This is a genomic window from Proteus sp. G2609 (assembly GCF_963896135.1).
In the GTDB taxonomy this organism is placed as follows: Bacteria; Pseudomonadota; Gammaproteobacteria; order Enterobacterales; family Enterobacteriaceae; genus Proteus; species Proteus mirabilis.
On sequence record NZ_CAWQNB010000041.1, the window covers coordinates 57672 to 115342 of the forward strand.

The 57671-nt window shown below is 39.1% G+C and carries 50 protein-coding genes and 2 pseudogenes (2 of these 52 cut by a window edge); 15 read left to right on the top strand and 37 right to left on the bottom strand.

Features of this window, described 5'->3' with window-relative positions:
- The 3 genes in view from lolE to lolC are tightly spaced (each overlapping or abutting the next) and all read right to left on the bottom strand, a layout consistent with a single transcriptional unit that may run on beyond the window.
- Positions 1-5: the 5' portion of a lipoprotein-releasing ABC transporter permease subunit LolE gene (lolE, locus tag AACV01_RS15570; protein ID WP_004247833.1), read on the bottom strand. Its footprint begins 1243 nt before the window's first position; only the first 5 of its 1248 coding nucleotides appear in the window; its start codon is at positions 3-5; its stop codon lies off the left edge, out of view.
- Positions 5-709: a lipoprotein-releasing ABC transporter ATP-binding protein LolD gene (lolD, locus tag AACV01_RS15575; RefSeq protein WP_004247832.1), complete on the bottom strand. Its 705-nt coding sequence runs from the start codon at positions 707-709 to the stop codon at positions 5-7. The genes lolE and lolD overlap by 1 nt, the downstream gene beginning before the upstream one ends.
- Complete coding sequence (gene lolC, locus AACV01_RS15580; protein ID WP_112843414.1) at positions 702-1904, bottom strand: lipoprotein-releasing ABC transporter permease subunit LolC; 1203 nt, start codon at positions 1902-1904, stop codon at positions 702-704. The genes lolD and lolC overlap by 8 nt, the downstream gene beginning before the upstream one ends.
- 194 nt (positions 1905-2098) lie before the next feature.
- Here lolC and mfd point away from each other — a divergent pair, with 194 nt between their 5' ends.
- Positions 2099-5554 carry a transcription-repair coupling factor gene (gene mfd, locus AACV01_RS15585; RefSeq protein WP_161683203.1) on the top strand — a complete coding sequence of 1152 codons (3456 nt, stop codon included), beginning with the start codon at positions 2099-2101 and terminating at the stop codon, positions 5552-5554.
- A gap of 88 nt (positions 5555-5642) precedes the next feature.
- On the opposite strand, the gene umoD is transcribed toward mfd, so the two are convergent.
- The 21 genes from umoD to yceD all read right to left on the bottom strand — a co-directional run bounded on the left by umoD (position 5643) and on the right by yceD (position 23327).
- Positions 5643-6143 carry a flagellar biogenesis regulator UmoD gene (umoD, locus tag AACV01_RS15590; RefSeq protein WP_004247102.1) on the bottom strand — a complete coding sequence of 167 codons (501 nt, stop codon included), beginning with the start codon at positions 6141-6143 and terminating at the stop codon, positions 5643-5645.
- An 888-nt stretch (positions 6144-7031) separates the two neighbouring features.
- On the bottom strand, positions 7032-8339 hold the full coding sequence (locus tag AACV01_RS15595) for an NAD(P)/FAD-dependent oxidoreductase (protein WP_004247101.1): 1308 nt from the start codon (positions 8337-8339) through the stop codon (positions 7032-7034).
- 394 nt (positions 8340-8733) lie between these two features.
- Complete coding sequence (ycfP, locus tag AACV01_RS15600) at positions 8734-9279, bottom strand: alpha/beta hydrolase YcfP (RefSeq protein WP_004247100.1); 546 nt, start codon at positions 9277-9279, stop codon at positions 8734-8736.
- On the bottom strand, positions 9276-10295 hold the full coding sequence (nagZ, locus tag AACV01_RS15605; RefSeq protein WP_004247099.1) for a beta-N-acetylhexosaminidase: 1020 nt from the start codon (positions 10293-10295) through the stop codon (positions 9276-9278). The genes ycfP and nagZ overlap by 4 nt, the downstream gene beginning before the upstream one ends.
- A gap of 38 nt (positions 10296-10333) precedes the next feature.
- Entirely contained in the window at positions 10334-11245 is a 912-nt protein-coding gene (locus AACV01_RS15610) for a phosphotransferase (RefSeq protein ID WP_161683205.1), read from the bottom strand.
- Complete coding sequence (locus tag AACV01_RS15615; protein WP_161683207.1) at positions 11238-11825, bottom strand: penicillin-binding protein activator LpoB; 588 nt, start codon at positions 11823-11825, stop codon at positions 11238-11240. The genes AACV01_RS15610 and AACV01_RS15615 overlap by 8 nt, the downstream gene beginning before the upstream one ends.
- 14 nt (positions 11826-11839) lie before the next feature.
- Positions 11840-12241, bottom strand: coding sequence for a YcfL family protein (locus AACV01_RS15620; protein ID WP_004247095.1), 402 nt, complete (start codon positions 12239-12241; stop codon positions 11840-11842).
- Between the two features lie 41 nt (positions 12242-12282).
- Entirely contained in the window at positions 12283-12633 is a 351-nt protein-coding gene (gene hinT, locus AACV01_RS15625) for a purine nucleoside phosphoramidase (RefSeq protein ID WP_004247827.1), read from the bottom strand.
- Between the two features lie 64 nt (positions 12634-12697).
- Positions 12698-13483 carry a metal-dependent hydrolase gene (locus AACV01_RS15630; protein WP_004247093.1) on the bottom strand — a complete coding sequence of 262 codons (786 nt, stop codon included), beginning with the start codon at positions 13481-13483 and terminating at the stop codon, positions 12698-12700.
- 67 nt (positions 13484-13550) lie between these two features.
- Positions 13551-14537, bottom strand: a complete 987-nt coding sequence (gene holB, locus AACV01_RS15635) for a DNA polymerase III subunit delta' (protein ID WP_004247825.1) — start codon at positions 14535-14537, stop codon at positions 13551-13553.
- Positions 14534-15178, bottom strand: a complete 645-nt coding sequence (gene tmk / locus AACV01_RS15640) for a dTMP kinase (RefSeq protein WP_020945515.1) — start codon at positions 15176-15178, stop codon at positions 14534-14536. Before tmk ends, holB begins: the two co-directional genes overlap by 4 nt.
- A 2-nt stretch (positions 15179-15180) precedes the next feature.
- Positions 15181-16203, bottom strand: a complete 1023-nt coding sequence (gene mltG, locus AACV01_RS15645) for an endolytic transglycosylase MltG (protein WP_004247090.1) — start codon at positions 16201-16203, stop codon at positions 15181-15183.
- 17 nt (positions 16204-16220) lie between these two features.
- Positions 16221-17048 (bottom strand): aminodeoxychorismate lyase, encoded by an 828-nt coding sequence (gene pabC / locus AACV01_RS15650; protein ID WP_020945513.1) that lies wholly within the window; start codon positions 17046-17048, stop codon positions 16221-16223.
- Positions 17049-17192: 144 nt separating this feature from the next.
- Entirely contained in the window at positions 17193-18434 is a 1242-nt protein-coding gene (gene fabF, locus AACV01_RS15655; RefSeq protein WP_004247823.1) for a beta-ketoacyl-ACP synthase II, read from the bottom strand.
- A 74-nt stretch (positions 18435-18508) separates the two neighbouring features.
- Positions 18509-18745 carry an acyl carrier protein gene (gene acpP, locus AACV01_RS15660; RefSeq protein WP_004247087.1) on the bottom strand — a complete coding sequence of 79 codons (237 nt, stop codon included), beginning with the start codon at positions 18743-18745 and terminating at the stop codon, positions 18509-18511.
- 157 nt (positions 18746-18902) lie between these two features.
- Positions 18903-19637, bottom strand: a complete 735-nt coding sequence (fabG, locus tag AACV01_RS15665) for a 3-oxoacyl-ACP reductase FabG (protein ID WP_004247085.1) — start codon at positions 19635-19637, stop codon at positions 18903-18905.
- 8 nt (positions 19638-19645) lie between these two features.
- Positions 19646-20578 (bottom strand): ACP S-malonyltransferase, encoded by a 933-nt coding sequence (gene fabD / locus AACV01_RS15670; RefSeq protein WP_036971507.1) that lies wholly within the window; start codon positions 20576-20578, stop codon positions 19646-19648.
- A 19-nt stretch (positions 20579-20597) separates the two neighbouring features.
- Positions 20598-21551, bottom strand: a complete 954-nt coding sequence (locus tag AACV01_RS15675; protein WP_004247821.1) for a beta-ketoacyl-ACP synthase III — start codon at positions 21549-21551, stop codon at positions 20598-20600.
- Positions 21552-21555: 4 nt separating this feature from the next.
- Positions 21556-22593, bottom strand: a complete 1038-nt coding sequence (plsX, locus tag AACV01_RS15680; protein WP_012367762.1) for a phosphate acyltransferase PlsX — start codon at positions 22591-22593, stop codon at positions 21556-21558.
- Positions 22594-22617: 24 nt separating this feature from the next.
- The gene (gene rpmF, locus AACV01_RS15685; RefSeq protein ID WP_004247080.1) at positions 22618-22788 is read right to left on the bottom strand and encodes a 50S ribosomal protein L32; all 171 of its coding nucleotides are present in this window, start codon (positions 22786-22788) and stop codon (positions 22618-22620) included.
- Positions 22789-22793: 5 nt separating this feature from the next.
- On the bottom strand, positions 22794-23327 hold the full coding sequence (gene yceD, locus AACV01_RS15690) for a 23S rRNA accumulation protein YceD (RefSeq protein WP_004247079.1): 534 nt from the start codon (positions 23325-23327) through the stop codon (positions 22794-22796).
- Between the two features lie 141 nt (positions 23328-23468).
- Between yceD and AACV01_RS15695 the strand changes: the two genes are divergently transcribed.
- Complete coding sequence (locus AACV01_RS15695; protein ID WP_004247078.1) at positions 23469-24068, top strand: Maf family protein; 600 nt, start codon at positions 23469-23471, stop codon at positions 24066-24068.
- 44 nt (positions 24069-24112) lie between these two features.
- The gene (locus AACV01_RS15700; RefSeq protein ID WP_004247077.1) at positions 24113-24511 is read left to right on the top strand and encodes a hypothetical protein; all 399 of its coding nucleotides are present in this window, start codon (positions 24113-24115) and stop codon (positions 24509-24511) included.
- A 106-nt stretch (positions 24512-24617) separates the two neighbouring features.
- Here AACV01_RS15700 and rluC read toward each other — a convergent pair whose 3' ends face one another.
- On the bottom strand, positions 24618-25571 hold the full coding sequence (rluC, locus tag AACV01_RS15705) for a 23S rRNA pseudouridine(955/2504/2580) synthase RluC (RefSeq protein WP_004247076.1): 954 nt from the start codon (positions 25569-25571) through the stop codon (positions 24618-24620).
- A gap of 531 nt (positions 25572-26102) precedes the next feature.
- Between rluC and rne the strand changes: the two genes are divergently transcribed.
- Complete coding sequence (rne, locus tag AACV01_RS15710) at positions 26103-29624, top strand: ribonuclease E (protein ID WP_161683209.1); 3522 nt, start codon at positions 26103-26105, stop codon at positions 29622-29624.
- 175 nt (positions 29625-29799) lie between these two features.
- Here rne and tmaR read toward each other — a convergent pair whose 3' ends face one another.
- Positions 29800-30138, bottom strand: a complete 339-nt coding sequence (gene tmaR, locus AACV01_RS15715) for a PTS system regulator TmaR (RefSeq protein ID WP_004247073.1) — start codon at positions 30136-30138, stop codon at positions 29800-29802.
- 260 nt (positions 30139-30398) lie between these two features.
- Positions 30399-31661 (bottom strand): MFS transporter, encoded by a 1263-nt coding sequence (locus tag AACV01_RS15720; RefSeq protein ID WP_004251857.1) that lies wholly within the window; start codon positions 31659-31661, stop codon positions 30399-30401.
- 419 nt (positions 31662-32080) lie between these two features.
- Between AACV01_RS15720 and sbcB the strand changes: the two genes are divergently transcribed.
- The gene (sbcB, locus tag AACV01_RS15725) at positions 32081-33511 is read left to right on the top strand and encodes an exodeoxyribonuclease I (RefSeq protein WP_161683211.1); all 1431 of its coding nucleotides are present in this window, start codon (positions 32081-32083) and stop codon (positions 33509-33511) included.
- Between the two features lie 81 nt (positions 33512-33592).
- Here the strand turns inward: sbcB and dld are convergent, their stop codons facing one another.
- Together dld and AACV01_RS15735 are read right to left on the bottom strand one after the other, a co-directional pair.
- Entirely contained in the window at positions 33593-35362 is a 1770-nt protein-coding gene (gene dld / locus AACV01_RS15730) for a D-lactate dehydrogenase (protein ID WP_161683213.1), read from the bottom strand.
- Between the two features lie 217 nt (positions 35363-35579).
- The gene (locus tag AACV01_RS15735; RefSeq protein WP_004247816.1) at positions 35580-36473 is read right to left on the bottom strand and encodes a LysR family transcriptional regulator; all 894 of its coding nucleotides are present in this window, start codon (positions 36471-36473) and stop codon (positions 35580-35582) included.
- Between the two features lie 149 nt (positions 36474-36622).
- Here AACV01_RS15735 and AACV01_RS15740 point away from each other — a divergent pair, with 149 nt between their 5' ends.
- Positions 36623-38272, top strand: a complete 1650-nt coding sequence (locus AACV01_RS15740; RefSeq protein ID WP_161683215.1) for an alpha-keto acid decarboxylase family protein — start codon at positions 36623-36625, stop codon at positions 38270-38272.
- A gap of 316 nt (positions 38273-38588) precedes the next feature.
- On the top strand, positions 38589-41522 hold the full coding sequence (locus AACV01_RS15745) for an autotransporter domain-containing protein (protein ID WP_161683217.1): 2934 nt from the start codon (positions 38589-38591) through the stop codon (positions 41520-41522).
- A 65-nt stretch (positions 41523-41587) separates the two neighbouring features.
- On the opposite strand, the gene AACV01_RS15750 is transcribed toward AACV01_RS15745, so the two are convergent.
- The 5 genes from AACV01_RS15750 to yieE form a co-directional block, all read right to left on the bottom strand.
- Complete coding sequence (locus tag AACV01_RS15750; RefSeq protein ID WP_004247065.1) at positions 41588-42967, bottom strand: APC family permease; 1380 nt, start codon at positions 42965-42967, stop codon at positions 41588-41590.
- Positions 42957-43166 (bottom strand): hypothetical protein, encoded by a 210-nt coding sequence (locus AACV01_RS15755; RefSeq protein ID WP_017628390.1) that lies wholly within the window; start codon positions 43164-43166, stop codon positions 42957-42959. The genes AACV01_RS15750 and AACV01_RS15755 overlap by 11 nt, the downstream gene beginning before the upstream one ends.
- A gap of 751 nt (positions 43167-43917) precedes the next feature.
- Complete coding sequence (locus tag AACV01_RS15760; RefSeq protein WP_063215319.1) at positions 43918-45924, bottom strand: ligand-gated channel protein; 2007 nt, start codon at positions 45922-45924, stop codon at positions 43918-43920.
- A gap of 780 nt (positions 45925-46704) precedes the next feature.
- The gene (locus AACV01_RS15765) at positions 46705-48192 is read right to left on the bottom strand and encodes an amino acid permease (RefSeq protein WP_004247812.1); all 1488 of its coding nucleotides are present in this window, start codon (positions 48190-48192) and stop codon (positions 46705-46707) included.
- A 122-nt stretch (positions 48193-48314) separates the two neighbouring features.
- Positions 48315-49205, bottom strand: coding sequence for a DNA-binding transcriptional regulator YeiE (gene yieE / locus AACV01_RS15770; RefSeq protein ID WP_004247811.1), 891 nt, complete (start codon positions 49203-49205; stop codon positions 48315-48317).
- Positions 49206-49389: 184 nt separating this feature from the next.
- On the opposite strand from yieE, the gene AACV01_RS15775 reads away from it, so the two are divergent.
- Positions 49390-50475, top strand: coding sequence for a YeiH family protein (locus tag AACV01_RS15775; protein ID WP_004247810.1), 1086 nt, complete (start codon positions 49390-49392; stop codon positions 50473-50475).
- A 48-nt stretch (positions 50476-50523) separates the two neighbouring features.
- Here the strand turns inward: AACV01_RS15775 and AACV01_RS17905 are convergent.
- Positions 50524-50733 (bottom strand): annotated as a pseudogene (locus AACV01_RS17905) (transposase); the annotation flags it as partial.
- Here AACV01_RS17905 and AACV01_RS15785 point away from each other — a divergent pair.
- The 5 genes and pseudogenes from AACV01_RS15785 to yeiP all read left to right on the top strand — a co-directional run.
- Positions 50719-51204: pseudogene (locus AACV01_RS15785) on the top strand (RNA-guided endonuclease InsQ/TnpB family protein); the annotation flags it as partial. The pseudogenes AACV01_RS17905 and AACV01_RS15785 overlap by 15 nt on opposite strands.
- Positions 51205-51322: 118 nt before the next feature.
- Positions 51323-52168 carry a deoxyribonuclease IV gene (nfo, locus tag AACV01_RS15790; protein WP_004251877.1) on the top strand — a complete coding sequence of 282 codons (846 nt, stop codon included), beginning with the start codon at positions 51323-51325 and terminating at the stop codon, positions 52166-52168.
- An 84-nt stretch (positions 52169-52252) separates the two neighbouring features.
- The gene (locus AACV01_RS15795) at positions 52253-52669 is read left to right on the top strand and encodes a nucleotide triphosphate diphosphatase NUDT15 (RefSeq protein ID WP_046335337.1); all 417 of its coding nucleotides are present in this window, start codon (positions 52253-52255) and stop codon (positions 52667-52669) included.
- A 297-nt stretch (positions 52670-52966) separates the two neighbouring features.
- Positions 52967-54208, top strand: a complete 1242-nt coding sequence (mtr, locus tag AACV01_RS15800; RefSeq protein WP_046335338.1) for a tryptophan permease — start codon at positions 52967-52969, stop codon at positions 54206-54208.
- Between the two features lie 134 nt (positions 54209-54342).
- On the top strand, positions 54343-54915 hold the full coding sequence (gene yeiP / locus AACV01_RS15805; protein WP_004247807.1) for an elongation factor P-like protein YeiP: 573 nt from the start codon (positions 54343-54345) through the stop codon (positions 54913-54915).
- A gap of 134 nt (positions 54916-55049) precedes the next feature.
- Here yeiP and AACV01_RS15810 read toward each other — a convergent pair whose 3' ends face one another.
- A complete protein-coding gene (locus AACV01_RS15810; RefSeq protein WP_004247806.1) occupies positions 55050-55376 on the bottom strand; it encodes a hypothetical protein in 327 nt (108 codons plus the stop codon).
- Positions 55377-55640: 264 nt separating this feature from the next.
- Positions 55641-55952: a hypothetical protein gene (locus tag AACV01_RS15815; RefSeq protein WP_004247052.1), complete on the bottom strand. Its 312-nt coding sequence runs from the start codon at positions 55950-55952 to the stop codon at positions 55641-55643.
- A gap of 346 nt (positions 55953-56298) precedes the next feature.
- Between AACV01_RS15815 and AACV01_RS15820 the strand changes: the two genes are divergently transcribed.
- Entirely contained in the window at positions 56299-57021 is a 723-nt protein-coding gene (locus AACV01_RS15820; RefSeq protein WP_004247803.1) for a phosphatase PAP2 family protein, read from the top strand.
- A gap of 348 nt (positions 57022-57369) precedes the next feature.
- Positions 57370-57671: the 5' portion of a bifunctional murein DD-endopeptidase/murein LD-carboxypeptidase gene (gene mepS, locus AACV01_RS15825; protein WP_004247050.1), read on the top strand. 313 nt of this gene lie beyond the right edge of the window; the window shows 302 of its 615 coding nt (coding positions 1-302); it begins with the start codon at positions 57370-57372; its stop codon lies off the right edge, out of view.

The following is a 57671-nucleotide window of genomic DNA, read 5'->3' on the forward strand; positions in this document are numbered from 1 at the left end:
GCCATTATTCCACTCCTGAAATCGCTTCTTGAGACTCTAATTGACCATCTTTCATTTCAAGTTGACGTTGAAAGCGTGCCGCGAGAGATAAATCATGAGTAACAACCAAAAAGGCAGTTTTCTTTTCTTTATTTAATTTCATGAGTAATTCGAAAATACCTTCCGCATTTTTTTGGTCAAGATTACCTGTCGGCTCATCGGCTAAAACTAACGCCGGATCGTTTACTAAGGCTCTAGCAATAGCAACACGTTGTCTTTCTCCCCCAGATAACTCAGAAGGACGGTGATGTGCACGAGCAGTTAATCCTACGGCATCAAGTAAAGACATCGCTTTCTGTTTGGCCTTTACTGCACTCATTCCACCAATCATTAGAGGCATTGCAACATTTTCTAATGCAGTAAAATCAGGTAATAAATGGTGGAATTGGTAGATAAAACCCAATTGAGTATTACGTAAATCCGCTTTTGCCGTTGAAGTTAATTTATTGAGCGATTGCCCTTTAAATATCACTTCACCTGAGGTTGGAGAGTCTAAACCACCCAATAAATGTAATAGGGTACTTTTACCTGAACCTGAGCTGCCGACAATCGCCATAAAATCACCTTGATTGATCGCGAAAGAGACGGATTTTAAGACTTGTGTTGAAATAGCACCATCTTGATACTGCTTACAAAGTGCATGACATTGTAATAAAGGGGTATTACTCATAACGTAGCGCCTCTGCTGGCTGAATAGTTGCGGCCCGCCAAGACGGGTATAAAGTCGATAATAGTGAAATCACAATAGCGGCAAAACCAATCATAAAGACTCGGCTCCACTCTAAAGTCGCGGGTAATTCTACCCCATGAGGAATAAGCCCTACCGCAGGCATAATCACATTTAGTTGGCTTGATAGTAACGCCCCTAACAGACCTCCGGCAATAGCACCTAAAATACCGGCCCCTGCCCCTTGTAGCATAAAGATGGACATTATCTGTGAACGCTTTAATCCCATAGTTTGTAATATTGCCACTTCACCTTGTTTTTCCATCACCAGTAATGAAAGCGAAGTAATAATATTAAACGCGGCAACCGCAATAATTAGGCTTAACAATAAGCCCATCATATTTTTTTCCATTTTCACTGCTTGGAAAAATTCGCCCTTTCGTTCACGCCAATCTTGCCAACTTAAACCTGCTGGCAAAGGTTCAGCACTGTATTTTTCAATATTAAGGGGGGTTGAGAAGAATAGACGCCATCCGGTAATATTGCCGGGTTGATAGCGCATCAAACGCGCCGCATCTTGTTGATTGACCAGAAGTTGAGAAGCATCAGCATCACCACCACTTTGGAAAATACCTTTGACTGTAAACAGTCGTTGGCTAGGCACTCGGCCCATTGGGGTGAGTTGGCTTACGCCGGGAACAATAAGGCGAATGCTATCCCCTTCTTTGGTTTTTAGCTGTTTAGCTAAACCACTACCGAGGATCACACCATATTCTCCCGGTTTTAATAACGAGAAATCGCCATAGCGAATAAACTGTGTTAGGGGTTCATCTTGTGCTTTATCAATCCCTAACATCACGCCAACACCGATATTATCTTTACTTTGTAATACCACATCCCCTTCAACTAAAGGAACGACATTGATAACATCTTCTCGTTTTAATAACATTTGTGCAGTACTATCTTGTTTGGGTAGCTGCCCATTGGGTGTTGTGATAACAGCTTGTGGAATATAGGCCAAAATGCTGTTTTGTAATGAGCGTTCAAAGCCATTCATCACAGAAGTCACTGTGATCAATGCCGCAACACCCAGCATAATCCCTAAAGCGGATAGCCATGAGACGAATCGACCAAATTTGTCGACTGCGCGACCCCGCATATAACGGAGCCCTATAAAAAATGAGACAGAATTGTACATGAAAACTGTGCTGTTCCTGTTGCTAATGCTAAGTGTTCAGGGATAATAAAGGGTAGTCTTACTGAATGGAACCACTCTATTCCCAAACTGTGGTTTTTTCTTTTATCTTAACCTGCCCGCCAGTTTAAGCTTTGGCGATGTCGCTAAAGATGTGTTGGGAGTTAACTACAACCAAGAGTTCACATTACACGCTTATGTCCTCAGAATATCGTTATCAACTTCCTGTAAAACAAGGGGATACTCGCCAGCTGGGTCAGCTGACAGGTGCCGCTTGCGCCCTAGAATGTGCAGAAATCATCAAACGTCATGCTGGATTAGTCGTTCTTGTCACTCGTGATATGCAAAATGCACTGCGTTTACAAGATGAAATCCGTCAGTTTTGTGATTATCCTGTAGAGACATTATCTGATTGGGAAACATTGCCTTACGACAGTTTTTCTCCCCATCAAGAAATAATCTCTAACCGCCTTTCTACGCTATACCGTATTCCATCACTTCTCAAGGGAATTTTAATCTTACCCGTCAATACGTTAATGCAAAAAGTCTGCCCAACAGATTATCTCGCAAGTCATGCATTAATAATGAGTAAAGGAGAGCAACTTTCTCGCGACAATTTACGCAAAACATTTGATGAGGCGGGTTATCGTCATGTAGAACAAGTGTTAGAGCATGGCGAGTATGCAACACGCGGCGCATTACTTGACCTATTCCCGATGGGCAGTGAATTTCCTTATCGAATTGACTTTTTTGATGATGAGATAGATAGCCTAAGAACTTTTGATGTTGATACGCAACGCACCTTAACAGAAGTCGAGCAGATCAAACTATTACCAGCTCATGAGTTTCCAACTGATCCTAATGCGATTGAACTCTTTCGTAGCCAATGGCGTGAACGTTTTGAAGTAAGACGTGATCCTGAACATATCTATCAACAAGTAAGTAAGCAAGTATTACCCGCAGGGATTGAATACTGGCAATCGCTCTTTTTTAGTCAGCCATTATCCAATTTATTTGCTTATTTCCCACAAAACACCTTAATTGTGACGCAAGATCTGCAAGATTGCGCTGATAAATTTTGGCAAGATATCAACCAACGTTATGAAAGCCGTCGTGTTGATCCCATGCGGCCATTACTGCCACCAGATGATATTTGGCTTAATGTCGAAACGCTCAATCAACAGTTAAAACAGTGGCCACGTATTCAACTTAAAACGCAAGCACTGCCGGAAAAAGCGGGTTATACCAATTTAGGTTATCAACCACTACCTGATTTATCAGTCAATGCACAAAGTAAATCACCGCTTGATAATCTACGCCGTTTCCAAGAGCAATTTTCTGGCAGTATTGTTTTTTCGGTTGAAAGTGAAGGTCGGCGGGAAACCGTTCAAGAGCTCTTATCTAGAATTAAAATTGCCCCCAAACAAATTATTGAATTAGCGGATGCTAAAGAGAAAGGGTGTTATTTTATTATTGGCTCTGCAGAGCATGGCTTTATTGACAATTATCGTCAGTTAGCGCTGATCTGCGAAAGTGATATGTTAGGTGAGCGAGTCCACCGTCGCCGTCAAGATAATCGTCGCACCATCAATACCGATACACTGATCCGCAATCTGGCAGAATTAAGTCCCGGACAACCTGTTGTCCATCTTCAGCATGGGGTGGGTCGTTATCAAGGTATGACCACCTTAGAAGCGGGTGGCGTAAAAGCAGAGTACTTGATCCTCTCGTATGCGGGAGATGACAAACTCTATGTTCCTGTTTCGTCACTGCATTTGATCAGTCGCTACTCTGGTGGGGCGGATGAAAATGCGCCTCTTCATAAATTAGGGGGTGATGCTTGGACTCGTGCGCGCCAAAAAGCAGCTGAAAAAGTGCGTGATGTGGCGGCGGAATTATTAGATGTTTACGCTCAACGAGCCGTTAAATCTGGTTTTGCGTTTAAATTAGATAAAGAACAATATCACACTTTCCGCCAAAGCTTCCCTTTTGAAACCACACCCGATCAAGAGATGGCAATTAATGCCGTATTAAGTGATATGTGCCAAGCCATTGCCATGGATAGGTTAGTATGTGGTGATGTTGGTTTTGGTAAGACAGAAGTTGCTATGCGTGCGGCATTTCTTGCAATAAGCAACAATAAGCAAGTGGCTATTTTGGTGCCTACTACCCTACTGGCTCAACAACACTTTGAAAACTTTCGTGATCGCTTTGCTAATTGGCCGGTCAATATTGAGATGATCTCACGTTTTCGTAGTGCCAAAGAGCAACAGCAGATCACCGAAAAATTAGCAGAAGGCACCATTGATATCGTTATTGGTACACATAAATTATTACAACCGGGCATTCAATGGAAAGACTTAGGGTTATTAATTGTTGATGAGGAGCATCGCTTCGGTGTACGTCATAAAGAGCGTATTAAAGCAATGCGTGCCAATGTCGATATATTAACCTTAACGGCTACCCCTATTCCTCGTACGCTAAATATGGCGATGAGTGGTATGCGTGATCTGTCAATTATTGCCACCCCACCCGCTCGCCGTTTATCCGTTAAAACATTTGTCCGCGAATATGATGATCTGGTTGTTAGAGAGGCTATCTTGCGTGAAACATTACGTGGCGGGCAAGTGTACTATTTGTATAACGATGTTGAAAATATAGAGAAAGCGCGTGATAGGCTAGCACAGTTAGTACCTGAAGCTCGTATTGGTATTGGCCATGGGCAAATGCGTGAACGTGAGCTTGAACGTGTGATGAACGATTTTCACCATCAACGATTTAATGTATTGCTCTGCACCACCATTATAGAAACGGGTATTGATATTCCGAGTGCCAATACCATTATTATTGAACGTGCCGATCACTTTGGTTTAGCGCAGCTACACCAATTACGTGGACGCGTTGGTCGCTCTCACCATCAAGCCTATGCTTATCTATTAACCCCTCATCCCAAAGCAATGACTAAAGATGCCCATAAACGCTTAGAAGCGATTGCCTCCCTAGAAGATCTCGGCGCAGGTTTTGCTTTAGCCACACATGATCTAGAAATTCGTGGTGCGGGAGAGTTATTAGGTGAAGAGCAAAGCGGTCAAATGAATACCGTTGGCTTCTCTTTATATATGGAGTTATTGGAAAGTGCAGTTGAAGCATTAAAAGAGGGTCGAGAGCCATCATTAGAAGATCTGACCAATCAGCAAACCGAAATTGAATTAAGAATGCCGGTGCTATTGCCCGATGATTATATTCCTGATGTCAATGTAAGACTCTCTTTCTATAAACGTATTGCCAGTGCCAAAGACTTAAATGAACTTAATGATCTAAGGGCAGAGCTTATTGATAGATTCGGCACCTTACCTGATGCAGGACGCAACTTATTACGTAATGCGGCGATTCGATTAAGCGCCATGAGTTTAGGTATATCTCGCATTGAAGCTCATGACAAAGGTGGCTTTATTGAGTTTGGTGAAAAAAATAATGTCGACCCGACTTATTTAATCGGTTTATTGCAAGAGCAACCGAGCGTCTTCCGTTTAGATGGCCCTACCAAATTGAAATTTATGATAAGCCTAACCGATCGAGAAAAACGACTCACTTTTATCGACGATATGCTCACCGCTTTTAGTGAACACAAAATAAACGCATTGTCTGTTTAGATAACAAAATGCAAAAAGGCCTAACATAATAAATATTAGGCCTTTTTTATCTTATCAGTTATCAGCATTAATGCTAAAAAGAAAACCGTTACTCTTTACGGCAAGGAATATTTTCATTCATAGAACAATATGGCTCTTGCTCCAAAACAAGTCGGCCATCGCTATCTAGCGCAATGATATCGCCCGGTTTAAATGTCGTTCTCACTTTACCCGGTGTACCATCAATTGTGTAAAGCACATCATAACCGATAACTCGCCTTTCTTGGCGATAAATGGGAATACATTCTCTAAATTGAGCATAAGGGAAGTGAGCAATACTTTTATTGTTTAGCGCTTCTATCATATAGAAAACACGACACTCTTGCTCTGCGGGATGAAAACGCGATAATTTTTCTGGTGTAAATTGTGTAGGCAGTCCAATACGATGGCAATACTCTTCTGTCACAAAAACGGTTGATTTAATCGGTGTTGCTGAAACCACATGGGCAAATTGTGGCCGTGGAAATATCCACTTCCAAGCGACAAATAAAAGAATAGCTAATACAAGGATTAGTCCTATTAGTGTGAACTTTTTGCTATCAACACTCACTTTTTCCCCTTTTTATGCGTTTATCCCTATTTTACTATTTTTTTGTTATAAGCGGATTTCACTCTTTTATCACCATGTTGTAATTCAATATGTTGAATGAATAAGCTTATATGAAAAAATATATTATTACGTCCTTGCTGATTAACATCATAAGTAAACTATGTACTTATAACATGGTAAATACACCACTAATTATTGTTTTAATCAGTTAATTAAATACGCGCTATTTTCTAATTATTTTCAAAAATATTAAGAATGAACTTAAATATTTCTTATCTCATCAATGAAAGCTGATTTCATTTACATATTTATAAATATAGCGTAATGATAACATCAAGTTAACAAATGTAATCTCTTTTAAGAAACTTCTTCATTAACCTTTACATAGTCGATTTGCTTTTCACTATGCGTAACAGACTGGTTTGTACATAAAGATAATAAAAATAATAGATTAAATACATGTTTTTTATTCACATATATTATTTATAAGTTTTAATATGTATCTTTAAATACCATAACATTTTATGACCTAAATAAATTCTTAAAAGCGCCTATTTCTATTTAAGAAAAATCTTAATTTATGAAAAACCCCTATTCTATTGAAGATTATTTTTATATATAAATAAGTTAATTTATAGAAATAATACTATATTTTTCATATAGTTATTTTAAATTAAATCTTAATATTATTAAAAAATTAATTCGATATCCACATAAATATTTTCTACTGAATTAATCATCTAATTCAGAGATTCTTATTTTGACGGTTCACAATTATTACTACTCTTTAGATAGATAAAACCCCCGACAATATAAATACTGCGGGGGGTTAAAATAAACTTTTGTTTGCTAAAAGAAACAAAAGTTAGAAAAATAAACCATTATTCACTAATGAAGTTTTAGTTTTGGTCTAATCACACGATTGATTGATCCAACTAACATCATCAAACCTGTTTTAAGATAACCATGTAACGCAATTTGATGCATACGGTATAAAGAAATATAAACGATACGTGCAATACGCCCTTCTATCATCATATCGCCTTTCATTAAGTTGCCCATCAAACTCCCTACCGTACTAAATTTAGAGAGCGAAACTAACGAGCCATGATCTTTAAACACATATTCTTTTAACGTTTTACCCTTTAACATGGCTAAAATATTGCTATAACAACGGCTTGCCATTTGATGAGCGGATTGTGCTCTTGGCGGAACAAACCCTCCTTCTTTTCGCGGACAGGATGCACAATCACCAATCGCAAAAATCGCATCATCTAATGTTGTTTGTAGTGTCGGCTTAACGACTAATTGGTTAATACGATTGGTTTCTAATCCAGCGATATCTTTCATAAAGTCTGGGGCTTTGATCCCCGCAGCCCAAACCATCAGATCAGCATCAATATGCTCGCCATCTTTGGTATTTAACCCTTTTTCATCGGCGCTTGTTACCATGGTTTTCGTCATCACGCGCACACCCAACTTAGTCAGCTCTTGGTGTGCTGCACTTGAAATACGCACGGGTAATGCAGGTAATATTCGCTCACCCGCCTCAACAAGCGTGATATTAAGGGCTGATGGCGCTAATTTTTTTAAACCATAACTATTGAGTTGGCGAACAGCATTGTGTAATTCGGCAGATAATTCCACTCCAGTTGCACCACCACCCACAATCGCAATATTTACTTTACGATTTTCAGCTTCTGCGTTGGAGTCTGCTGAATATTTTAAAAATAAATTGAGCATTTCATTATGAAAACGGTGTGCTTGCTGTGGGCTATCTAAAAAGATGCAGTGCTCTTTGATCCCTGGGGTGCCAAAATCATTAGATTTACTGCCTAAGGCCATGACTAAAATATCATAATCGAGTTGACGCTCTGGAACTAATAGCTCTTGATTTTCATCATAAATAGCAGCCAAAGTGATATTTTTATGTTGGCGATCAAGCCCTGTTAAAGTGCCTAATTGAAAATTAAAGTGATGGTTATAACCATGAGCGAGATAACTTAATGCATCAACACCATCATCTAACGAGCCTGTGGCAACTTCATGTAACAGAGGTTTCCATAAGTGACTATTATTTCTATCAACAAGGGTAATTTCTGCTTTTTTTTTGCGCCCTAACTTATCACCCAATTTAGTCGCTAGTTCTAATCCACCAGCTCCACCACCGACTATAACAATTTTTGTTAATGACATATAACGTCACTCCTAAAGATATTTACTGTTGTTATTTAAGTCATCTTGGTTAAATCCACTTAAATAACGACAGTTAAAACGTTTCAGTCAATGATTTCGATAATAGCCAAAGCTCATTGGCAATATGGTCATACCAAAGTTGATTTATATCAAAAAAATTTGAATTTTCATACCTGTTTTTTGATGAATCGAGTCATTTAGGTTGTTTTTCATTCGCCAATAGAACATCTTATTAACATATGGCTATTTTTTACCATAACTATCAATTAGATAGAGGATATAAGTGAATAATTCAGTCGGAATATGAGAGGGGCTTAAAATAATAAAGAAAAGGAAAAATATAAATCAAAAAAGATGGACAAAATGCACTCTGTCCATCTTACATAAGCCAATTTTAAGCGGGGATTTTGCTATTAAATGCTTTAATTTTAAAAAGATGTTCTGACAAGCTTTTGAACTTATGTGTCTGCGTTTCATCCCAAATAATCGAATAATAAGGTGATAACTCATCAGCAGAACGCTGGTTATCTAAAATCTCATCATGACGGGATAAAATCACTAATGCATTGTCTCTATTTTTAGAGCGAAAATCTTGAATACACTTAGTGGCAATATCTAAATACTCTTCAGGTCTATCAATCTTATCAGTCATATTTTCATATGGAAAAAGATTGGGGTTAATCATTACTTGGCGAATATTAGATAAAAAACCGATACGCTCTGCCCAGTAGCCACCTAATCCAACACCACAAATCAGCACCGGCTGTTTTGTCGATTTAATCAGTTTATCCGTCTCTTTGAGTAGGTGTTGCATATCGTGACGTGGATGCAACGTACTGTAACTGAGAAAACGGACATCAGGATCAATAAACTGTAGCTGTAATACCTTCTCATGATTTCCCGGACTGGTGGAATCAAAGCCATGTAAATATATAATCATGCGCGCTCCTGCCATTGCTCCTGTAATTGGGTCAGCATTTGATTCGCTTTTTTCCAACGATCAGATGCTTGCAGTTCACTTAATGTGTAACGACCTCGGTGATGGTACAACGCCGAAATGCGTTCTGCTTTGACAAAGGACAGGTTATCTAACACACTTACCGCCCCTTTACGGTTATTACACACTAAAAGCATATCACAACCCGCATCTAATGAACGTTGTGCTCTCTGCGCATAACTTCCCATAATAGCGGCACCTTCCATAGATAAATCATCAGAGAAAATAACGCCTTGGAAACCGAGTTGTTCACGTAAAATTGATTTCAACCAATAAGGAGAGCCACTTGCTGGACGCTCATCAATCTGAGAATAAATAACATGAGCTGGCATAATGGCATCTAATAATTGACGTTGGATAAAATCTTTAAAGATAGCCATATCACGTTGACGAATATCGTTTAAAGAGCGCTCATCACGTGGCGTTTCTTTATGGGAATCGGCTCTGACTGCACCATGACCAGGAAAATGCTTACCTGTTGATTTCATACCTGCAGAGCGCATTCCTTTAATAAAGCTTTCCGCCATATCCATAGCAATTTCTGGACACTCATGGAAAGAACGCTCACCGATAGCAATACAGTCATGACCAAGATCTAGGACTGGAGCAAAGCTAATATCAATATCCATTGCGATCATTTCTGATGCCATTAACCAACCGGCCTCTTGTGCTAAGCGACTAGCTTGATAGCGCTCATTAAGCGCAGCATAAGATTGCGCGGCAGGTAAGCGAGTAAAACCATCACGAAATCGCTGTACTCGCCCTCCTTCTTGGTCAACGGCAATCACTAAACGCTCATGGGAAGCATCACGGATTTGGCGCACTAATTCATTTAACTGCTCAGCGTCGTGGAAGTTGCGGGTAAAGAGGATCAAACCACCAACAAGGGGATGCTTTAAAATTTCACGCTCCTCGTTATCGAGCTCATATCCTTCAACATCAAGCATTACAGGACCCATAACATTCCTCTCTTTGTTATTGCAATAATAAAATCTTTTCAATTCATCAGACTAAAATAGCGACGTAAAGGTTCAGACATAGCCAAAAACGCGTTATCTTTGGTTTGTTGCCAACGAACCTCATACCACATCAGCATCATATACAAGATAAAGGGTTCTCTTGATAAAATACGCTGCTTTAATACGTTAACCGAATAAAACGGCTGCTGTTGTGGGTGTTGCCTATTTTGCTGATCATTATTTAATTCAGTATAGTGATGATATGCACAATACTCATGTAAAAATGCTGTTTGTTGTGCGCTGTTTAACTGATTTGCGGCAAAAAATGTCATTAATGAATCTGCCGTATCAATATCAGCGGCATATTCCCAATCAATAAATTTTATACCTGAATCGCTCAGAAGGATATTCTCAGGATGAAGATCCATGTGAGCTGGCGCGTATTTTATGAGTGTACGTCGAGGTTGACGTAAAAAATCGTGATGTAAACGTAACCACTTTGGTGATAATCGTTTTCTGTCAATATGATACCAATAGACTGAAAGTTCATGCCACAAATCAAGAGGAAGCCCAAAAGGTTTTTGCTGATGTAACTTAGCAATTTGATGAGCTAATAATTTGAGATGGGAGCCAAATAACTGCTGATGAGTAAGATGCTCACCCTCTAGCCACTGGAAAAAAAACCATGCACCATGGCGTTTAATAATATTTGGTGCAAGCTGAGTATTTAATAACTGTTTTAAAATCGAAGACTCTTTTTTAGCCCTGACAAAAAGTGCCGTTTTTTCAGTGCCATAATAACGAGCAACCCAATCTATCCCATTAGTTTGCAAACGAAAAGTACCGCCTCCTAATCCCGCTAAGGCGGTTATTTGCCACTGTGATAAGGGTATTGCGGGAAACCATTCCCGCAATAGGCTCAATAACTGTTGTTGATAAGACTTACTCAACCTTATGGCGCCCGCTCCAGAGTATTTCTCCGCTCGCAACCGACATTAATTGCATGCTGATCACACGATTATCTTTCTTACCATCGACAGTAACAGTAGAAAACAAAATATAGTCTGCTTGCAAATAACGCGCTAAACCAATTGCCGCACTGCGCAATCCTAAGCTATCTTCACCGGATAGTCCTAATGCTTTTCTTGCTGACATCATTTGTGCATAAGGAACCGTTTGTAATGCACTAATACTATTTACTGAGTCGATAATTGTATTAGTAGCATTAACTGCCTGGATGTTTCCGCCCGAATTATTTTTTACATTATCAACCACTAATAATTTGCCAGTTGCTAAATCATCCGTAACAGACATCTCTCTAATTAATGGCTGAATGGCCGCGTTCCAATTAATACTGGTTATTTTTGGCGGTGTTGGTACAACCTCTATGGGTGGCTCGATAGGTTTAGGTGGCTCTGTTGGCTCTGTGGGAGTAACAGGCTCTACAGGTGCTGGGGGTTGTTGTGGTAACATCGATGGACAACCTGCCAGTAAAAATACCGCTGCCACCACAAATAGCATTTTTTTCATATGACTACCTTATCCTAAGTAAAGAGATAGACTCTGACATAACTCACTGTTTTATTGGGTATATCAGCACTGATCTCAGTATCACCATCGCCCAAAATCATCACATCATTTACGCGGCCTGCCGGAGAAATTTCCAGTCCTTGCTCGTTATACCAATAAAAACGATAACGAATAGAGACAGGATAAGATCGCGTATTCGATAACGTCACCGTGGCGCGACTCCCCTGTTCATAACGCGTTAATAATGGTTTGCCTGCCACAATACCTACAGCTAAAACCGACGGCTCCATCACAATAGATTGTTGACGATTAAAATAGAGTTTATTGTCTGAATGAGACGCAAAACATCCAGCCAATAACGTTGTCATCAACAATACTATAAGTAATGAATAAACCCTTTTAGCTTGTTTTATCATGCTGCTACCTTGTTGCCATGATGATCTATTATCACATTAGATTATTTGCTTAATAATGGCCCTAATGGTTTTCCACCTAAAAGATGCATATGAATATGGAAAACTTCTTGCCCACCATGTTTATTGCAATTCATTACTAAACGATATCCCTCTTCTGCAATACCTTCTTGCTGAGCAATTTTAGCTGCCACAACAAATAGATGACCTAAAACTTGTTCATCTTGTGCAGTAACATCGTTTACCGTTGGAATAAGTTTATTGGGGATAATTAAAATATGAGTAGGCGCTTGGGGTGAAATATCACGAAATGCAGTGACAGTATCATCTTGAAAAACGATATCTGCAGGAATTTCACCACGAATAATTTTACTAAAAATTGTCTCTTCTGCCATTTTTATCACCTTATTATTTATTTTAATTCCTAGCCATCACTCGCCAATATTTCTATTGAACAACTTAGTCTGCGAGGTTTGGTATTTGAAAAAGTGTTGCAAAATTACGGGTGGTTTGCTGAGCAAGCTCTTCTATGCTCACCCCTTTTAATACGGCCATATACTCAGCAACATCACGTACATAAGCGGGTTGGTTCTCTTTACCACGATGAGGCACTGGCGCTAAATATGGTGAATCCGTTTCAACCAGAATACGATCAAGTGGTACGATACGTGCAGCTTCTCTAATTTGCTCGGCATTTCTAAATGTCACAATGCCTGAAAAAGAGATGTACATACCAAGATCAAGTAGCGCCATTGCTGTTTCTTTATCCTCCGTAAAACAGTGCAATACACCACCACAGTCTTGAACCTTTTCTTCTTTTAAAATAGTTAGCGTATCTTCACGAGCGCTACGCGTATGTACAATAACAGGTTTATTAACTTGGCGCCCAATGCGAATATGTTCACGGAAAATTTCACGCTGAAGTGACGCATTTTCTTGTTGATAATAGTAGTCTAAACCTGTTTCGCCTAATGCAACAACATCGGCCTCAGCTGCAAGGCGCGCAAGCTCAGCGACATCGTGTCCCTCATCAAGGTTTAATGGGTGAATACCACAAGAAAAAGCCACATTATCACGCTTGCCGATCAGTTCGCGCATATTTTTAAAGCCGGGTAATGTTGTTGCGACAGCTAACATATATTTGACATCACGCTGTTGTGCTTTTTCTACAACATCATCAATATTTTTGTGCAGTTTTTCATAATCTAAGCTGTCAAGATGGCAGTGTGAATCAACTAAAAACATAATGTACTCTCATCGTTATATAACTTTATATTATTTCTTTTACTTGTCTGCTAAATGGAAAGGGAAATTATTTCCCTAGAGCAACTAGCTGGGCTTCCCAATCAAGTAACTGTTCTGCCAACAATAGCTCTTTATTGATTGCTGGAATGGTAACTAATTGATGGCGACACTGTTTCCAGCTTTCGCTCACCGCTAACAACATTGCAGAAGGCAACTGTGATAACGCCATAATTAATGGCTGCTTATCTTGGTTGACACAATACACTTCAGCATGAGTTTGTCGTTTTAAAGCATCCAACAGTAATGATAATAACCAATAGATCTTACGTTCAGCATTATCTTGATTGAACTGAGCTAACAACCCATATAAATTTCGTTGTTGTAAGCTAACATATAACGCTTGGCAGAAGGCTTCCCTTTCTTGCCATTCTTGTTTTAGTAATGATAACGCTAAAACGGGCGCACCTTGAGATAGGTTTAATGCTGTGACACCATCGGCATAAGCCATATTAGGTAGCTGTTGTTGTAGCCAGTGTATCGCATAATTCATCTCAGGCGGTGCTAAATGGTAATAGAAACAGCGACTACGTAGTGTTGCTAGCAATATTTCAGGTTGTTGACAATTCAATAAAAAATAGCAATTAACTGGTGGCTCTTCTAAGGTCTTTAATAACGCATTGGCTGCCGCTTCTGTTAATGCCTCAACCTCTTTTATCCATACCACTCGTGAGCCACCTTGTTGTGCATGGTGCTCAAGCTTTTCGGTGACTTTTCTGACCGCTTCGATCCCTATTGATGACTTTCCCTTTTCATTTTGCAAGATATGCCAATCTGGATGTGTTTCTGCCAACATCAAACGGCAACTATGACACTCATTACAGCTTTTTGAACCCTGCTTATTCTGACACATTAACCAACGACTTAATCCATAAGAAAGTGCATCAGCCCCCATTCCTTGAGATGCATGCAACAAAATCGCATGATGACCACGCCCTTCTTGGTACATACTTACCAGTTGTCGATATGCCTGATTTAACCAAGGATACCAATTCATAATGCGCTATTTTCCTGAGTCAGCCACTGATTGAGTACATCGCGAATATCCGCTTGTACTTTATCAATATCTTGTGATGCATCAATGGTAATAATCGAGGCGTCTTCTTTTGCTAATGCTTGATAACGTTCGCGAGTGCGGTAAAAAAAGTCCATAGACTCTTTTTCTATTCTGTCCAATTCACCTCGTGCTCGTGCTCTGGCTAGACCAACTGCCGGATCTAAATCAAGATAAAGCGTAAGATCAGGTTTAAAATCGGCTAATACCGTATCACGTAGTGACTTCATCAGGGCTTTGTCAATTCCTCGACCACCACCTTGATATGCTTGTGAAGAGAGATCGTGTCTATCCCCTATCACCCACTTACCTTGGGCTAAAGCTGGTTTTATCACATTTTCAACCAGTTGCACACGTGCAGCATATAACATTAGCAATTCAGCTTTATCAGTAACTTTTTCGCCTTTAATACCTTGTTTAATCAATTCCCGTAATTTTTCTGCAAGCGGAGTTCCCCCCGGCTCGCGCGTAAAGGCCAAATCGGTGATCCCTTGTTGTTTTAATGTATCAACAACCGTTTGAATAGCACTGGTTTTGCCAGCCCCTTCTAATCCTTCAATAACAATAAATTTGCTGTTTTTCATAATTATCTTTGTTGTAAGCGTCGGTATTGTGCGACGGCTTTATTATGCTCCGCCAACGTTGTAGAAAATTTATGCCCCCCAGTGCCATCTGCGACAAAATAGAGATAACGTGTATCCGCAGGATGTGCTGCGGCTTTAATGGAAGCAACACTTGGCATAGCAATCGGTGTTGGCGGTAGCCCATCAATTTGGTAGGTATTGTAAGGCGTATAGCCATTAAGATCACTGCGATAAATTGTACCGCGATATTTATCACCTAACCCATAAATCACAGTGGGATCAGTTTGTAAGCGCATATTACGTTTTAAACGATTAACAAACACTGAGGCCACTTTGGTTCTTTCTGCATCAATGCCAGTCTCTTTTTCAATAATCGATGCCATAATCAACATTTCATAGGCAGATTTATAGGGTAAATCACTATCGCGTTTTAGCCACTCTTCTTCTAATGTTTTTTCCATTTGCTGATAAGCACGTTTTAAAATGGCAATATCCGTCGTGCCTGCAGTGTAATGGTAAGTATCAGGAGCAAACCAACCCTCAAGATGGGTAATTTCAGGCTTCATTCCTATCTCTTGGCGTAACTTATCGCTTTCCATACCATTTGCGACAATCTTTAACTCAGGGGCTTTATCAAAAATAGCTTGCCAATCACTTAAACGGCTACCCTCGATAAATCGAATCGTAAACTGCGCCTCTTTGCCACTTTTTATTAACAGCAAAACATCCCGCAGTGTCATACCTTTTGTTAAACGATAAGTCCCTGCTTTAAATTGACTGAGTTCTGGTTTTACTTTTAATAAAATTTGAAAATAATCTCCTTGTTTAAGAAGATTATTCTTAATAAGCAATTGTTCCATCGCAATACGCCCTGTTCCTGCCGGAACAGTAAGCAGCATTTCATCTTGCTTTACCACAACATTGTTCTCTAACCCACGAAGGCTTTGCATAATATATAATGTGGCTGCGCCAGCGCTAATCAATAATGCAAAAAAGGCTATCCAAACTAATTTTTTTATCTTCATTTATAACTCATCAAACGTTAAGTCAGTGACAAACAGTGTTGTAAAACAACATGGTAAGCGTCTCTATCGCGATATTGATAGTGCTTATCATCTGAAAAATAGATCTGTTTTACGGGAATAATGGGCATCAGTGCATTGGTTAACCAAATTTCATCTGCTTGATAGAGCGTTTGCGGTTTTTCTCGCACAATGTGAATATCCCACTCCAATTGTTGCGCAAAATCTAATACCTGCTGGCGCATGATCCCATTCACCCCCGAAAGGCTAATATCCGGAGTAAATAATTGATTTCCTTTACGCCAGAAAAGATTTGCGGCATTCGCTTCAACTAAATATCCTTCATTGTCACACACTAACATGTCATCAAATGGGGTTGTTTCTAAATGGTGTTTAATCAGCACTTGCTCTAAGCGATTAAGATGTTTGATACCGGCTAATAAACTATTTTGTCCCAATCTCACTGGGCTAATGGCTAAAGAAACCCCTTGCTTTTGTAAGTTATGATAATAAAACGGGTAAGTTGAGCAGGATGTGATCACTGTGGGTGTGTCAAAGCCTTTCGATGAATAGCCTCGCCCACCGCTTCCGCGGCTAATAATCACCTTAATAACACTTTTTTCAGTGATTGTGGACGCTATTTGTAGAAGATGGCTGGCTAACCATTGCCAGTCTGGTGAGGGTAAAAACAGTGCATCACAACCGCGTTGTAAACGCTTAAGGTGAGCAGATAATAGAATAGGTTTACCTTGTTCAACGGCAAGTGTTGTAAAACAGCCATCACCAAATTGTACCGCGCGATCACTTACATTGATGCTTTGTTGCTGTTGTCCATTTACCCAATACATCAAACACCTTATTTATAATCTATGTTATTGATATTTTTTGTACATGATAAACAAGTTAATGTAAAAGGACAAAGCTATAGATAAAATAAAAGACCCAGCATGACGTCTGGGTCTTTAGACTAATTCAATACGCGAATAAGCGGTTTACACACGCTTAAAGAGAATCGAACCGTTGGTACCACCAAAGCCAAATGAGTTACATAGTGCATAATCCATGTTCTCAACTTTACGCGCTTTATGTGGTACGAAATCAAGGTGACAATGTTCATCTTGATTATCAAGATTGATTGTTGGCGGTACAATTTGGTCACGTAAAGACAAAATAGTAAAGATAGACTCAATCGCCCCGGCAGCACCTAATAAGTGACCCGTCATCGATTTTGTTGAGCTAACTAATACATCCGTCCCTTTGCCAAATACCGTTTCAACAGCTTGCGCTTCTGCAATATCACCCGCATTAGTAGAAGTACCATGCGCATTGATATAACCGACATCAGCAGCGGTAATACCCGCATCTTTCAATGCGTTTTCCATTGCAAGTGCACCACCGGCGCCATTTTCTGCAGGAGAGGTCATATGGTAAGCATCACTACTCATACCAAAACCAACAACTTCTGCATAAATTTTAGCGCCACGTGCTTTAGCGTGTTCATACTCTTCGAGGACTAACACACCTGCACCATCACCTAACACGAAACCATCACGATCTTTATCCCATGGGCGACTTGCCGCTTGAGGATCATCATTACGTGTTGATAATGCACGTACTGCACCAAAACCACCAACACCTAATGGTGTTGTTGCTTTTTCAGCGCCGCCCGCTAACATCACATCAGCATCACCATAAGCGATAATACGAGCGGCATGCCCGATATTATGCACACCTGATGTACATGCAGTTGCGATAGAAATGGTCGGTCCACGTAAGCCATAAATAATGCTTAAATGGCCAGCAACCATATTAATGATGGTTGAAGGAACAAAGAATGGGCTAATTTTACGAGGGCCACCATTGATTAATGATGAATGATTTTCCTCGATAAGGCCTAAGCCACCAATACCAGAACCAATAGCAGCTCCGATACGACTTGCATTGGCTTCTGTTACTTCAAGACCTGAATCCGCAATGGCTTGAACACCTGCTGCAATACCATATTGAATAAAGAGATCCATCTTGCGCGCATCTTTACGCGAAAGATTGTAATCTTCATGATTGAAATCTTTTACCAATCCTGCGAATTTAGTCGCATGATGACTGGTGTCAAATTCTTCGATAAGGCCGATACCACTCTGTCCGGCACACACAGCTTTCCAAGAAGCTTCTGCGTTATTACCGACAGGAGATAACATGCCTAGTCCGGTCACAACTACACGACGCTTAGACACGCTTATCCTCCAAGGAGGGAAAAAGTTTAGGATTAAGAATATAGGCGGTCGAGTGACCGCCTAGATTAGCAAGCTTATTTACCTGCGTTTTCAACGTAATCAATAGCAGCTTGAACTGTAGTAATTTTTTCTGCTTCTTCGTCTGGGATTTCGATATCGAATTCTTCTTCCAGAGCCATTACCAGCTCAACTGTGTCAAGAGAATCAGCGCCTAAGTCATCAACAAATGAAGCTGAATTCACAACTTCTTCCTCTTTAACACCCAGTTGTTCAACAATGATTTTCTTAACGCGTTCGTCGATAGTGCTCATACTATTAAATTTCCTATCAAAACTCGCTTGCGCGATGATTTTCTTAGTTTATAAATACAGGAAAAGATCTAACCAATCCCGACTGTGTGGACTACTTTATTCGCTATATTTTGCATTATATTGTACGCAAAAAGCAAATATAAAGACGTCCCCGTAATTAGACCATGTACATGCCGCCATTGACATGCAATGTTTCACCCGTGATATAGCCTGCTTCATCAGAAGCTAAGAAAGCTACAGCACTGGCAATCTCTTTGGCATCACCTAAACGGTTAGCTGGCACTTGAGATAAAATACCGGCTCTTTGGTCTTCTGTTAACGCTCTGGTCATATCAGTTTCGATAAAGCCAGGAGCAACAACATTTACCGTAATGCCACGGGAAGCAACTTCGCGTGCTAATGATTTACTAAAACCAATCACACCCGCTTTTGCTGCCGCGTAGTTTGCCTGTCCAGCATTACCCATGGTTCCAACTACCGAACCAATAGTAATTATGCGACCATAACGTTTTTTCATCATAGCACGCATAACTGCTTTAGACAGACGGAAGACTGATGAAAGATTAGTGTCAATGATATCTTGCCACTCATCATCTTTCATGCGCATCAACAGGTTATCACGAGTAATACCTGCATTATTGACCAAAATATCAATTTCGCCAAATTCCGCGCGCACATCAGCTAAAAATTTTTCAATAGAGTCAGTTTCTGTGACGTTTAACACAAAACCTTTACCTTTATTGCCTAAATATTCGCTGATCGCTTTAGCACCGTTTTCACTCGTTGCTGTACCAATTACGGTAGCACCACATGCTATTAGCTTTTCTGCAATCGCACGGCCAATACCACGGCTTGCACCAGTAACTAGCGCTATTTTTCCGTCAAATCCCATGAGATCCCTCAGTCATTTCCTAATGCAGCGTCTAATGATGCAATATCATTAACTGCCGCAGCGTTCATCTCTTTAGAAATACGTTTCGTTAAACCAGTTAATACTTTACCGGGTCCTATTTCTAATAATTGTGTGATGCCCTTGTCAGCAATAAATTCAACCGTTTCAGTCCAGCGGACTGGATTATAAAGCTGACGAACTAATGCATCTCGAATAGCATTAGCATCGGTTTGTGCTTTCACATCAACATTATTAACAACTTGAATTTCAGGTTGTTTAAATTCAATTTCTTGCAATGCAACAGCTAACTTATCTGCAGCAGGCTTCATTAAAGCACAGTGAGAAGGCACACTTACCGCTAAAGGTAACGCACGTTTCGCTCCAGCTTCTTTACATAATGCCCCTGCACGCTCTACGGCTTCTTTATTACCCGCAATCACCACTTGACCGGGTGAGTTAAAGTTAACCGGTGAGACAACTTGTCCTTGAGCCGCTTCTTCACAAGCTTTTGCAATAGCATCATTATCTAATCCGATAATTGCATACATGGCGCCAGTACCTGCAGGTACAGCCTCTTGCATTAATTGACCGCGCAATTCTACTAGTTTAATCGCCGCAGCAAAATCAATTACGCCAGCACAGACTAAAGCAGAATACTCACCAAGACTGTGACCTGCCATCATTTGTGGCATTTTGCCTTGCTTTTCTTGCCATACTCGCCAAATAGCAACGGATGCTGCTAATAATGCCGGCTGTGTTTTCCATGTTTTGTTTAACTCTTCTTCAGGACCATTTTGCACTAAATCCCAAAGAGAATAACCCAATACATCAGATGCTTGAGCAAATGTTTCTGTCACTATTGGATAATGCTCGGCAAGTTCTGCAAGCATTCCAATCGCTTGTGATCCCTGTCCAGGGAAAACCATTGCAAAATCAGTCATGTTTATTTTCCTGATAATATTAAAAACGGATAAGTGCAGAGCCCCAAGTAAAGCCGCCACCAAACGCTTCTAACAGAATTAACTGCCCACGTTGAATGCGATTGTCTCTTACAGCTTCATCTAATGCTGTAGGAACGGATGCTGCTGACGTATTACCGTGGCGATCTAATGTCACCACGACTTTATCCATTGTCATATCCAGCTTTTTGGCTGTTGCTGAAATAATTCTTAAATTTGCTTGATGAGGCACAAGCCAGTCGAGTTCCGATTTATCAATATGATTCGCTTCTAGTGTTTCATCCACAATGTGGGCAAGTTCACGAACTGCGACCTTAAACACTTCATTCCCTGCCATGGTGACATAAGCAGGTAAGTCTTGATTTTCTCTATCTTGATAAGGCAGAGCTAACAGCTCACCAAAACGCCCATCAGAATGTAAATGTGTAGAAATAATACCTGACTCTTCAGAAGCACCGACAACGACGGCGCCAGCAGCATCACCGAAAAGAATAATTGTACCGCGATCGTTAGGATCTAACGCATGTGATAAGCGATCAGCACCAATCACTAAAGCTTGTTTCACCGTGCCAGCCTTAATAAATTGATCAGCGATACTTAACGCGTAAACGAATCCTGAGCACGCGGCTGCAACATCAAACGCGATACAATCAGCAATACCGAGGGCATGTTGAATTTGACATGCCGCACTCGGAAACGCATGAGAGCCTGATGTTGTGGCAACGATAATTAAGCCAATTTCTTGTCTATCAATATCAGCCATTTCTAATGCATTCTCAGCGGCACTCGCACCCATTTTGGCAACAGTTTCTTCTTCTGTTGCGATACGACGTTCATGAATACCTGTTCTGGTGACAATCCACTCGTCTGATGTATCAACCATTTTTTCTAAATCGGCATTAGTTCGCACTTGTACAGGCAAGTAACTACCAGTACCTAAGATTTTTGTATACATACTATCAATCACTCTTGGGTAATACTGTATTCAGACGTGAGGCAATTCGTTCTGGAATTTGTCGCTCAATGGCCTGAACAGCCTGTTCTATTGCTGCTGTAAACGCGTTTTCATTTGCGCCACCATGGCTTTTAATGACGATACCGCGTAATCCTAACAGAGAAGCACCGTTATACTGGTCGGGGTTCATATGGCCAAAACGCTTATTTAGGCGTTTTTGTAACCATTTCTTCAATAATTTCATCCACCATGACGTTTTTTTATTGTCACCAGTAGAAGATTTAATCAATGAAAGGAAGACTCTAATCACCCCTTCCATTGTTTTAAGGGAAACATTACCTGCGAAGCCGTCACACACCAACACATCTGTTTTGCCGGTCAGTAACTCGTTACCTTCCACATAACCAATATAGTTTATATTTGGTGTCGCCTTAAGAACGGTGGCGGCTTCGCGGATATTATCTAATCCCTTACTCTCTTCTTCACCAATATTTAAAAGTGCCACTTTAGGTGAATGTATACCTGCAATTTCTTCTGCCATCACGGCACCCATAACAGCAAATTGAACTAACATTTGGCTATCACAGTTAACGTTCGCGCCTAAATCAAGAACGACGGTCTTGCTTTTTTTCTGATTAGGTAACACAGAAACCAATGCAGGACGTTCTATTCCATCAATCGCTTTGAGCCGAAGTTTTGCTAACCCCATCAACACACCGGTGTTACCTGCACTTACACATGCCTGTGCTTCCCCTGTTTTCACCAGATCGAGTGCCACGCGCATTGATGTACCTTTACTTGCTCTAATAGCATGTGAAGGTTTGGCATCATTGGCGACAATATGTTCAGCCGGTATAACATGTAAACGGGAGATTAGCTCAGCATTTTGATTTGCAAGCAGAGGAGAGATAGAGTCTGGTTGACCCACCAGCAATATTTTTAAATGAGGATTAGATGCCAGCGCCCGCAAACATGCAGGCACTGTGATACGAGGACCGAAGTCCCCGCCCATCGCATCTAACGCTATGGTTAGATTTGTCAAAGTATCAACGAGCTATAAAGCTAATTACTTGTTGATAACCTTGCGGCCACGGTAGTAACCGTCAGCAGTTACATGGTGACGCAGGTGAGTTTCACCAGAAGTTTTGTCAACAGAAACATGAGTTGCTGTCAGTGCGTCATGAGAACGACGCATACCACGTTTAGAACGAGTTGGTTTGTTTTGTTGTACGGCCATTGACCTTACTCCTTAGTACTTTTCTTTAAACTGGCTAATACGGCAAATGGATTCGGCTTCTCTGATAATTCTTCAGGGAGTTCACCGAACACTTGTTCCGCGTCGGACACTTCACAGTGTTCAAAATCATGTACCGGAACCACCGGCAAGTTGAGGATTATTTCATCTTCAATCATCGCCAGCAAATCTATTTCACCAAAATCGTCTACGTCGATTGGCTCATATTCTTCCGGTAATGCTTCAGCCCGTTCATCACTAACAACAGGGCTAAAACAATATGTTGTGTGAACATGATAGGGAAAATGGCCCCCGCAACGCTGACACTCTAAAGTAACATCCACATCGGAATGCCCCTTGATGACTGCCAAACGTTGATGGTCAATATCAAATGATAAAGCCACATCAATATTACTGTCCACACTGACCACCGATTCAGCTAAGCGGCTAACTTGCTCAGAGGAATATTGACCGTCATAGTCTAAATTCTTCTGTGCTGCTCGCAGCGCATCAATGGTCAGGGGTAATTTTACCTTTTGCATAAGGCGCGCATATTATCTTTGTAATGGAATATAGTCAAAGAAAAAGGCGGGTTATCTACACCTTTCCACCAAAATTCGCTTTATCAGCGGCGCATAGTTTAGAATGTCGGGCATCATTTTGCTACGGATTTTATAAAAAATATGTTGCCACTGGTTCTTGCGTCGACTTCGCCCTTCCGAGCTCAGCTTCTGAAAAAGCTTGGAATGCCCTTTATACAGGCCTCCCCAAACATTGACGAAACCCCTTTGCCCACAGAGTGTGCACAAGCGTTAGTCACTCGTTTATCCTATGAAAAAGCGCGTGCTTTAGAGGTACAATACCCAAATCACTTAATTATTGGTTCAGATCAGGTTTGTGTACTCAATAAAAAAATTACGGGTAAGCCCCTTAATTTTGAAAACGCTTTTGCACAATTAAAACAAGCATCCGGTCAATGTGTATCATTTTATACTGGATTAACTTTATATAATAGCTCAACATTAGCCTATGAAAGTCATTGTGAATTATTTCAAGTTCACTTTCGGCATTTAACCGATGATGAAATTATCGGCTATTTAAATAAAGAAACACCGTTTTATTGCGCAGGAAGTTTCAAATCTGAGGGGTTAGGAATTACTCTGTTCGATAAATTAAGCGGTGATGACCCAAATTCTTTAATCGGATTACCACTTATCCGATTGAATAAAATGTTACTCTCACAAAGAATTAACCCATTACTTTCCACAGATAATCAGGAATAGTCGTGATTGTCTTATTTTAATCTTATTTAGCGATAAAGCGTATTATGAATAAATTAGCATCAATTTTGGCAGCTTTAATCCTTACGGCATCGGTAGTAGGTTGCTCTGATGAGAAAGCACCTGACAATTCAGCCGTAAAAGCAGACAACAGTAGTAATGTTGCCCAAAATACTGATCCCAAAAAAGAAGATGAAAGTGCATCTTCATTTAAAAAGAACTTTATTAGTAGTTGCATACTCGGTTCTGGTGTGACTGATGATGCACTAATACCACAAATTACCGAAGTTTGTAGCTGTACTTACGACAACATCATCAAAGATTATGGTATGACCGAATTTATTCGTGTTGATATGGAAATGAGAAAAGACGGCTCCAAATCGCTACCGAAAGAGTGGAATATCGATAAAATTGTTGAGCAATGTATATCAACCATCACCAAATAACCTTGGCTGGATACTGATCCTATTTTCTAGGACGACAACGGTAAATCATTTGCAAACAAAGTGGGAAAAAATTTTCTCCCACTTTGCTAGTTTGAAAACAGTAGTATTAAGATTTTTGATTGCGTAATACTTGTAAACAGTAACGTAACGTTTTATCCATCGGCGCTTCAATACGCATTTTTTCCCCTGTTGAGGGATGAATAAAGGTTAATGAACTCGCATGTAAAAAGAGACGATTAAGCTTGGTTGAAGCTAATTGTGTATCAAAATCACGATCACCATAGCGATCATCAAAAGCAATAGGATGGCCGGCATGTAATGTATGGACACGAATTTGATGAGTTCGTCCCGTGACAGGACTTGCTTTAACTAAGGTCGCAAATTCAAAGCGCTCTTCTACCTTAAAGCGTGTTTCTGATGGTTTACCTTCACTACTTACTTTAACCACCCGCTCACCACTTTGTAGGATATTTTTCAATAAAGGGGCTTGTACTACTTTTGTATGAGATTGCCATTGACCACGTACTAAGGCTAAATAATCTTTTTGCATCTGTTTTAATCTTAGCTGTTCGTGTAGTGAACGCAGGGCTGAGCGCTTTTTAGCAATCAATAATACCCCTGAGGTATCTCTATCAAGGCGATGCACTAATTCTAGAAATCTCGCCTCTGGACGCAATGCCCTTAAACCTTCAATCACACCAAAACTGAGTCCGCTACCACCATGTACTGCCGTCCCTGATGGCTTATTAATCAGCATCACATGTTCATCTTCATATAAAATACACTCAGCAAGTGCTGATACTTTTTCTAACTTAGGCGATACCGCATGTTCTTCTTTTTCTGCTACCCGGACAGGAGGAATACGAATGCTATCCCCTGCAGCTAATTTATATTCAGGCTTAATGCGCCCTTTATTAACCCGAACTTCACCTTTGCGGATAATTCGGTAAATCATACTTTTCGGTACACCTTTTAAGCGTGCCAGTAAAAAATTATCAATACGCTGGCCTGCTTCATCGCCATCAATGGTGACGAACTGAACTTGATTAAATGATTTCATAGTGGCGATTTTTTAGCTCTCTTAAAATAAAAAATGACAAACAAATTATTGGTGCACAAAATAACATCAAATTGGGTGCCTATTTTAACCTGATTAATGGGAAAAAGACGAAACATTAACTAATCTCTCATATTTATACAGAAAAAGTCACCAAAGCGGAAAAGTCATCTTGCTATAACCCCAACACCAATGGAATAATGCAGACTCTCCTGATTAAGTTTATCAGGTATATTTATGAAATTTTGTTTGTTTGATATTCAAATGCAGCAATGGCGTAAGACATAGTCGAATATCAAACAATTTAGTATGCCATAAATACATCACTTATTGAGTTGGCACATTACGTCTCAATTAAAGAGTGCTGAATTTTAGAACTGAAAATCAGACTCACCGACAAATTGCACCTCTATACAATCGACAACCGTGAGGTTGACGCCTTTGTAAAAGACACGAGGTCATCGGTTATCAATAGTGTAATTACGTATGTCAGTGGCACATTATAAAACGTGAAAATAACGAGTAAGTCACAATATGAAAAGAATGTTAATTAACGCGACTCAACAGGAAGAGTTGCGTGTTGCCCTTGTTGATGGGCAACGTTTGTATGATCTGGATATCGAAAGCCCCGGACATGAGCAAAAAAAAGCCAATATCTATAAAGGTAAAATCACCCGAATTGAACCCAGTCTAGAAGCCGCTTTTGTTGATTATGGTGCGGAACGCCACGGTTTCCTTCCTATCAAAGAAATTGCCCGCGAATATTTCCCTAGTAATTATCACTCACATGGTCGTCCTAACATCAAAGATGTTTTAAAAGAAGGTCAAGAGGTAATCGTACAGGTAGATAAAGAAGAGCGCGGAAATAAAGGTGCAGCTTTAACCACCTTTATTAGCCTTGCAGGTAGCTATTTGGTATTAATGCCAAATAATCCTCGTGCTGGCGGTATTTCTCGTCGTATTGAAGGGGAAGATCGCACTGAATTAAAGGAAGCATTATCTAGCCTTGATATTCCTGATGGAATGGGGTTAATTGTTCGTACTGCAGGTGTGGGTAAATCCGCAGAAGCATTACAACAAGATTTAAGCTACCGTTTAAGACATTGGGATGCTATCAAAAAAGCAGCGGAAAGCCGCCCTGCTCCTTTTCTGATCCACCAAGAAAGTAACGTGATTGTACGTGCTTTCCGTGATTATTTACGACCAGATATTGGTGAGATCTTAATTGATAACGCTAAAGTAGTTGAAATGGCTCGTAGCCATATTGAAGCCATTGGTCGTGGTGACTTTGCTAGCAAAATTCGCCACTACACAGGGGCTGTACCACTATTTAGTCACTACCAAATTGAATCTCAAATTGAATCAGCCTTCCAACGTGAAGTCCGTTTACCTTCGGGTGGCGCTCTGGTTATTGATACAACAGAAGCATTAACCGCTATCGATATTAACTCATCTCGTTCAACACGAGGTGGCGATATTGAAGAGACAGCCTTTAACACTAACTTAGAAGCTGCTGATGAAATTGCGCGCCAACTCCGTCTACGTGACCTTGGTGGTTTGATTGTTATCGACTTTATCGATATGACCCCTGTTCGTCATCAGCGTGAAGTGGAAAATAGAATGCGTGAGGCTGTGCGCCAAGATCGCGCACGTATTCAAATAGGTCGCATTTCGCGTTTCGGCTTATTAGAGATGTCACGTCAGCGTTTAAGTCCTTCATTAGGTGAATCAAGCCATCATGTTTGTCCGCGTTGTTTAGGCACAGGGACTATCCGTGATAATGAGTCACTTTCTCTTTCTGTATTGCGTCTTATCGAAGAAGAAGCATTAAAAGAAAATACTCATGAAGTACACGCTATTGTGCCCGTACAAATTGCCTCTTACTTGCTCAATGAAAAACGTAAGGCCGTCACCGATATTGAATTGCGCCAAGCCAATGTCAAAGTAGTGATTGTTCCTAATGATCAAATGCAAACACCGCATTTCTCAGTTATTCGTGTGCGCAAGGGCGAAGAGATCTCTTCATTAAGCTACAATTTGGCGCAATATCACGAAACTCAGTTAAATGAAGCAGAAGATGAAGCCGTACCTGAGCGTAAAGCGCCAGAGCAACCGGCGATATCCGCTTTTGCATTACAAGATAATAGCGCTGACACCACCAATAAGAAAAAATCTGCACCAACTCCAGCTAAACAGGTGAAGAAAAGCGAAACAACAGAGAGTGGTGGATTCTTTAGTGCTATTGCAAAATTCTTCTCTAACTTATTTGCGAGTCAGCCAGAGCCTGTCGTTGAAGAAAAACCGCAAGAAAGCAAAAAAGAAAATAATGAAAACCGTCGTGAGCGCCGAAATAATAACAATCGTCGCAATAATAACCGCCGTGAACGCGATAATGATCGCAATCGTGACCACGAGCGCAATCGCGATAACGTAACGAGCGAAGAAAATCGTAAGAACCGTAATCAGAAAGCGCAAAATGCCAATACTGAAGTCAGTAATGAGCAAGAAATCGCTGAACGTGAAGCCCGTCGTCAACAACGCCGTGAACAACGTGCAGAACAACGTCGTCGTCAGGAAGAAAAACGTCAGCAACAACAAGAAGCTGCGAAAGCCGCACAAAATACAGCGGAAAATGACAATGCAGCAAAACAGGCTGAGAAGAAAGAAGAACCTCGTCGCCCTGTTATGCCTCGTCGTGCTCGCCGTCAATTAACGCAATCTGTTCGTGTTACTGATGCTGCCGCAACACCCGTTATTGATGTTGCTGTGAGCGACTCACCGGTTTCTGAGCCACCAGCGACAGTGGTTAGTCAATTACCATCATCAGAAAAACAGCAGGTTGCGAAACCAGTAGCGACGGTTAAAGATGAGCAAGAACAAGTTTCTGCTAATGCATTAACTGATACTGTAAAAGCACAAGAAGAAGTGAAAAAAGAAGAGAATGCGGGCCAACAAGAAAATGTGATGCCACGTCGCTCTCGCCGTTCACCTCGTCATTTACGTGTTAGTGGGCAACGTCGTCGCCGTTATCGTGATGAACGTACATTAGTCTCCCCTATGCCGCTAACGATGGCCGTAGCTTCTCCAGAGCTTGCGTCAGGTAAAGTATGTATTCATTACCCTGTCACACCAATTAGTGATGCACCATTTGTTGACAATAATGTTGAAAATAGCACTGACAATACAGTTGCTAAAAACTTCATTACTCATAAAGATCCACAAATGGTTGCTATTGCACCAGAAGTATCAGAAACCATTGCTGCAGATGTTGCTCAGGCTCAAACAGCAAATGCTGAAGCAACTGAAGCGACTTATTCGGTCACAGTTAGTACTGAATCAACCACTGAAGCTGTAGCTGAAATTGTCGCGATTGCACCGCAAGAAACGACTTCTGATGTTAATGAGTCAACTGTAGATCATGTAGAAGAAAACGCTGTTAACAACGTTATTGCTGACGTTAATACCCAAGAGCATGTTACTCGTAAAGAGAATATCTCTGCGGTATTAAATACAACGGAAGCTTATCTACATGAAGTGACTGAGCAAGCAGATGTTGCCGAAGAGAAAACAGAAACCGCTCATAATAAAGTCATAGCTAATGCTGATCATGAAACCGCTAGTGAAGACACCCATAGTGACATGACAACGCAAGCGCCTGTACCTGAGATGCCAGCAACAACCCAAGCATCAACTGAATGTGCGGCTGAGCAGCATGTAGAGCAAACTGCTTCTCAATCTACACCTGTAGAAACACAGCCTGAAGTGACCGAACCTGTTGCTGAAACTAAAACGGAAACCGAAGTCGTATCGGTTGAAGTTAAGCAGCCAGCTAAAGTGACCGTTATTCGTCAAGAGCCAACAGTACGCCAGTTACATGCCAGCTCGCCAATGACGAAAGCTCCGGCATCTACAGATGCGCCTGTAGCAATTGAAATCAAAGCATGGGATGCACGTCCAGCCTTTGATAAGCAAGGCCGTAGCGGTGCGGGTGGTCATTGTTCAACTAATCATGCTTCATCTGAAATGACTAAAGCGTCAACGCATAGTGAGTCATAAGAGAAAAGAAGCAATAATATAACGCGATAAAAATATCCGTTGTTAATCCAAGAGCCTGTTAATTAGCAGGCTCTTTTGTTTTATGGCTTGTGTGACCATAACTATGATGAAAAAACGAAAAAAAAAGGCCTCTGAACAACCATTCAGAGGCCTTTGAATTTGCCAGCTAATATAATTAATTTTTAATATTAGGAATATTTTTAATTTCACCCATCGCTTTTAATTGTTTTGACAATTCACGACGCTCTTTAGAGAGATCTGCATTTTTTATGATGTAATCATCTACACGATCTTCATAGTCACTACGCATATTAGCGATAATACCGAGTACATCTTCAATTGACATACCAGGCTTAATGTATTCACTTAAGTTGTCTAATAAAAGAACACGTTTTTGGTTATCACGGATCTTTTTCTCATTGTCAGTGATCTCACGACGGATTTTGTTTTTACGACGATACATACGCACAAACTCCAGTACGTTTTGGAAAGACGGCTTGCTTGCGTTATCCATTTCCTACACCTTTACAATTGATATTTAAGAAAAATAGTACTGTTTAAGATTATCGCTTAATCGTGTCAATAAACAAGTAAAGTTTATAAATTTAATTGATTTGGCTTAATAAACAGTAGATTAGAATGATACGCTCTATTCAATATAGTCAATCAGCCGATATTCGTAAACCTAAATAAAATCGATAAAAAAAGCTACCACTCACGAATGGTAGCCATAAAAATTATCTAGCAGCGCTGTAATAGCTAATGCCTACCCGCTTAAATCGGTTGAGCTTTATTGTTACTATCGAGATCAGTCATATCATGTTGTGGTAATGCTTTCGAGTCAGCACGTAACAACACAGCAGAAAGTAACGTAGTACCGACTACCATACATCCCATCACCATATACGTAGGGGCAAAACCGTAATGATCATAGCCATAACCCGCTAATGGGGATAACAATGTTGCCACAATGGAACTGACACATTGGAAACCGACTAAATACAATGTAGAAGATAAACGCTTATCAAAATGTTGGCTGTTATATTTAAAAATAGAAATTAACAGGATAGGAAGCTCAACGGCATGTAATAACTTCATACAAGAGATCATTATCGGCCCTTCAACTAATCCAGAACCAATAATACGCGCAGCCATCACACTACTCGCCAATAATAAACCGTTTTTCGCCCCTATTTTGTTCACTAAGAAAGGCGCAACAAACATTCCTCCCGCTTCTAAGAAAACCTGTAAGGAATTAAGATACCCGTACATCTCATTACCTTGCTGTAATGATGCAAATTGTGAAGAGAAGAAAACCGGGAACTGTTGATCGTAGACGCTATAAATACAGGTTCCGACCACAAATAATATTAATGCCCAAAAGCGCGGTAATGACAGTAAGTTTAATGCATCATTGATGGTGAGTGCAGAAGGTTTGCCATGCTCTAATTGATTAAAAGCATCTGGTTTATCTGTTTTTAGTAACGCCAACAGAATTAAGAAGATCACCCCCGCTATCGATGCCATAAAAAAGTTATAGTTAGGATCGATATTGATATTATGCCCAGCAATAAAGGTTGCCGATGCCCATCCCAAAGAGCCCCACATCCTCGCCCTGCCATACTCAAAACCACGAATACGGCTAACACGCTCAGTATAAGATTCTAAAACGCCGATCCCGGCATTAAAAGTCATTCCTACATAGAGCCCTCCGAGAATAGAGCCAATAAAAATATTCCAGCGTAATATTGCCGCAAAGCTAAGAAAAAAAGGCCCCGATAAAATAAGCAATACCGCGATAACCAGCAGTAAATTTTTGCGTAAACCCAGTTTATCTTGAATAAAGCCATAGAGTGGCTGGGCACATAAAGCAATCAATGATATAGCCGAGAATATCAAACCAGTATCTGTTGCTTTAAGTCCAACATATTGATGTAACCAAATAGAGATTAATGAAAACGATGAAGACCATGTAAAAAAGAAGAAAAATAGCAACGCACTTAAGATCACATAGTATTTTTTAGCATCTTTATTCATTGTTAAGCGCCTTATAAAGTCATTTTGCGACCAGAATGTTAACGTTAACTCTATTTATAACGTAGAAAATATTTACCATTATGTGATTTAACGCACTAAAGTTAACGTTAACATATAAGTTATGTGCGATAGATCGCTATTTGTATATCCCCATTAAACGAGGTTCTCCCTATACTCAACGCTATGCTCCTTTTATTTCTTATTCATTAGATATTTCACGTTTTAGTCAATATGGTTTACCATACCTTTTATCGCAGTTAAGCATTGCTAACAATTTGATATTTTTGACACTATCATCAATCAAACTTTGTCGTTATATCCATTGTTTAAACCCGATGCAACTCAATAGTGCAAGGTTTAATGCTTTAAAACTCATTTAAAAATCAATTAATTAAGCAGATAAATTACGGTAGGAAACCTTGTCAAATTCAGCTAACACCCCCACTTTCTATATCCATGACTACGAGACCTTTGGTACGCATCCTGCGATGGATCGCCCTGCGCAATTTGCCGGTGTCAGAACAGATATGGATTTTAATATCATTGAAGATCCTCTGGTCATTTATTGCAAACCGAATGATGATTACTTACCTCAGCCAGAAGCCGTCATGATAACGGGGATCACACCACAAATAGCACTAAAGAATGGTGTATCAGAAGCTGAATTTACTCGCCAAATTCATCAAGCCTTTAGCCAGCCTAATAGTTGTATTATGGGTTATAACAATTTACGCTTTGATGATGAAGTCACCAGAAATATCTTATACCGTAATTTTTATGATCCCTATGCCTATAGTTGGCAAAAAGGAAATTCACGTTGGGATTTACTTGATGTTTTACGTGCATGTTATGCATTGCGTCCTGAGGGAATTAATTGGCCTGAGAATGATGATGGCTTTCCGAGTTTTCGCCTTGAGCTATTAACTAAAGCAAATGGGATCTCCCACGAAAATGCGCATGATGCCATGTCAGACGTTTATGCAACTATTGCGATGGCAAAAAAACTCAAACAAGCGCAACCTCGTATGTTTGATTATTTCTTTAATTTACGTGATAAACGTAAAGTACAAGCACTGATTGATATCCCAACCATGACGCCGCTTGTGCATGTCTCTGGTATGTTTGGTGCAGCGCGTTCTAATTTAAGCCTTGTAGCTCCTTTAGCTTGGCATCCAGATAATCGTAATGCGGTGATTGTTTGTGATTTAGCTGCGGATATTTCCCCTTTATTAACCCTCACTTCAGAGCAATTGCGTGAGCGCTTATATACTCCTCGCAGTGAGTTATCTGCCGATGAGCCACCAGTTCCGATAAAATTACTGCATATTAATAAATGCCCTATCGTTGCACCTAAAAATACCCTCAGATCTCAAGATGCCGATAGAATTGGATTAGATATTGATAATTGTTTAAATAACCAAGCAATATTGCTGTCTAATCCAGAGATCCGCAATAAAGTCGTCGAGATTTTTGCTCAGCAAACACCATTTACCTCTGCAGATGATGTTGATGCTCAATTATACAATGGCTTTTTTAGCGATAATGATCGTAGCGCGATGGAAATTATTCGCTCAACACAGCCACAAAACTTACCAGCACTTAATTTAACTTTTGAAGATCCACGTATGGAGCCGCTGTTTTTCCGTTACCGTGCGAGAAACTTCCCAGCCACATTAACTTATGATGAACAACAACGTTGGTTAGCGCATAGAAAAGAGCAATTAACGCCAGAAAAGCTGACTGAATATATCAATACCATTCAGCTGTTAGCAGAAGAACATAGCGATAACGAAGAAAAGCTAAAACAACTGCAAGAGCTATATTTATATGCTCAAGAAATTGCGAGTTAATAACATCAGATAAGCAATTAAATTACGCAAAAGGCAGGTTTCCCTGCCTTTATTATGTTTAGCTGTCAGAGAATAAAAAACTTATTCTTTGTTTTCTATATGATTAACTTCAGCTTGATGATGATTATGCCCGCAACCACACTCTTCTCCCCAATATTTTAATTTGGAGGTTTTACCAATGCCTGGGTTCATGCTATTTGTCGGATCGTTATTTTTATAAAACGCTTTTAATTGCGGTTTTGCATAATAGAGATGCCCTACATTATGCTCTGCTGGATATTCCGCACCACGTTTGTCTAGTAAGGCTAACATCTGTGCTTTAAGCGCCTTAGCGTCAACACCTTTTTTAATAATATAATCTTGATGCATAACGTGACACATAAAGTGACCACAGTACAATTTATAGAGCAATTGGTTTTCTATTTCAGGAGGCAGTTTTTCAAACCAATCCCGATCATTACGACGCAATGCAATATCCAAAGGTAGCACATCTTCCACATCGTTAATATGAACGGCATGATAACGCACCGCAGCACCCGCGGCGGCAAAACGATGTAAAAAGGCTTTATTACCTTCTTCTTCTGTACATTCGAAATAATCCCCCGTGGCATGTTTAAAATATTCTTTTAAATAAGTTGAGGCTTCTTCTATACCACTATCCGCCATTCTTAGCATTAAATGATGCTCATATTTATCGCGATATTCTGTCATACGAGCAGGTAAATGAGCAGGCCATAACTTACTCATCAATTGCATTGTTCTATCAGTTAGATTCTTAGGTAAAAATGGCACTTTATTAAGAACAGCATCAACACGCCCTTTAATAGCAAATAATGCTGGCATCTTATCTGTACCTAACTTATCAATAATTAAAAAGGTATCTTTGCCATAAACTTCTGCCATCTTGTAGTAACTTCGATGCATATACTCACCCGCAACGGGTAATACCTTAAATTGACTGAGAATATGGCGACGGATATCTTCTAACTCATCAGGATCATTGGTCCCAATATAGAAAACTTGAGTGCGATGATCAGCAGGAAAAGTATCTAATCTCACGGCAAAAACAGAGAGCTTACCTGCGCTTCCCGCCGCTTCAAATAGACGTCTTTCGTCATTATTAAATCGAGATGGTGTATCTGCATCAATATCACGTACTCGCTCACTATATTCATGATCAGATGCCAGTTTATCCGTCGCATGAATTTGTTTCGCATGATAATGTCGATTATCCAGATTGGTTAATATCTCTTCCGGAGTGTCACCTAAATCAATTCCCAAATGGTTGATAAGCTCTGCTTCACCTTGTTCATTAACACGGGCGTAAAGTGATAACTCAGTATAAGCAGGACCCCGGCGCACTAATGCCCCCCCTGAGTTATTACAAATGCCTCCAATCACCGAAGCACCAATACAAGAAGAGCCTATCACTGAATGTGGCTCTCTTCCTAATGGCTTTAATACTTTTTCTAAGTGCCATAATGTACTGCCAGGAAAGGCAATAACTTGGTTATATTCAGAAAGAACTTGTATTTTATCTTGGCGCAAGGTACTGATGATAACAATATCACGATCATAGTCATCACCACTGGGGGTTGAACCTTCTGTTAACCCGGTATTTGCCGCTTGCATAATAATAATTTTATCGGCTTCAACACAGGTTTTAAAAATACGCCACTGTTCTAATAAAGAGCCGGGGAATACCACTGCCAGTGCTTTTCCCTGTCCGGAACGAAACCCTTTACGATATCGCTCTGTTTTATGCTCTTGGGTTAATACATGTTTTTTACCGACAATACCTTCTAACTTACGAATAAAATGCTGGTTTGTGGAGCTGCTACTCTCATTCATTGTCCCTATCCTATTCCTGTCTTGTCTGATTTTTCTATTTATCACAGTTTAATTTTTATTTAAAAATAATGAGATAAAAAGAAATGTATTATCAATATAACCACTTTTATACCATTGTGAGCAAGTTAATCACAATAAATTAGCCACTAGTTTGATAAAATAATTATAGCTACCATTAATAAAACGCTTTTTACAAAGCGTATTTATCATTCCATGATTAAATATTCTCTTTCATTAATTTCTCTATTGCTAATTTATTCCATGCTTGGCAACTACGGCTTTGGTAACTATTTTGATTGGTGGCTAAAGCTAATTGATAAGATAACCTAGGGGAAGTAATGGGAATAACCACTAAATCATCGATAGGATATTTATTACACATGCTATTAGGCAACAGTGTGATCCCGACACCGGCTTTAACCATTGCAATAATTAAATCTAAATGATTACTTCTCCCCACAATTTGTGGTTCAGTGTTATAAATCCCACAAGCACTACGTACCAAATCATTAATACGAAAATCTTCTGAAAAAAAGATAAACCGCTCTGTAATAAGCTGTTTAAAATTAACCTTCTTATCTTTAGCCAAAGGATGGGATTGTGCTACTAATAACATCAAGTGATCTTCTGAAAAAATGGTTAATTCAAAATCTTTATCATTAAAAGGTAACATCACTGCAGCGGTTTCTACCGTGCCTTCTAACATTGCATCTTCCATCTGTTTGGTGCCCAGCTCAAAAATTTTAAGTTCAACATTGGGATGGCGAGAGCTAAACGCCATGATAATATCAGCAAAATAGGTTGAGGCTATAACAGGAGGTAATCCGACATTTAAGGCGCCTGTTAAAGGTTCATCTTTATCATTTAATGCTTTATTCATACTATTAAATTGAGCGAGGATCTGCTTTGCATGCTCATATAAAATAGCACCGTCATCAGTTAATTTTACCCCATCCACTTCTCTTATTAATAAAACAGTGCCTAATTCATCCTCTAATTTTTTAATGCTACGACTAATGGCTGGTTGTGTAATAAATAAAGCATCAGCGGCTCGGCTAAATCCATTTAATTGAACAACTTCAATAAAATAGCGTAAAACACGAATATCCATAAATAATTTTTACCTTATTACTTTTGGTTATACCCCCAATAATAATAAACCATTTCCTTAAAAACAAAATTAGCGATAGAACATTAAGCATAATGTAAGAACTTTACTATCATTTAGTAGATTATTATTTCAGATTTTCTGGAGATTATATGACAAACACAGTTATTAAGTACGTTTTAGACCGATTATATGATTTAGGTATCAAAGATATTTTTGGTGTTGCTGGTGATTACGCCTTCCCTATTGAAGACACTGTTTGCAACAACCAACAACAACGTTGGATTGGTAACTGTAATGAATTAAATGCGGCATATGCTGCAGATGGCTATGCTCGAATTAAAGGAATGGCGGCATTATCCACCACCTTTGGTGTAGGTGAATTAAGCGCGATTAACGCTATTGCCGGTGCCTATGCCGAAAATTTACCGATTTTCCATTTAGTTGGCATGCCAGCAAGTGGCGTACAAAAAAGTAAACGTCTTGTGCATCATACTTTAGGTAATGGTGATTTTGATGTTTTTTATCAGATTGCTCAGCGCCTTGCTTGCGCTCATACTATTTTAACACCCGAAAATTGTGTGGAAGAAATGGAGCGCGTAATAGAAGCAGCATTAAAAGAGCGTCGTCCTGTTTATATTGGTATACCTTCAGATTATGCTAATAGCCAAGTAGTAGCGCCGTTATCTGTTACCGCACCACAAAAGCCAACAAGTGATAAAGCAACATTAGAAAAAGCAGTATCAGCAATCATTGAGAAACTCACCCACAGCAATAATGTCTGTGTATTACCAGGCTTTTTATCTGCACGTTTAGGGTTAACAGATAAAATCCAGCATTTTATTGATAAAACAGGTTTACCTTATGCCACTATGTTTATGGATAAAAGCATATTAAGTGAATCTAACACTCAATATGTTGGTATGTATGACGGACAATTAATGACACCAGAGGTCAGAGAATTTGTCGAAAGTAGTGAATATATATTAGGGATCGGTACATTACTGACTGACTTTAATACAGGCAGTTTCACTGCTAATATAAAATCAGAACAATTTATCAGTATCATGCCAGACTATGTTGAAATTGATTCTGTGATCTACTCCTGCGTTTATATGACAGATATTCTTTCTGAATTAACCCAACGACTGCCGAATAAAACTTATCATAAAATAACAGCGAAAGGATTAGGTGAAGCGGTTACATCTGATAATAATAAAATTACAGCACAATATCTCTATCCTCGTTTAGAACAATTCTTTAAGCCTAATGATATTATTATTGCAGAAACAGGAACCTCATCCATGGGATTAGGCTTCGCTTTATTACCTGAAGGTGCACAATTTCATAATCAAACACTATGGGGCTCTATTGGTTGGGCAACACCGGCTGCATTAGGCGCTGCGTTAGCGGCACCAGAAAAACGCATTATTTTAATTACCGGTGAAGGCTCTCATCAATTAACAGTACAAGAAATTAGTCAATTTGTTCGTTTCGGTTTAAAACCTATTATTCTAGTATTAAATAACGATGGTTATTTAATAGAGAGATTATTATGTGATTACCCCGAAGCTTATTATAATGATTTAGCTCAGTGGAACTATCATCAGTTACCGCAAGCCTTTGGTGCAACAGATTGGTATAGTGAAAAAGTAACTACAGCAAGTGGACTAGATAATGCGTTAAATAAAGCCGCACTAACAAATAGCGCATCTTATATTGAGATAGTCACAGAGCGATATGAGGCCTCTGAATTAGCGCAAAAATTAAAAGAATCAAAAAGTTCATTATATTCATTCTAAAATGAATAAGTAGAATAACTAATTAAGCATCTAACAGTACAAAATAGATAAAGCTTAGCTAATTTGCTTAATAAATAAGGTATAATTTAAATCATCGGCATACTCTAATTTTTATTTTTAATATAGAGAATATGCCGATATTTTTTACTACATGGATCACACTATATTCAAACTATCATATAATGTTAGTAAAAATAATAAAAAAACTCTGAATAAATTACTGCAAAACAATTTAGAAAATATCTCTAATATAATAATGCCTGTCATAAAAACTAAACATAGCTAATATAAATTAGCTCTCAATTTTTTAGAGATTATGGCTTATTTTATGAAAAATATCGTAATACCTACCTCGTTAAGCTGCTTTTTTTTACTTTTTTCCCATTCAACATGGTCTGAAACCAATATTTCACAAACCAAACAACGAATTATCGACCAACGTAATTATTGGTTAGATGAGATCAAAAATGGTGTTATCACAACTAGCCCTCAAAAAGGATCGAGAACCGCCGAATTAGATAGAATAATCAGTAATAATTATCAAGCCATTACCGGCAAACGTAGAGAACTTGCCGAAGCGGATAAATCACAGTCTCATACTTATGTGTTGAATACCTATGCTAATATTTTATTTGATGATAAGGCTAAATCGATCAACTTTAGCGATATTCAAGCTTATCAAGATCTCAATAAATTACATAGCACAGGCACCTATGCTTATGATACAAATAAAAAAAGAGTACGCTCGATAGATTTTATCTTAAAAGAACTTTTTTTACGTGGCCGACCTTATCAAGTACTTGATAAAGAAGGTCATTATCTTGATAACTACACCACTATAACAGGCTCATCTTATCCCAGTGGTCATACGTGGAACGGATACAAACAAGCTGCAGTGTTATCCATCTTATTCCCTGAAAAGGGCAGTGAAATGTTTGCCAGAGCAATAGAATATGGTGAAAGTCGAGTTATTGTCGGGGCACACTTCGCAACAGATACCATCGCCTCCAGAATAGGCAATTATTACCTGCTGTCACAAATGCTTGCAGATGATGACACCACCCGCACTTTTGTAGAGCTTGCCAAAGAAGTCCGCCAAAATGTTGCTAGCCAATGCAAAAATCAACATTGCTTAACGACCTCGACAACAATCACTAACGATGAAACAGGTTATTACGCAACCAAAGATCCAGAGCCTGCACCACGCATTACCCCTAATGAAATACCAACATCTGCCAACGCTTTACTGCGTTTACGCTTTGCCTATTTAACCAGAGAGCAACGACAATCTATCTTAGCGAGTACCACCTACCCGAGTAATTCATTGGCTGGCTGGGCTGCAAACAAAGATGATCCAAACGCCAATTGGGGATTAATTAATCTCCCAAAAGCCTATAATGGCCCTAGTTATTTCTACAATCATTTTATTGTTAATCAAATAACTAATGAATTTGACTTTGCTGAATTTGGTCAACTTGATGAATGGAAAAATGATATTAGTGGGCCTGGCAAATTAATCAAACAAGGTAATGGCACCTTGATCTTATCAGGCAATAACCATTTTGCTGGCGTTGAAGTTAATCAGGGTCATTTACTGCTCACTGGTGAAAACCACTATGCAAAAAATTCTTCCATTAATGGTGGTACATTGCTTCTTGAAGGAACACTAAACACTTTACTAGATGTCAACAAAGGAGCATTGCTATTAAATGGTGGGAGCGTTGATTCTCAAGTCAATATCAATAACAAAGGGATACTTTCTGGTAAAGGAAAAATTAATAAGCTGGCCGTTTATTCAGGAGGCATCGTATCACCGGGTCATTCAATAGGTACAATTAATATAGATGATACTGTTATTTTTAATTCTGGTAGCAACTACCATGTTGAAATAAATTCACAAGGTGATAGCGATAAAATAATCAGTTTGGGTACCGCGACACTGAATGGTGGAATGGTTAATGTATCGCTTGAAAATAGCCAAAATCTGCTAACAAAAGATGATGTTCAAAGTTTATATAACACAAAATATACCATTTTAACGGCAGATCACGGTATTAATGGTCAATTTACTGATGTAAATCCAAACTATCTTTTTTTAGGTACCACACTGTCCTACGATAAAAATTCAGTAATACTAAATGTCGGAAGAAATAACACCGCCTTTTCAAGTGTGGCTAAAACAAAAAACCAACTATCAATCGCCAATGCGATAGACGCATTACCCTTGGGACATCCTATTTATGAAAGCATTATAAGAATGGATACAGGGAATGATGCCCGCTCTGCCTATAATCAATTAACAGGTCAAATTCATGCGGATATCTTATCTAACCAACTCAACAATAGCCGGCAAATAAAAGAAACACTCCTCTCTCAGATTAAAAATGCAGAAATAATTAATAGAGAGAAAGAAAGTGCAGGTAACAAAGGTCATGTTTGGGCTAAAATTCTCTCTAATTGGGAAAAGACTTCCAATGATGGCAATGCAAATAGCTATGATGCTTCCACCTATGGCGTACTATTAGGTGCAGATCAGCGGGTTAGTCACGATAAAATGCTGCTTGGTATTGCAACAGGGGTCACCAAAACCTCACTATCTGGTGATAACAGTCACGCAAATAGCGAAAATTACCACTTATCACTCTATGGTGGCTATGATTTTGACACAATCGTGTTACGTGCTGGTGCATCTAATACCTTTCATCGTATCCATACAACAAAATCGGTCAACTATGGTGTACAGTCAGATAAAAATAAGGCGAATTACAATGGGAACACTAGCCAAATTTTTATTGAAGCAGCTTATCCCATCACCCTCTCTGATACACAATTAGAGCCTTTTGTTAATTTTGAATATGCCAAAACAAAAAACGCCACCATTAACGAGCAAGGTGGACGAGCAGCCTTACAAGCCCATTCGCAAACTCTAGAGTCAACCACCTCCACTACAGGGCTACGTTTAAATAACCAATGGAAATTTAACAGTAAATCAAGGGGTTCTCTCTATGGTGAGCTAGGCTGGAGACACCAATATAACGATGTAGAACGAGGGATCCATTTACGCTTCACACAAACCCAGCCTACATTTATAGCAAATAGTGTTGATGCTGCTCGAGATGCACTGGTGGTAAAAGCTGGAACGACTATCCAAATTAATGAGACATCAAAAGTCTCAATTGGATACAGCGGACTAGCGGCAAGAAATCAGCACGATAATGGTATTGATATGAAACTCTCTATCGCGTTCTAACTATAAACAAAAAATGGCCTCACTAATGAGGCCATTTTTAAACAATCAACACACTAAATACAATGTTATTTCTCTGGCATTTGAGGCATAGGTCGACGGAATCGACGAGTGATCCACACCATATAAAGTATACCAATTGCCCCCCAAATCAGTCCTAATTCCATAGAGCCTGGTTCAAGGTTTACCCACAGTACCCCCATTGTCGCGGCACCAATAATCGGTAATATAAGATAGTTAATATGATCCATTAACCCTTTATTACGACGCTCACGAATGTAGAACTGCGAAATAACAGATAAATTGACAAAGGTAAATGCCACTAACGCACCAAAGTTAATTAACGCTGTAGCAGTGACTAAATCAAAAAAGATCGCCCCTAGCGCTAAAAAGCCAACTAACAGTACGTTAAATGCCGGTGTACGCCATTTAGGATGAACATAACCAAACGCTTTCTCAGGGAATACACCATCACGTCCCATCACATACAGCAGACGCGCAACACCTGCGTGAGCCGCCATACCCGATGCTAATACCGTCACACAAGAAAACACTAAGATAATAGACTGGAACAAGGCTCCTGCTACATACAGCATAATCTCAGGTTGTGACTCTTCTGGATTTTTAAAACGTGAAATATCTGGGAAATATAATTGTAAAAAATAAGAAACAGCGATAAAAATTAAACCACCGATTAACGCAGTTAAGAAAATCGCTTTTGGTATCACATTACCAGCATTAGGTGTTTCTTCAGATAAGGTACTAATGCCATCAAACCCTAAGAACGAGAAGCACAAAATTGTCGCGCCGGTTATCATTGGGATTAATTCGGCATCTACTGACGCAAATGGACGGAAAGTCCATAACTCCCCTGTACCTTCGCCGTTATATACGCCATGAATTAATAAACCAACAAATACCACCATTACAGCTACTTGAATAACAACAATAACGGTATTTAAGTTAGCCACAACGTTAATTCCGCGTAGATTAAAAAATGTCATTAACGCGACTAACGCAACAACAAAGATCCACGGATCTACGCCTGGGAATATGGCTTGTAAATAAATTTTAGCCAATAAGATATTTATCATTGGCATAAATAAGTAGTCTAATAATGAAGACCACCCAACCATAAAACCAACATGTGGGCTCATGGATTTTTGTGCATAAGTATAAGCAGAGCCTGCTGAAGGGAAACGCTTGACTAATTTCCCGTAGCTCACTGCGGTAAATAAAATAGCGGTTAACGCAATAGCATATGATGTTGCCACATGACCATTGGTTATGCCTGATACAATACCGAAAGTATCAAAAATCGTCATAGGTTGTAAAAATGCCAACCCCATCATGACGACTTGCATTAGCGTCAATGTTTTGCGTAATTGAACACGGTTATTAACACCAGTTTGATTGGTGCCGATAGAGGAGATGACATTATCTGACATGAGCGAACCCTCCCATAACTTCGAACTGAGTACTTGATAAACTCAACCGACAGTTACTGGGAAGACTTCGCATCTGTCTATAAACAGAATAGAAAGAAGTTTTTGAGGACAGGAGTGAGTTTAGGAGACGCCGTGCTCCGTAGTCATCATTACCGCAGGTGCCGTTAGGCCCGACTGCGAAAGAGAATAATTGTACCATATTAGCATTCCTCTATCACGACAACCCTTTCTCTAAGGGGCTGGCTGCTAATCAAATTATGTTATCTATTCAGACTAAAATAAGTCTGACCTCTTGGTGTAGTAATAAGTAAAAAGCAAAAAAAAACCGATGCAGTTAAAACGCATCAGTCATATTTTTAGTGGGCGCATTTTGCACGTCTCAGACTTAAATAGCAATAGATTTTCATCAAAAAACCACCTTTTTTTACGATCTTTTTAAATAGCAAACTAAGTTAGCCTTTACTGTCACATTTCATTGACAATATTTGCGTTTTTATCACAAAGCCTAACTTTGAGATATAGCCTATTGTCGTTTGGTATTAAACAACAAAAATCATTAATACATTAACAATCAAAAAGTTAATTAATTCTGCATGTTATATACAACAATACCAACCAAAATAAAGCATCAATGATACATAAACAAATCTAATGTAAATTAATTGCTTCTTTCACGCTATAAAGACTAAAAAAGATACAGCCAACTGAAATACCATTATTTTTCAACAAGCCATATAGAGTAATCAAAAACGATTTTCAGTAATAAGAAAAAAAGATTAAGTATTCAGTAAAGATAGTCAGTGGTTAAAACAAATGAACCTTATTTTTAGGTGATTCATTAAACTAAATATAAATGCCTATTATGCATTTTGCCAGTATTGGCTTTAATTAAATAACAAAAAAAGCTCCACATAATGTGGAGCTTGATTGACACACACTGAGGGATAAAACTAGAAGTTGTAGTTTAATCCGATGTTATAACGACGGCCTTCTAAGGTTGAACCGTAATTATCTCTTTCGATGCGACGATCAAAAACATTATAGACGCCACCGATCAGATTTAGTTGCTTCGTTAGACTATAGCTAGTACCTACATCAACAAAGGCGTATGAAGGTGTGCTCTTAGACATTGAAGTACGTGATAAATATTCTGATGTCTTACCACGGAAATTAATGCGTGCCCAAGTTTCCATTTCAGGGGTGGTTTCCCAATTTAAGGTCGCATTCGCCATATGGCGCGGTTGCTTATTCAGAGGCTTACCTTTGAAATCGCCACTCTTTTGTTCCGTATCTGTAAACGTGTAGTTTGCTGCTAAATTCCATTCTGGGGAAATAATCCAGTTAGCAGTAACTTCAACACCGCGCATATTGGCTTTATCAACGTTAGTTCTATCACTTACAAAATCATAAGGGTCGCCACTATTACCAACACCATCAGCTAATGTACAATCGCGCATACCCGGTGCTTTGTCTGAACGACTATCGCAACGACGAACTTCTGTTATTTTATCTTTAAAATCAGTATTATAAATCGTCAAACTTGCCGTTAAGTTATCACGATTATCCCAAATAATACCAATTTCCTCTGTCACCGACTTTTCTGGTTTTAAGTCAGGATTACCGTAAATAACTGCATCATAACGACCACCGCCAGTCCCTTGTCCCCAAGTAGCTGTCGCTTGACGTAAATCCGGTGAACGATATCCAGTAGATACCCCACCTTTTAATGTCCATTCATCAGCTAAATGCCAAACACCATAAACTCGCGGTGTCCAGTGAGTACCAAAGTTTTCATCTTTATCCATCCGTAAACCGGCGGTTAAAGCGAAGTCGTTTGTCAATGTCCACTCATCTTCAGCAAACAGCGCCCAACTATAGCGATCTAGCTTATTATTACCTTTAAGCTTATTGCCTTCATCTTTCAGCTCTTCATAGCGATATTGACCGCCGACACTTAACATATGATCACCAAACATAAAGACGGTTTGGTTACGAACAGTTGTATCATCATAATCCATTTTACGTGATGGATTGCGGCTTTCATCGCGCTGAACATAGGTATTCATAGTACCAAAATCATAAATACCATCATGGGTTAAGGCATAATGCGTTAACTCATAATCAGTAAAGCTACTTTGTGGTTTTTTCCCTTTAACAAGTTCAGCTGATTTTGAATAGCCAACACGTGAATCACGATGTTGATTATCTTTTTTAAATTCAAATTCAACGGTATTTTTCTCATCTGGTGTCCAGCTTAATGTACCGCCACCACTTGCCGTGATCTGACGGTTATAGCCATCAACACGTCTATCTTCACCGCGGTGAGAATATTGCCCTTGCAGCTTTAGACCTAACACATTATCAATCAATGGACCTGCAGCATAGAAACTACCTTGTCCTGTATTTCCTTCATTTTTACGCTCAGTCAACGTTGTGTCACCACGTAAACTAAAGTTCCATTCTTTTTGCGCTTTACGCGTAATAATATTGATAACGCCTCCCATGGCATCAGAGCCATATAAAGAAGACATTGGGCCTCTTACTACCTCAATACGCTCAATCGCGGGTAAAGGCGGTAACCAACCTTGTTCAATACCTGAGTTATCACTATTAGGACGCGTTTCACGAGATGCAACACGCTTACCATCGACTAAGATCATGGTATACTTAGGATCCATACCACGAATACTAATATCAGAGCTACTACCGCCCCCTGTCACTAGCACCCCCGGAACATCTTTTAGCGCATCAGTTACATCACGATATGATTTTGTTTCTAATTGTTCACGAGTTACAACTGAAACAGAAGCTGGAGCATCTTCAACAGTCTGTTTAAATCCCGAAGCGGTTGTCACCAGTAACCTTTCAGGATCTTCTGCGGAAGCTGTCATCACAAAACTTGATGCAAGAGCAGCAACAACGCCAAGCGCAATTTTATTTTTCTTTAACACTACCATTCCCGATTCTCCAAGAATATATATTCTTTAAGTTTTATATAGATGGACAGATCGACAGTTGCTCAACAATGAAGGTAATTAATTTAATTACCCTTAGTTATTTTGATATTATTTTTATATCCCTATTGACTAAATTCCTATACTTCTGCTGTTATTGTTTTATGCTTCTATAAGATTTTTATCACTCAAATAATTTGACATATAAATTTTCTTTTAAAACAATGTGTTAATAAAATCCTATTAATAGTGACAATATATTTATCAGGCTTGTCTGTAGATTAATCAAACAAATATATACCTACATCTATTTGCATGTTGCTATTGATTTTCTATCCAGCTGTTTTATTAACAGATAAATATGCCAAAGTTTAACCTGATAATTTATTCATCACTTTTTTGCATTAAAATTGATTAATTGAGAATAATGTGTCAAATAAGAAGAAAATTCGCTTAATTGATATAATACTCGATATTCAATATATGACTTCTTATACAACGATGCGTTATTAGATGAGCTAAAAATCGCTCTAGAGAGTGGATGATGACGCTTTACATACATCAGATCTATTTTCTATAACCAATAACACTGTCGTCACATTATTATGCAATAAATTGTTTGCTAACAATAAAGCAAATAAGAATACTTATCAATGCGATTGCGAATATAAATTAGAATTTTCTCTTATTTGTGTAATTATTAGTCATAGAATAGAAAAAGAGCCGGCTAAATTGTGATAAAGTTCACAAATTAGCCGGCTCTCTATTTAGTGATAAAACTAACTATTTTTTGTTTTCAATATGCTCAGGAAACTGCATTTCACTGTAACGAATAAAACGTGTTTTCTTCACTATTTTATAGGTAAACCAAATCAGCAGGAATAATGGGATCCCAATATAGGTTGCCACAACACCATACCAGTCAATAGTATCTTCTAAAAATGCCTGATAGTTTTGACCTAATGTAATAATTAAACAGAGAATAAAGGCAAAAATAGGTCCTACAGGGAAGAAGCCTGAACGATACGGCAATTCATTCAGATCACGACCTTGTGCTACATAACCTCGACGAAAACGGTAATGACTGATTGCAATACCTAACCAAGCAATAAATCCTGTCATACCTGATGTATTTAATAACCATAAATAAACCGTTTGGTTACCATACATTGAGCTTAAAAAGCATAAACCCGCAACCACTGTTGTTGCATAAAGTGCATTACGTGGAACACCGTTTTTGGATAATTTACCAAAAAATTTCGGCGCTTTACCTTCTCTTGCTAAGGTAAATAACATACGCGTAGATGCATACATACCGGAGTTTCCTGCCGAAAGCACCGCCGTTAAAATAACTGCGTTCATGATAGCAGCAGCGGAAAGTAACCCTGCATTTTTAAATACCAGTGTAAACGGACTCACACTGATGTCACCCACATCATTACGTAGCAAGTTAGGATCGGTATAAGGAATGATTAAACTGATAATTAAGATAGCTAGGATATAAAACAGTAAAATACGCCAAAAAACTTTACGTACTGCTTTAGGAATATTTTTCGCAGGATCTTTCGACTCCCCCGCTGCGATACCGATAAGTTCAGTTCCTTGGAAAGAGAACCCAACAATCATCGCTACCCCTATCATGGCGGCAAAACCACCAGCAAAAGGCGCATCGCCGATTTCCCAGTTGTGCCAACCTGCATTTTCAGCGCCTTTCATAATACCGGTGATCATCGCAATACCCACCGCAATAAAAATAATCACGGTCGATACTTTAATTAATGAAAACCAATATTCAGCTTCACCAAATCCCTTTACAGAAATATAGTTAAGCAAGAAAATAACGGCTAAAAATAACGCACTCCAAATCCAACCATCCACATCAGGGAACCAATACAGCATCACGAGCTGCGCGGCGACTAAGTCAACTGCAATCGTCACAGCCCAGTTGTACCAGTAGTTCCAGCCTAGTGCGAAACCAAATCCTTCATCAACATATTTAGAGCCATAGGTTGAAAAAGATCCGGAAACAGGCATAAATGCCGCTAACTCTCCAAGGCTGGTCATAAGGAAATAGACCATAAGTCCTATTAATGCGTAAGAGAGTAATGCGCCCCCAGGCCCTGCTTGAGCAACAGTTGCACCTGATGCGACAAAAAGCCCTGTACCAATTGAACCACCAATAGCGATCATCGCTAAATGTCGCGCCTTTAATTCTCGACGCAAAGTGCGTACCGCACCCGATTTTGCGGTATCTGTTTGTTGTTCTGACATTATCATTCCACGGTTATATTCATATTCCTAGCATCAATTGTAACAAATCTGGCTGTGGTGAATAGCAAGGATCTAGGATTATAAGATACCTTCATAATCGGGCTTCAATTATTAGTAACTTATCAAGCGTTGTCGATTAAATGTTCAGCATTACAATATGAAAGTAATTTTTTGAGGGCATCAGAGACATGTTTTTGGCGATGATAGACCAAATATAAAGTACGTTGTAATTTTAGACCTTCGACCTTTATCTCTTTTAAAGAGCCACTCTCTATTTGATCTTGGATCACTCGGCGAGATAAACAACTAATCCCCATTTCATACATTACAGCATGTTTTATCGCTTCTGAATTACCTAATTCCATTTCGATTCGATATCCGGGTAATGAAGCAAACAGCAGATGATTGAGTACATCTCGCGTCCCAGAACCGTTTTCACGTAGGATCCACGGCGCGGATTGAAGATCGGCTAATGTCACTGTTTTCGCCTTAGCTAAAGGATGTTCAGGGGAACAAAATATGACCATTTCATCCAGTAGCCATTTTTGGCTGATCAATTCAGAGCTTTGGCAAGCCCCTTCAATAAGGCCTAAATCAACACGGAATTCACTGACTGATTTGACGACTTCTTCCGTATTGCCAATACTCATTTCAAGTGGAATATCGGGGTAGTTACGATGAAAATTACCCAACATTTGTGGCAAAATATAATTACCAATAGTGGTGCTTGCAGCAATACGTAAAGCACCATTTCCGGCTTGAAATAACTGCTCTACTTCAGTAGCACGCTCAAGTAAAGAGAGTGCCCTTGGATATAATAATCGCCCGTGTTCATTAGTCACTAAGCGCTTCCCCACTCTATCGAAAAGTTGTACTCCTAACTGATTTTCTAGATCAGTTAAAGAAGCACTCACAGCGGATTGAGATAATGCCAACTGTTGTGAAGCCTGTGTTGTAGAACCACTTTTAAGTACTTCAGTAAATACTTCCAGTTGTCGCAATGTAATACGCATGTCCATCCCACCTTTTAGCTGTCATAGTAATAACATACTATCCACAAACCAATAACATACCAAGAACAATTGTGAAAATATACCTATATTAGTTTTAGTGGTTATTATTATAAAAATAATGAATTTAATAAATAATAGTATCTGTTATATGCTTATGCAAAATTTACATAAGCAAGGTTTTTCTATGTCAGAGCAAAGTCAAACAACCACATTGGCTAAAAAATGTTTTATTCCTGTTTATCGCTGGCTCCCCGGCTTGCTGCTAACAGGTATATTAACCGCCCTCGCTATTTATGTAGGTGATATTCCATGGTTTTCCAGTATGGGGTTAGGTGCTCTTACACTGGCTATCTTATTTGGCATTATTGCGGGTAATACGGTTTATCCCATCGCTAAACCTTATAGTGATGAAGGCGTTAAGTTTGCCAAACACTATTTACTACGCGCGGGGATCATCCTATACGGTTTTAGACTCACTTTTCAGCAAATTGCAGATGTAGGCGCAACAGGATTAATTATTGACGCTATTATGTTGACCTCAACTTTTCTCATTGCAATGTGGGTGGGGAAAAAATATTTTGGTCTTGATGATCAAACCGTCATGTTAATTGGTGCTGGTAGTAGTATTTGTGGTGCGGCTGCGGTCATGGCAACAGAGCCTGTTGTCAAAGCTCAGGCGAGCCAAGTTGCGGTGGCTGTATCCACTGTCGTAATTTTTGGAACTATCGGTATTTTCCTCTACCCATGGTTTTTCCATCTTAACGCTTTTGCGGGTTGGTTACCTTTTAGTGAAGAAACTTTTGGTATCTTCGCTGGTTCAACCATACATGAAGTCGCTCAAGTTGTTGCGGTGGGTCATTCAATTAGTCCAGATGCAGAAAATGCAGCCGTAATTAGTAAAATGATCCGCGTGATGATGCTGGCACCTTTCTTAATTATCCTTTCTACTTATATTAGTAAAAAGGGCCGTAAAACAGTAGGTGCGACAACAGAAAAAAGTCCGATAACTATTCCTTGGTTTGCTGTGTTCTTTATCTTAATGGCTGGTTTTAATTCATTTAATTTAATTCCTGCCGCTATTGTGAGCTATATCGTTACTATTGATACTATTTTATTGGCAATGGCGATGGTAGCACTAGGTTTAACAACGCATATTAGTGCGATACGTCAAGCGGGTGTAAAACCACTACTGCTAGCTTTATTTCTCTTTTTCTGGCTAACGTTAGGTGGTGCTGCTATTAATATCTTTATCCAATCTGTGTTGATGTGATTGTTTTATCTATCCTTGAGTATGTACCCGAGTATTGCGCAACTTATTCTAGTTTAAGTTGCGCTTTTTTATCCAAAGCACCGTAAAACCCCGTCCTTCAGGTCGGGGATATAAGGCGCGTTTTTTTAACTAACTCGGTGTTTCCTGTTGCTCAATGTACTGGCGGATAATGGATATTGGTGCGCCACCACAACTCCCCGCGAAATAACTCGGCGACCAAAGAACCCCCTTGTAGTAATCACGTTGGGCAATATCAGGAAAGACTCCCTTCACAAAGTCACCAGCGAAATCAGCAAAAACCACGCAATGATTGTCATTGAGGACTTAAAGGTCAGTAACATGTCTAAATCGGCAAAAGGTACGACAGAACGGCATGGACGGAACGTAAAAGCTAAATCTGGTTTAAACCGCTCAATACTGGAGCAGGGTTGGTATGAAATGCGCCGTCAGCTTGAATACAAGCAGCTCTGGCGAGGTGGTCAGGTAGTGGCAATACCACCCGCCTACACCAGTCAGAAGTGCGCTTGCTGTGGTCATACAGCAAAGGAAAACCGCCAGTCACAAAGTCAATTCGAGTACCTTGAATGTGGATATACAGCGAATGCTGATATCAACGGGGCACGTAACATTTTAGCGGCAGAACATGCCGTGCTTGCCTGTGGAGGGAGGGTGCAGTCAGACCGCCCGTCGAAGCAGGAACTCGCCGAGGTGATTCAGACATCAGTCTGAACGCAGTAGGGATCCACGTCCTTTAGGGCGTGGAGGATGTCAAATTTCCTCATATTCGGATGTCAATAAGCCCACGATTTGTTATCGTAGTGTGAAATAAGATTAGAGGAGAACTATGATGAAATTTGTTGGCGCACATGTCAGTGCTGCAGGTGGTGTTGATCAGGCTGTATTACGAGCTCATGAGATCAAAGCAACGGCATTTGCTCTTTTTACTAAAAATCAGCGCCAATGGAAAGCAGCCCCTTTATCAACTGAATCGATTGATAAATTTAAAAAAAATTGTGAAATCTATGGCTATGGTCCAGCACAAATTTTACCACACGACAGCTATCTAATTAATTTAGGGCATCCAGAAGAGGAAGCCCTTGAAAAATCAAGAGCCGCTTTTCTCGATGAGATGCAACGTTGTGAGCAATTAGGCATTGAATTACTTAATTTTCACCCAGGTAGCCATTTAAAAAAAATCGATGTTGATAAATGTCTGCAACGCATCGCTGAATCCATTAATATCACCTTAGATAAAACCCAAAATGTGACCGCAGTGATTGAAAATACCGCAGGACAAGGCACTAACTTAGGCTATCGTTTTGAACATCTCGCCGCTATTATCGATGGTGTAGAAGATAAATCTCGAGTGGGCGTTTGTATTGATACTTGTCACACTTTTGCTGCAGGTTATGATCTACGTACCGTTGAAGACTGTGAAAAGACCTTTGCTGAATTTGATAATATTGTCGGCTTTCAATATTTAAAAGCCATGCACTTAAATGATGCTAAAAGCGAATTGGCTAGTCGTGTCGATCGCCATCATAGTTTAGGGCAAGGCAATATTGGCAAAGTACCCTTTACTTATATTATGCAAGATACCCGTTTTGATGGGATCCCACTTATCTTAGAAACAATTAATCCTGATATTTGGCCAGAAGAAATAGCTTGGTTAAAATCACAACAAACTCAATAACCTTATTTCTTTTTTACTTGCGATTTGATGTACTAAAATCGCAAGCCTCTATTTTTTTATCCGTATGCTATTTTGGAGTCTCTCATGTCTGTAGTCGTTGGTGTTGGAGTGATCATCGTCAATGAAAAAGGTGAAGTATTATTAGGTAAACGCTGTGGTAAACACGCCCCTTATTGGTCAATTTTTGGTGGCCATGTTGATCCGGGGGAAACCTTTGAGCAATGTGCTATTCGTGAAATTGAAGAAGAGATTGGCATTACCATCCCTACTCCTGAAGTGATTGGGATCAGCAACAATCTACAAACTTATCAATTAGAAGGTAAACATACCGTATCTATCTGTATGATTGCGCAATATCAAGGTGGCGAGCCTAAGTTAATGGAGCCAGATAAATGTTCTGAACTACGCTGGTGCTCACCTGATGATTTACCTGCCCCCCATTTTGAAGCGAGCCGTAATTCTATTGCTTTATGGAAAAGTAAACGTTTCTATCAACCTTAATTAACACTCTTCATCATTATTCTGAATATTCTTTATTCAGAATAATGTTTTTCCCCTACTTAGTTATTATTCAACGTGATCTTTTTTCTGTTTAATGTCCTTTATTATATTTGGCTTATTTTTGAGCACAAATAATTTAATCCATTGATTTATATATAGATAAAAACTTATTGTACTATTTTTATTCATTTTTTTATTTAATAAACAAGGAAGTGCTCTATTTACACCCTCAGATCAAGCGTGTATTCTCTACACTATCAAGCTAGTACATTGAGTCATTTTTTATAAGGACATGTTATGTCAGAAGTCACATCCATTGCTAAACGCCCATCTATACTCGGTGGTGCGATGATTATTGCCGGTACGGCGGTAGGCGCCGGTATGTTCTCCATCCCTATTGTGACTTCCGGTGTGTGGTTTACCGGCTCTATCTTTTTACTCATTTATACTTGGTTTTGCCTATTTATGTCTGGCTTAATGATCTTAGAAGTTAATCTTCACTACCCCCTAGGATCAAGCTTTCATACTATTACCAAAGATTTATTAGGTAAGGGATGGAGTACCATTAATGGTCTTTCTATTGCTTTTGTTCTCTATATTTTAACTTATGCCTATATTTCTGCAGGTAGCTCCATCATTGTGCAAAATTTTGCTAATGTGGTTAGCTTGCCACAAGCCGTTGCAGGCTTAGTATTTGCCCTTGTTGTTGCTTTCTTCGTTTGGTTATCAACCCGAGCCGTTGATCGCTTAAGTACCATATTAATTGGCGGTATGATTGTGGCTTTTGTATTTGCTATCGGTGGATTATTTACCGAAGTGAAAATGCCAGTATTATTTAATACAACAGAAAGCCATGCCAGTTATTTACCTTATGCACTAGCCGCATTACCTTATTTATTAACCTCCTTTGGTTATCACGGCAATATTCCTGGATTAGTCACCTACTACCGTAAAGACGGTAAAGCCGTGATGAAAAGTCTATTAATTGGTACCTTGATTTCGCTGGCTATCTACATTTTATGGCAGTTTGTTGTACAAGGTAATATTCCTCGTGAAGGCTTTAAACAAGTCATTGCTGAAGGCGGAAATATCGGTAACTTACTGGCACAAATGCGTATCAATACAGCAAATACTTCCGTTTCATTCTTATTAGACTTGTTCTCATATATGGCATTAGCGAGTTCATTTTTAGGTGTGTCTTTAGGGTTATTTGATTATTTAGCTGATTTCTTTAAATTCTCAAATACTGGGACAGGACGTTTAAAATCGGCCATCGTAACTTTTGTACCACCCACCATTTTAGCGATTATTTTTCCTGATGGCTTCTTGTATGCTATTGGCTTTGCAGGACTTGCAGCCACTATTTGGGCGGCGATTATTCCAGCATTAATGGCAAAAGCCAGTCGCCAACGTCATCAGCAACAAAGCTTTAAAGCACCTGGTGGCACCTTTATGATTATCTTTGTGATCTTATTTGGTGCAATTAATGCGATTGCACACATATTAGCAAACTTTAATTTCCTACCTATTTACCGCTGATCTTCCGTCAAGCCAGCAATATGCTGGCTTGAACCTTCTTCTACCAAAAAAATATTGCGAAATACTTGCCAAGTTTCAGTACTACGAGTAATTTTGTCGCCATTATCGTCAATGCTATTTATAGAAGGTTACCTATGGCAAAAGCTAATGAAATTAAGCGCGGTATGGCTATCAGTTATAACAATAAATTATTATTGGTAAAAGATATCGACATCCAAGCGCCAAGTGCTCGCGGTGCAAGTACTTTGTATAAAATGCGCTTTACTGATATTCGTACAGGCCAAAAAGTAGAAGAACGTTTTAAAGGGGATGATATCCTCGATACTATCAACTTAACACGCCGTGCAGTCAGTTTCTCGTATATCGATGGTGATGAATATGTCTTTATGGACAATGAAGATTATACACCTTACACCTTCAAAAAAGATCAGATTGAAGAAGAGCTGCTGTTTATTCCAGAAGAAGGCTTAGCTGGGATGCAGGTTTTAACTATGGATGGACAAGTTTTAGCTTTAGAGTTACCGCAAACTGTTGATATGGAAATTATCGAAACAGTACCGGGCATTAAAGGCGCATCAGCGAGTGCTCGTACTAAGCCTGCGACTTTACCTACTGGATTAGTCATTCAAGTCCCTGAATATCTTTCTACAGGGGATAAAATCCGTATTCATATTGCTGAACGTCGCTATATGGGGCGTGCTGATTAATTAACCGCCAAAAACCTCCCTCACAAAGTAATATTTTACTGATGTGATGCTAAATAGGTCAGATAATCGTAAGAAACCCACTGTGACAACGATTATTTGACTTGTTTACCTAATCATTCCCTGTCAATACACAATTAAAAATATTGCACATTAATCAATCCATTTTTTTCAGCGCCATCCATCCAACGGATTTCAGCTTTCCCCATATTTTGAGGCAGTATAATTGATGATGATTGTTCAAAAGAGGTAGGGAAAATAGACTGGGTTGATGTAAAGACTTTGTTATTTTTGTAACATTGGTACTCAGCTTGATCGAGTGTGAAATTAATTTCACAAGCTGGATCAACAATCGCCCCTCGTACATAAATCTGTCCTGTAGTTTGCTGTGCTGTTGACGCCCAAGCAAATGATATCGAACTGGAAACGAGAAGACTGCATAAAATGGTCAGATATTTTTTCATAACGACCTCACTTCTTGTTTGCGCAGTAGGTATGAGGATCACGCCTACTCGACATACTTTTATCATAGCAATAAAATATGACATTCATATAGACACAATAAGAATGTTTGATGTCTATCAAATATGAGTGGTTTTTATTTATAAATAAAAAATCAACGTTGATTTAAGCTTAAGTCAAATATTCATAACTTTAATAACCTAATTATTTAAACATCAACTTTCTATTTAATTAACACAATTTATTTTATTATTAGTATTAATTAACTAATTATAAACAATATTCATTACTGCTAGATGATCGTTAATCCATTCGATATCCATAAAGCCTTTATTATTAATTAATTGCGAGTTAAATTGCTGATTAGCATCTAGTTTATATTGGAAGTCTTTCATCTCCTTACCATTCCAACAACTTGTTTTAACAGTATTTTCTTCTGATGATGCAAAACATCCGCCTTCGACAATAGCACCAACAAAAGTAATTGTTGTTGAACCTAACACTTTACTTTCACGTGCTAAACTAGGTGCCGTTAATAATAGACCTAGACATGCTAAAACTATCGGTATCTTTTTCAAAATAAACCTCCTCTCATTTATTTAAGTACAGAATGTCCACGAGCCAATATGCTATTAAACTAATAACTAATATCGGCTAGTAACTTTATTTATTTAACTTTTATCTTTGATTAAAGTTTAGAAAGAAATTATAAAATACTCAAATTAAGACTATCAATAAAAAATATTCTATATTTGACTTATATCAAGATAAGAGAAGCTAACAAGGTTGAAACAAAAAGATAACATTTACCTTAGCAATTAATTGCAAAGATATTTTTTTTTATTTTGGCTATAGTCCCTGCCATAAACTTGGAATATTTGTGATTTAGATCACAATTAATCAACGAATTTTTTAATTATCCTTATGAAACTTTCTACTGTTAAACAAAAATTGTCTCTTATCTTGCTGTTAAATTTGGTTGGATTGACTCTTTTTTTATCTTGGTATCTTCCCGCACAACATGGGTTTTGGCTTTCAATAGATACACATATCTTTTATTTTTTTAATCGGCAACTATTGCCAGACTCTTCTTTTGCTATGTTTGTGGCTTATGTCAATAATCGAGCATTCGATGTGATTATTCTGCTGGCGATGGGAGGATTGTATTACCATACCTTTCGTCAGAAAGATTATCAGGGCAAACGCCATCTCATTATTGTGGGAATAGTTATGGTGCTAAGTGCAATCGTAATTAATCAGATTGGACAAAATATTCCTATCGAAAGACCTAGCCCAACACTTCATTTTCACGATGTACACCGCGTAGGTGTAGTGACAGGAATACCGACTAAAGATGCATCAGGTGATAGCTTTCCTGGCGATCATGGTTTGATGCTACTGATCTTTTGTAGCTTTATATTACGTTATCTTTCATTTCGCTCTTTTTTATGCGCTCTTTTAATTACGGTAATTTTTTCATTACCTCGTGTTATGGCTGGCGCACATTGGGCTTCTGATATCTTAGTTGGCTCTATCTCGCTTACTTTAGTCACAACAAGCTGGTTATTAATAACCCCTGCCTCTGATATCATCATTCATTGGCTAGATGAGCATCTCCCTTTTAAAGGCAAAAAAGCATTTAGCTAATTAAGTATAAAAAATAAGTAAAAGTAAAAATAAGCGCCCTACTGAGCGCTTATTTTTTATCTGTAAAAGGATAGTTTTATAACAAAAAGATAATCATTTTTAGTATGCGTTCTTTATTATCTAATGTTTTGTAAATTAAGCCTCTTTCCTCTCGCCATTTGACTTTTCTTTATGTAAACTTTTTACGTTTCCACATTATTTATTGTTTAATGTGGATATTTACGTGCTTTAGAGCACGTTTTTCGCGAAATAGGGTTGCCAGAGTTAAATTACACTATATTCTCTGGTTATTTGGTGAATATTCATGTGCTCATCTCGCACATAAGGATGTAAGGGAAATCTGTCACAATGAGAAATAAACCGTTTATGAGAATGCTTAAGCTCATACCGGCGTTTATTGTCGTAGCTACGTTATCAGCCTGTAGTTCACAAAACGCGTCTTCACGCTTAGCTAATTCAACAACTGCCCCACTTAATAAATCTTCAAGCACATCTATTTCCCAAGCATCTCAAGATGAATTTGAATCATTGGTGAAGAATCTCGATATAAAATCTAAGATACTTGACCAATATGCAGACTGGAAAGGTGTTGCATACCGCTTAGGTGGCAATACAAAAAGTGGTATTGATTGTTCCGCTTTTGTCCAAAG

Bases quoted from the DNA above. Each gene is read 5' to 3' on its own strand.
- lolD (WP_004247832.1), bottom strand. From the start codon at position 709: ATGAGTAATACCCCTTTATTACAATGTCATGCACTTTGTAAGCAGTAT.
- lolC (WP_112843414.1), bottom strand. From the start codon at position 1,904: ATGTACAATTCTGTCTCATTTTTTATAGGGCTCCGTTATATGCGGGGT.
- mfd (WP_161683203.1), top strand. From the start codon at position 2,099: ATGTCCTCAGAATATCGTTATCAACTTCCTGTAAAACAAGGGGATACT.
- AACV01_RS15595 (WP_004247101.1), bottom strand. From the start codon at position 8,339: ATGTCATTAACAAAAATTGTTATAGTCGGTGGTGGAGCTGGTGGATTA.
- ycfP (WP_004247100.1), bottom strand. From the start codon at position 9,279: ATGATTATATATTTACATGGCTTTGATTCCACCAGTCCGGGAAATCAT.
- nagZ (WP_004247099.1), bottom strand. From the start codon at position 10,295: ATGGGTCCTGTAATGCTTGATGTTGAAGGATATGAGCTCGATAACGAG.
- AACV01_RS15615 (WP_161683207.1), bottom strand. From the start codon at position 11,825: ATGAAAAAAATGCTATTTGTGGTGGCAGCGGTATTTTTACTGGCAGGT.
- AACV01_RS15620 (WP_004247095.1), bottom strand. From the start codon at position 12,241: ATGATAAAACAAGCTAAAAGGGTTTATTCATTACTTATAGTATTGTTG.
- hinT (WP_004247827.1), bottom strand. From the start codon at position 12,633: ATGGCAGAAGAGACAATTTTTAGTAAAATTATTCGTGGTGAAATTCCT.
- AACV01_RS15630 (WP_004247093.1), bottom strand. From the start codon at position 13,483: ATGTTTTTAGTTGATTCACACTGCCATCTTGACAGCTTAGATTATGAA.
- holB (WP_004247825.1), bottom strand. From the start codon at position 14,537: ATGAATTGGTATCCTTGGTTAAATCAGGCATATCGACAACTGGTAAGT.
- tmk (WP_020945515.1), bottom strand. From the start codon at position 15,178: ATGAAAAACAGCAAATTTATTGTTATTGAAGGATTAGAAGGGGCTGGC.
- mltG (WP_004247090.1), bottom strand. From the start codon at position 16,203: ATGAAGATAAAAAAATTAGTTTGGATAGCCTTTTTTGCATTATTGATT.
- pabC (WP_020945513.1), bottom strand. From the start codon at position 17,048: ATGTATTGGGTAAATGGACAACAGCAACAAAGCATCAATGTAAGTGAT.
- acpP (WP_004247087.1), bottom strand. From the start codon at position 18,745: ATGAGCACTATCGACGAACGCGTTAAGAAAATCATTGTTGAACAACTG.
- fabG (WP_004247085.1), bottom strand. From the start codon at position 19,637: ATGGGATTTGACGGAAAAATAGCGCTAGTTACTGGTGCAAGCCGTGGT.
- fabD (WP_036971507.1), bottom strand. From the start codon at position 20,578: ATGACTGATTTTGCAATGGTTTTCCCTGGACAGGGATCACAAGCGATT.
- AACV01_RS15675 (WP_004247821.1), bottom strand. From the start codon at position 21,551: ATGTATACAAAAATCTTAGGTACTGGTAGTTACTTGCCTGTACAAGTG.
- rpmF (WP_004247080.1), bottom strand. From the start codon at position 22,788: ATGGCCGTACAACAAAACAAACCAACTCGTTCTAAACGTGGTATGCGT.
- yceD (WP_004247079.1), bottom strand. From the start codon at position 23,327: ATGCAAAAGGTAAAATTACCCCTGACCATTGATGCGCTGCGAGCAGCA.
- AACV01_RS15695 (WP_004247078.1), top strand. From the start codon at position 23,469: ATGTTGCCACTGGTTCTTGCGTCGACTTCGCCCTTCCGAGCTCAGCTT.
- AACV01_RS15700 (WP_004247077.1), top strand. From the start codon at position 24,113: ATGAATAAATTAGCATCAATTTTGGCAGCTTTAATCCTTACGGCATCG.
- rluC (WP_004247076.1), bottom strand. From the start codon at position 25,571: ATGAAATCATTTAATCAAGTTCAGTTCGTCACCATTGATGGCGATGAA.
- rne (WP_161683209.1), top strand. From the start codon at position 26,103: ATGAAAAGAATGTTAATTAACGCGACTCAACAGGAAGAGTTGCGTGTT.
- tmaR (WP_004247073.1), bottom strand. From the start codon at position 30,138: ATGGATAACGCAAGCAAGCCGTCTTTCCAAAACGTACTGGAGTTTGTG.
- AACV01_RS15720 (WP_004251857.1), bottom strand. From the start codon at position 31,661: ATGAATAAAGATGCTAAAAAATACTATGTGATCTTAAGTGCGTTGCTA.
- dld (WP_161683213.1), bottom strand. From the start codon at position 35,362: ATGAATGAGAGTAGCAGCTCCACAAACCAGCATTTTATTCGTAAGTTA.
- AACV01_RS15735 (WP_004247816.1), bottom strand. From the start codon at position 36,473: ATGGATATTCGTGTTTTACGCTATTTTATTGAAGTTGTTCAATTAAAT.
- AACV01_RS15740 (WP_161683215.1), top strand. From the start codon at position 36,623: ATGACAAACACAGTTATTAAGTACGTTTTAGACCGATTATATGATTTA.
- AACV01_RS15745 (WP_161683217.1), top strand. From the start codon at position 38,589: ATGGCTTATTTTATGAAAAATATCGTAATACCTACCTCGTTAAGCTGC.
- AACV01_RS15750 (WP_004247065.1), bottom strand. From the start codon at position 42,967: ATGTCAGATAATGTCATCTCCTCTATCGGCACCAATCAAACTGGTGTT.
- AACV01_RS15755 (WP_017628390.1), bottom strand. From the start codon at position 43,166: ATGGTACAATTATTCTCTTTCGCAGTCGGGCCTAACGGCACCTGCGGT.
- AACV01_RS15760 (WP_063215319.1), bottom strand. From the start codon at position 45,924: ATGGTAGTGTTAAAGAAAAATAAAATTGCGCTTGGCGTTGTTGCTGCT.
- AACV01_RS15765 (WP_004247812.1), bottom strand. From the start codon at position 48,192: ATGTCAGAACAACAAACAGATACCGCAAAATCGGGTGCGGTACGCACT.
- yieE (WP_004247811.1), bottom strand. From the start codon at position 49,205: ATGCGTATTACATTGCGACAACTGGAAGTATTTACTGAAGTACTTAAA.
- AACV01_RS15775 (WP_004247810.1), top strand. From the start codon at position 49,390: ATGTCAGAGCAAAGTCAAACAACCACATTGGCTAAAAAATGTTTTATT.
- nfo (WP_004251877.1), top strand. From the start codon at position 51,323: ATGAAATTTGTTGGCGCACATGTCAGTGCTGCAGGTGGTGTTGATCAG.
- AACV01_RS15795 (WP_046335337.1), top strand. From the start codon at position 52,253: ATGTCTGTAGTCGTTGGTGTTGGAGTGATCATCGTCAATGAAAAAGGT.
- mtr (WP_046335338.1), top strand. From the start codon at position 52,967: ATGTCAGAAGTCACATCCATTGCTAAACGCCCATCTATACTCGGTGGT.
- yeiP (WP_004247807.1), top strand. From the start codon at position 54,343: ATGGCAAAAGCTAATGAAATTAAGCGCGGTATGGCTATCAGTTATAAC.
- AACV01_RS15810 (WP_004247806.1), bottom strand. From the start codon at position 55,376: ATGAAAAAATATCTGACCATTTTATGCAGTCTTCTCGTTTCCAGTTCG.
- AACV01_RS15820 (WP_004247803.1), top strand. From the start codon at position 56,299: ATGAAACTTTCTACTGTTAAACAAAAATTGTCTCTTATCTTGCTGTTA.